The 54,066-nt window shown below is 61.5% G+C and carries 60 protein-coding genes and 6 pseudogenes (1 of these 66 only partly in view); 23 read left to right on the top strand and 43 right to left on the bottom strand.

Going from position 1 to position 54,066, the window contains the following annotated elements; all coding sequences use genetic code 11:
- The 14 genes and pseudogenes from I6F17_RS34205 to I6F17_RS34140 all read right to left on the bottom strand — a co-directional run.
- Positions 1-1,355 carry the 5' portion of a VirD2 family relaxase/mobilization nuclease gene (locus I6F17_RS34205; protein WP_109141647.1) on the bottom strand. It extends 385 nt beyond the left edge of the window, so the window shows 1,355 of its 1,740 coding nt (coding positions 1-1,355); the start codon lies at positions 1,353-1,355; its stop codon lies off the left edge, out of view.
- Positions 1,356-1,776: 421 nt separating this feature from the next.
- Positions 1,777-2,664, bottom strand: a pseudogene (locus I6F17_RS34200) (lytic transglycosylase domain-containing protein); the annotation flags it as partial.
- A gap of 4 nt (positions 2,665-2,668) precedes the next feature.
- Entirely contained in the window at positions 2,669-3,004 is a 336-nt protein-coding gene (locus tag I6F17_RS34195; protein ID WP_109141649.1) for a DUF736 domain-containing protein, read from the bottom strand.
- Between the two features lie 34 nt (positions 3,005-3,038).
- Positions 3,039-3,584: a S26 family signal peptidase gene (locus tag I6F17_RS34190; protein WP_225130340.1), complete on the bottom strand. Its 546-nt coding sequence runs from the start codon at positions 3,582-3,584 to the stop codon at positions 3,039-3,041.
- Positions 3,581-4,099 carry a DUF2840 domain-containing protein gene (locus I6F17_RS34185; protein ID WP_109141651.1) on the bottom strand — a complete coding sequence of 173 codons (519 nt, stop codon included), beginning with the start codon at positions 4,097-4,099 and terminating at the stop codon, positions 3,581-3,583. The genes I6F17_RS34190 and I6F17_RS34185 overlap by 4 nt, the downstream gene beginning before the upstream one ends.
- A complete protein-coding gene (locus I6F17_RS34180; RefSeq protein WP_109141652.1) occupies positions 4,096-4,350 on the bottom strand; it encodes a hypothetical protein in 255 nt (84 codons plus the stop codon). The genes I6F17_RS34185 and I6F17_RS34180 overlap by 4 nt, the downstream gene beginning before the upstream one ends.
- The gene (parA, locus tag I6F17_RS34175) at positions 4,347-4,985 is read right to left on the bottom strand and encodes a ParA family partition ATPase (protein ID WP_109141653.1); all 639 of its coding nucleotides are present in this window, start codon (positions 4,983-4,985) and stop codon (positions 4,347-4,349) included. The genes I6F17_RS34180 and parA overlap by 4 nt, the downstream gene beginning before the upstream one ends.
- 298 nt (positions 4,986-5,283) lie before the next feature.
- Entirely contained in the window at positions 5,284-6,360 is a 1,077-nt protein-coding gene (locus I6F17_RS34170; RefSeq protein WP_109141654.1) for a replication initiator protein A, read from the bottom strand.
- Between the two features lie 13 nt (positions 6,361-6,373).
- The gene (locus I6F17_RS34165) at positions 6,374-6,625 is read right to left on the bottom strand and encodes a helix-turn-helix domain-containing protein (RefSeq protein WP_109141655.1); all 252 of its coding nucleotides are present in this window, start codon (positions 6,623-6,625) and stop codon (positions 6,374-6,376) included.
- A gap of 218 nt (positions 6,626-6,843) precedes the next feature.
- On the bottom strand, positions 6,844-8,178 hold the full coding sequence (locus I6F17_RS34160) for an IS5 family transposase (protein ID WP_225130338.1): 1,335 nt from the start codon (positions 8,176-8,178) through the stop codon (positions 6,844-6,846).
- Between the two features lie 314 nt (positions 8,179-8,492).
- Positions 8,493-8,924, bottom strand: coding sequence for a cell wall hydrolase (locus I6F17_RS34155; protein WP_109141656.1), 432 nt, complete (start codon positions 8,922-8,924; stop codon positions 8,493-8,495).
- A 154-nt stretch (positions 8,925-9,078) separates the two neighbouring features.
- Entirely contained in the window at positions 9,079-9,594 is a 516-nt protein-coding gene (locus I6F17_RS34150) for a DUF2285 domain-containing protein (protein WP_225130336.1), read from the bottom strand.
- Positions 9,595-9,655: 61 nt separating this feature from the next.
- On the bottom strand, positions 9,656-9,865 hold the full coding sequence (locus tag I6F17_RS34145; RefSeq protein ID WP_225130334.1) for a DUF6499 domain-containing protein: 210 nt from the start codon (positions 9,863-9,865) through the stop codon (positions 9,656-9,658).
- A 115-nt stretch (positions 9,866-9,980) separates the two neighbouring features.
- Entirely contained in the window at positions 9,981-10,244 is a 264-nt protein-coding gene (locus tag I6F17_RS34140) for a DUF2285 domain-containing protein (protein ID WP_109141658.1), read from the bottom strand.
- Positions 10,245-10,476: 232 nt separating this feature from the next.
- Between I6F17_RS34140 and I6F17_RS34135 the strand changes: the two genes are divergently transcribed.
- The gene (locus I6F17_RS34135) at positions 10,477-10,710 is read left to right on the top strand and encodes a helix-turn-helix transcriptional regulator (protein ID WP_036046501.1); all 234 of its coding nucleotides are present in this window, start codon (positions 10,477-10,479) and stop codon (positions 10,708-10,710) included.
- A 164-nt stretch (positions 10,711-10,874) separates the two neighbouring features.
- Positions 10,875-11,291 (top strand): hypothetical protein, encoded by a 417-nt coding sequence (locus I6F17_RS34130; protein WP_225130332.1) that lies wholly within the window; start codon positions 10,875-10,877, stop codon positions 11,289-11,291.
- A 107-nt stretch (positions 11,292-11,398) separates the two neighbouring features.
- Here I6F17_RS34130 and I6F17_RS34125 read toward each other — a convergent pair.
- The 3 genes and pseudogenes from I6F17_RS34125 to I6F17_RS34115 all read right to left on the bottom strand — a co-directional run.
- Positions 11,399-11,569 (bottom strand): annotated as a pseudogene (locus I6F17_RS34125) (DUF736 family protein); the annotation flags it as partial.
- Positions 11,570-11,738: 169 nt separating this feature from the next.
- Complete coding sequence (locus I6F17_RS34120) at positions 11,739-12,035, bottom strand: DUF736 domain-containing protein (RefSeq protein ID WP_225130330.1); 297 nt, start codon at positions 12,033-12,035, stop codon at positions 11,739-11,741.
- A 536-nt stretch (positions 12,036-12,571) separates the two neighbouring features.
- Complete coding sequence (locus tag I6F17_RS34115) at positions 12,572-13,453, bottom strand: LysR family transcriptional regulator (protein ID WP_109141660.1); 882 nt, start codon at positions 13,451-13,453, stop codon at positions 12,572-12,574.
- A gap of 112 nt (positions 13,454-13,565) precedes the next feature.
- On the opposite strand from I6F17_RS34115, the gene I6F17_RS34110 reads away from it, so the two are divergent.
- The 5 genes from I6F17_RS34110 (at position 13,566) to I6F17_RS34090 (ending at position 18,216) form a co-directional block, all read left to right on the top strand.
- Positions 13,566-14,099 (top strand): VOC family protein, encoded by a 534-nt coding sequence (locus I6F17_RS34110; RefSeq protein WP_109145504.1) that lies wholly within the window; start codon positions 13,566-13,568, stop codon positions 14,097-14,099.
- Between the two features lie 205 nt (positions 14,100-14,304).
- Positions 14,305-15,522, top strand: coding sequence for a tyrosine-type recombinase/integrase (locus tag I6F17_RS34105; protein ID WP_109141661.1), 1,218 nt, complete (start codon positions 14,305-14,307; stop codon positions 15,520-15,522).
- A complete protein-coding gene (locus I6F17_RS34100) occupies positions 15,516-16,433 on the top strand; it encodes a tyrosine-type recombinase/integrase (protein WP_109141662.1) in 918 nt (305 codons plus the stop codon). The genes I6F17_RS34105 and I6F17_RS34100 overlap by 7 nt, the downstream gene beginning before the upstream one ends.
- The gene (locus I6F17_RS34095) at positions 16,430-17,437 is read left to right on the top strand and encodes a tyrosine-type recombinase/integrase (protein ID WP_109141663.1); all 1,008 of its coding nucleotides are present in this window, start codon (positions 16,430-16,432) and stop codon (positions 17,435-17,437) included. Before I6F17_RS34100 ends, I6F17_RS34095 begins: the two co-directional genes overlap by 4 nt.
- Before the next feature lie 482 nt (positions 17,438-17,919).
- On the top strand, positions 17,920-18,216 hold the full coding sequence (locus I6F17_RS34090; protein WP_225130330.1) for a DUF736 domain-containing protein: 297 nt from the start codon (positions 17,920-17,922) through the stop codon (positions 18,214-18,216).
- Positions 18,217-18,354: 138 nt separating this feature from the next.
- Here the strand turns inward: I6F17_RS34090 and I6F17_RS34085 are convergent.
- A pseudogene (locus I6F17_RS34085) lies at positions 18,355-18,513 on the bottom strand (DUF736 family protein); the annotation flags it as partial.
- 723 nt (positions 18,514-19,236) lie between these two features.
- Between I6F17_RS34085 and I6F17_RS34080 the strand changes: the two are divergent.
- The gene (locus I6F17_RS34080) at positions 19,237-19,566 is read left to right on the top strand and encodes a hypothetical protein (RefSeq protein WP_109141664.1); all 330 of its coding nucleotides are present in this window, start codon (positions 19,237-19,239) and stop codon (positions 19,564-19,566) included.
- A gap of 473 nt (positions 19,567-20,039) precedes the next feature.
- Here the strand turns inward: I6F17_RS34080 and I6F17_RS34075 are convergent, their stop codons facing one another.
- From I6F17_RS34075 to I6F17_RS34065, 3 genes are read right to left on the bottom strand one after another with little or no spacing between them, the layout of a single operon-like run.
- Positions 20,040-20,633 (bottom strand): hypothetical protein, encoded by a 594-nt coding sequence (locus I6F17_RS34075; protein WP_109141666.1) that lies wholly within the window; start codon positions 20,631-20,633, stop codon positions 20,040-20,042.
- A gap of 60 nt (positions 20,634-20,693) precedes the next feature.
- Entirely contained in the window at positions 20,694-21,215 is a 522-nt protein-coding gene (locus I6F17_RS34070) for a hypothetical protein (RefSeq protein ID WP_225130326.1), read from the bottom strand.
- 29 nt (positions 21,216-21,244) lie between these two features.
- Positions 21,245-21,640, bottom strand: coding sequence for a hypothetical protein (locus tag I6F17_RS34065; RefSeq protein ID WP_109141668.1), 396 nt, complete (start codon positions 21,638-21,640; stop codon positions 21,245-21,247).
- Between the two features lie 143 nt (positions 21,641-21,783).
- Between I6F17_RS34065 and I6F17_RS34060 the strand changes: the two genes are divergently transcribed.
- A complete protein-coding gene (locus tag I6F17_RS34060) occupies positions 21,784-22,302 on the top strand; it encodes a hypothetical protein (RefSeq protein WP_225130324.1) in 519 nt (172 codons plus the stop codon).
- 66 nt (positions 22,303-22,368) lie between these two features.
- Here the strand turns inward: I6F17_RS34060 and I6F17_RS34055 are convergent, their stop codons facing one another.
- Together I6F17_RS34055 and I6F17_RS34050 are read right to left on the bottom strand one after the other, a co-directional pair.
- Positions 22,369-22,680: a hypothetical protein gene (locus I6F17_RS34055; protein ID WP_225130322.1), complete on the bottom strand. Its 312-nt coding sequence runs from the start codon at positions 22,678-22,680 to the stop codon at positions 22,369-22,371.
- A gap of 302 nt (positions 22,681-22,982) precedes the next feature.
- Positions 22,983-23,963 (bottom strand): tripartite tricarboxylate transporter substrate-binding protein, encoded by a 981-nt coding sequence (locus tag I6F17_RS34050; protein WP_204524488.1) that lies wholly within the window; start codon positions 23,961-23,963, stop codon positions 22,983-22,985.
- 400 nt (positions 23,964-24,363) lie between these two features.
- Here I6F17_RS34050 and I6F17_RS34045 point away from each other — a divergent pair, with 400 nt between their 5' ends.
- From I6F17_RS34045 to I6F17_RS34025, 5 genes are all read left to right on the top strand, one after another.
- Positions 24,364-25,176, top strand: coding sequence for a methyltransferase domain-containing protein (locus I6F17_RS34045; protein ID WP_109141672.1), 813 nt, complete (start codon positions 24,364-24,366; stop codon positions 25,174-25,176).
- Between the two features lie 48 nt (positions 25,177-25,224).
- Positions 25,225-25,830, top strand: a complete 606-nt coding sequence (locus I6F17_RS34040) for a hypothetical protein (protein ID WP_225130320.1) — start codon at positions 25,225-25,227, stop codon at positions 25,828-25,830.
- A complete protein-coding gene (locus I6F17_RS34035; protein WP_225130318.1) occupies positions 25,818-26,096 on the top strand; it encodes a hypothetical protein in 279 nt (92 codons plus the stop codon). Before I6F17_RS34040 ends, I6F17_RS34035 begins: the two co-directional genes overlap by 13 nt.
- Positions 26,097-26,153: 57 nt before the next feature.
- A complete protein-coding gene (locus I6F17_RS34030; RefSeq protein WP_225130316.1) occupies positions 26,154-27,158 on the top strand; it encodes a hypothetical protein in 1,005 nt (334 codons plus the stop codon).
- 718 nt (positions 27,159-27,876) lie between these two features.
- Complete coding sequence (locus I6F17_RS34025) at positions 27,877-28,635, top strand: class I SAM-dependent methyltransferase (protein WP_109145506.1); 759 nt, start codon at positions 27,877-27,879, stop codon at positions 28,633-28,635.
- 46 nt (positions 28,636-28,681) lie between these two features.
- Here the strand turns inward: I6F17_RS34025 and I6F17_RS34020 are convergent, their stop codons facing one another.
- Positions 28,682-29,122 carry a hypothetical protein gene (locus I6F17_RS34020; protein WP_192892999.1) on the bottom strand — a complete coding sequence of 147 codons (441 nt, stop codon included), beginning with the start codon at positions 29,120-29,122 and terminating at the stop codon, positions 28,682-28,684.
- Between the two features lie 151 nt (positions 29,123-29,273).
- Positions 29,274-29,438, bottom strand: coding sequence for a hypothetical protein (locus I6F17_RS34015; protein WP_192893000.1), 165 nt, complete (start codon positions 29,436-29,438; stop codon positions 29,274-29,276).
- A 214-nt stretch (positions 29,439-29,652) separates the two neighbouring features.
- Here I6F17_RS34015 and I6F17_RS34010 point away from each other — a divergent pair.
- The 3 genes and pseudogenes from I6F17_RS34010 (at position 29,653) to I6F17_RS34005 (ending at position 32,405) form a co-directional block, all read left to right on the top strand.
- Positions 29,653-30,694 (top strand): annotated as a pseudogene (locus I6F17_RS34010) (IS110 family transposase).
- A gap of 572 nt (positions 30,695-31,266) precedes the next feature.
- Positions 31,267-31,389, top strand: coding sequence for a hypothetical protein (locus I6F17_RS37830; protein WP_276519407.1), 123 nt, complete (start codon positions 31,267-31,269; stop codon positions 31,387-31,389).
- Positions 31,390-31,700: 311 nt separating this feature from the next.
- Complete coding sequence (locus I6F17_RS34005; protein ID WP_109141676.1) at positions 31,701-32,405, top strand: hypothetical protein; 705 nt, start codon at positions 31,701-31,703, stop codon at positions 32,403-32,405.
- 110 nt (positions 32,406-32,515) lie between these two features.
- Here the strand turns inward: I6F17_RS34005 and I6F17_RS34000 are convergent, their stop codons facing one another.
- Entirely contained in the window at positions 32,516-33,310 is a 795-nt protein-coding gene (locus I6F17_RS34000) for a methyltransferase domain-containing protein (protein WP_225130314.1), read from the bottom strand.
- Between the two features lie 149 nt (positions 33,311-33,459).
- Here I6F17_RS34000 and I6F17_RS33995 point away from each other — a divergent pair, with 149 nt between their 5' ends.
- A complete protein-coding gene (locus I6F17_RS33995) occupies positions 33,460-34,011 on the top strand; it encodes a hypothetical protein (RefSeq protein WP_225130311.1) in 552 nt (183 codons plus the stop codon).
- 312 nt (positions 34,012-34,323) lie between these two features.
- Here I6F17_RS33995 and I6F17_RS33990 read toward each other — a convergent pair whose 3' ends face one another.
- From I6F17_RS33990 to I6F17_RS33950, 9 genes and pseudogenes are all read right to left on the bottom strand, one after another.
- Positions 34,324-35,247: a DUF2493 domain-containing protein gene (locus I6F17_RS33990; protein ID WP_109141678.1), complete on the bottom strand. Its 924-nt coding sequence runs from the start codon at positions 35,245-35,247 to the stop codon at positions 34,324-34,326.
- 332 nt (positions 35,248-35,579) lie between these two features.
- Positions 35,580-36,647: a toprim domain-containing protein gene (locus I6F17_RS33985; protein WP_109141679.1), complete on the bottom strand. Its 1,068-nt coding sequence runs from the start codon at positions 36,645-36,647 to the stop codon at positions 35,580-35,582.
- Positions 36,647-38,697: pseudogene (locus I6F17_RS33980) on the bottom strand (strawberry notch C-terminal domain-containing protein); the annotation flags it as partial. The pseudogene I6F17_RS33980 and the gene I6F17_RS33985, both read right to left, overlap by 1 nt.
- A gap of 548 nt (positions 38,698-39,245) precedes the next feature.
- On the bottom strand, positions 39,246-39,932 hold the full coding sequence (locus tag I6F17_RS33975; protein ID WP_109141680.1) for a methyl-accepting chemotaxis protein: 687 nt from the start codon (positions 39,930-39,932) through the stop codon (positions 39,246-39,248).
- Positions 39,926-40,408 (bottom strand): PAS domain-containing protein, encoded by a 483-nt coding sequence (locus I6F17_RS33970; RefSeq protein ID WP_146207649.1) that lies wholly within the window; start codon positions 40,406-40,408, stop codon positions 39,926-39,928. The genes I6F17_RS33975 and I6F17_RS33970 overlap by 7 nt, the downstream gene beginning before the upstream one ends.
- Before the next feature lie 376 nt (positions 40,409-40,784).
- On the bottom strand, positions 40,785-41,249 hold the full coding sequence (locus I6F17_RS33965) for a nuclear transport factor 2 family protein (protein ID WP_109141682.1): 465 nt from the start codon (positions 41,247-41,249) through the stop codon (positions 40,785-40,787).
- Between the two features lie 252 nt (positions 41,250-41,501).
- Positions 41,502-42,377, bottom strand: a complete 876-nt coding sequence (locus I6F17_RS33960) for a 3-keto-5-aminohexanoate cleavage protein (protein WP_109141683.1) — start codon at positions 42,375-42,377, stop codon at positions 41,502-41,504.
- A gap of 21 nt (positions 42,378-42,398) precedes the next feature.
- Positions 42,399-42,932 carry a cupin domain-containing protein gene (locus I6F17_RS33955; RefSeq protein ID WP_109141684.1) on the bottom strand — a complete coding sequence of 178 codons (534 nt, stop codon included), beginning with the start codon at positions 42,930-42,932 and terminating at the stop codon, positions 42,399-42,401.
- A 75-nt stretch (positions 42,933-43,007) separates the two neighbouring features.
- Positions 43,008-44,006: a fumarylacetoacetate hydrolase family protein gene (locus I6F17_RS33950; protein WP_109141685.1), complete on the bottom strand. Its 999-nt coding sequence runs from the start codon at positions 44,004-44,006 to the stop codon at positions 43,008-43,010.
- Positions 44,007-44,183: 177 nt separating this feature from the next.
- Here I6F17_RS33950 and I6F17_RS33945 point away from each other — a divergent pair, with 177 nt between their 5' ends.
- Positions 44,184-44,858: a TetR/AcrR family transcriptional regulator gene (locus tag I6F17_RS33945; RefSeq protein ID WP_225130309.1), complete on the top strand. Its 675-nt coding sequence runs from the start codon at positions 44,184-44,186 to the stop codon at positions 44,856-44,858.
- A 20-nt stretch (positions 44,859-44,878) separates the two neighbouring features.
- On the opposite strand, the gene I6F17_RS33940 is transcribed toward I6F17_RS33945, so the two are convergent.
- Positions 44,879-45,364, bottom strand: a complete 486-nt coding sequence (locus tag I6F17_RS33940; protein WP_109141687.1) for a PaaI family thioesterase — start codon at positions 45,362-45,364, stop codon at positions 44,879-44,881.
- A 19-nt stretch (positions 45,365-45,383) separates the two neighbouring features.
- Positions 45,384-45,671, bottom strand: coding sequence for a hypothetical protein (locus tag I6F17_RS33935; RefSeq protein ID WP_225130307.1), 288 nt, complete (start codon positions 45,669-45,671; stop codon positions 45,384-45,386).
- Positions 45,672-46,496: 825 nt separating this feature from the next.
- On the opposite strand from I6F17_RS33935, the gene I6F17_RS33930 reads away from it, so the two are divergent.
- Together I6F17_RS33930 and I6F17_RS33925 are read left to right on the top strand one after the other, a co-directional pair.
- Entirely contained in the window at positions 46,497-46,706 is a 210-nt protein-coding gene (locus I6F17_RS33930) for a helix-turn-helix domain-containing protein (protein ID WP_109141688.1), read from the top strand.
- A gap of 426 nt (positions 46,707-47,132) precedes the next feature.
- Positions 47,133-47,297, top strand: a pseudogene (locus tag I6F17_RS33925) (JAB domain-containing protein); the annotation flags it as partial.
- A 4-nt stretch (positions 47,298-47,301) separates the two neighbouring features.
- On the opposite strand, the gene I6F17_RS33920 reads toward I6F17_RS33925, so the two are convergent.
- From I6F17_RS33920 to I6F17_RS33895, 6 genes are all read right to left on the bottom strand, one after another.
- Positions 47,302-48,078 (bottom strand): tetratricopeptide repeat protein, encoded by a 777-nt coding sequence (locus I6F17_RS33920; RefSeq protein WP_225130305.1) that lies wholly within the window; start codon positions 48,076-48,078, stop codon positions 47,302-47,304.
- A gap of 94 nt (positions 48,079-48,172) precedes the next feature.
- On the bottom strand, positions 48,173-48,895 hold the full coding sequence (locus I6F17_RS33915; RefSeq protein WP_036014220.1) for an AprI/Inh family metalloprotease inhibitor: 723 nt from the start codon (positions 48,893-48,895) through the stop codon (positions 48,173-48,175).
- Entirely contained in the window at positions 48,895-49,884 is a 990-nt protein-coding gene (locus tag I6F17_RS33910; protein ID WP_036045480.1) for a 2-hydroxyacid dehydrogenase, read from the bottom strand. The genes I6F17_RS33915 and I6F17_RS33910 overlap by 1 nt, the downstream gene beginning before the upstream one ends.
- On the bottom strand, positions 49,884-50,702 hold the full coding sequence (locus I6F17_RS33905) for an ABC transporter permease (RefSeq protein ID WP_225130302.1): 819 nt from the start codon (positions 50,700-50,702) through the stop codon (positions 49,884-49,886). The genes I6F17_RS33910 and I6F17_RS33905 overlap by 1 nt, the downstream gene beginning before the upstream one ends.
- Entirely contained in the window at positions 50,699-51,514 is an 816-nt protein-coding gene (locus tag I6F17_RS33900) for an ABC transporter ATP-binding protein (protein ID WP_225130350.1), read from the bottom strand. The genes I6F17_RS33905 and I6F17_RS33900 overlap by 4 nt, the downstream gene beginning before the upstream one ends.
- A gap of 85 nt (positions 51,515-51,599) precedes the next feature.
- Positions 51,600-52,622, bottom strand: a complete 1,023-nt coding sequence (locus I6F17_RS33895) for an ABC transporter substrate-binding protein (protein WP_225130300.1) — start codon at positions 52,620-52,622, stop codon at positions 51,600-51,602.
- Positions 52,623-52,775: 153 nt separating this feature from the next.
- Between I6F17_RS33895 and I6F17_RS33890 the strand changes: the two genes are divergently transcribed.
- The gene (locus I6F17_RS33890; protein WP_225130299.1) at positions 52,776-53,582 is read left to right on the top strand and encodes a creatininase family protein; all 807 of its coding nucleotides are present in this window, start codon (positions 52,776-52,778) and stop codon (positions 53,580-53,582) included.
- Positions 53,583-53,722: 140 nt separating this feature from the next.
- The gene (locus tag I6F17_RS33885; RefSeq protein ID WP_036045494.1) at positions 53,723-53,986 is read left to right on the top strand and encodes a hypothetical protein; all 264 of its coding nucleotides are present in this window, start codon (positions 53,723-53,725) and stop codon (positions 53,984-53,986) included.
- The last annotated feature ends 80 nt before the right edge of the window (positions 53,987-54,066 follow it).

The raw sequence follows: 54,066 nt of genomic DNA, 5'->3' as shown, positions 1-54,066 counted from the left end.
TCGGCGCCGAAGCCGGCCTGGCCGAGCACCACAGGGTCGCGCGCGACGGCCTGGCGGTCGAGCCATGTCGCGCCGCTCGCTGTCACCTGCGCTTCGATCGAGAGATCGGAGCGGACCGAGATCGCCACCCGACGCCGGCCTTGTGCGTCGACGAACTTACGCAGTTCGACAATCGAGCCCGGCGCGCTGTCACCGGCGGCGTCGAGGTCGGGCAGCCGAATGTGGTGGGTGCGGCCATCGACGCCGTCGACTACGGCATAGGCGGTCCCCTTGAGTTCGTCGTCGAGGCCGCGATCGACGAGGCGTCCGATGACGGGAACATCTAGGCTTTCACCTGCCAGCACGTAGCTGGCGCAGCCGCGCTCGATGCCGCGTTCGGTCAAGCTGCGGTGGATGCGCTTGATGATGTCGCCGCGTTCGCTGAGCTCGCGCAAGGTCGTCTCGGCACTCTCGTCCATCACCCATTGGCCCCGCCCAAGTTGATGAGCGAGACCAAGGCTTTCCAAGCGCCGCAGCCGGCCGACCTTCAACGAATGGAACTGATCGGGCTGCCGCTCCGGATTGGGTGCGAGGTCGACGACGCCACGCCGGTCTGCGTCCCGAACAAGCTGGCGGTCGAGCTGCGTCCACCGCTCGGCTTCGACCTGGCGCTCGAGCGAGCGGCAGATGTCGAGATCGGAGCGCAGCCCGAGTTCTTGCGTGACGAAATCCTGGGCGCGGGCGCGCATCCCCTCCTTGATGTAGTCACGGGAGATGACGAGGTCCTGGCCGTCTTCGGCAACGCCCCGCACGATGATGTGGACGTGCGGATGCTGGGTGTTCCAGTGATCGACGCCCACCCAGTCGAGCTTGGTGCCAAGATCTTTCTCCATCTGGCCGACCAGCTCGCGGGCAAAACCTTTGAGCTCGGCCATATCGGCTGCGTCTTCCGGCGAGACGATGAAGCGGAAATGATGGCGGTCATTCTGACAGCGCTCAGCAAAGGTCTTGGGATCGGCATCCTCGGTGTCCGGACCGAACAGACGGGCCTTCTCCCCGTCCCGGGTGACGCCCTCGCGCCGGAGATAGCCGAGATGCGCGGCGAGCGGCGCTGATCTCGCCGTGTGACGGACGACGCGGGTCTTGACCGTCACCAGGCGAGAGCGGCCCGTAAGCAGACGGTTCGCCCGTTCAGAGGCGAGGCGGCCGCGGCCGAAGCGCGAACGACGATGCTTGGTCAGATGACCGGCTCGCGAAACGCCGCCGCCGGCGCGCTGAGCGGCGGCAAGCGCCTGAGCGATGAAGGGCTTGGCCCGCTGGCTCCGCGAGGAGCGGATGCGGCCAGGCCGAGGCTGAAATTCCTTCTCCTCAGCCATGGCCAGCCTCGACAATGTGCGAAATGCAGAACCCGTGCAATGAGTTGATGGTGGGGCGCACATTGCGTGCCGAAGCCACACATTGCCGGATCAGCAAAAAAACAAAGCAACAACAACCGACCGACCGAGCCGGACATTGCGGCCTTTTATCTCGCCATCGTTCGGTCGGTACTCGCGGAAGCCCCCACTGTTTGCGAGTGTTTGCGATAGCGATCGTTACCCGAAGGGCCGAGACACCCGCAGGGTGGCTCGGTGAGGAGCGAAGCGACGAGTAGAGCGCGGGCCGAAGGCATCGCCCGTACGATTGTGTTGCAGCGTTTCGAATGCAAACCGAATGTCCGTCACGGGGCGCCAGCGAACCTGGAAACTGACGGCTGATATCACGAGCTGCCCGATGTGCAGCCGCCGTAACAAGGGTGCGTGAGAGCGCGACGAACAGGCCCTCCGACTGCGGCGCAATCGCCGAAACATCGTGCACCGGAGTGGCAGCTGAGCCGCCCTGCGCGGGTTGATCGAGCGCCGCTCGCACGCCACGAGACGGACCGTCAACGCGACCGAAAAACAGCGGCGCCCGCGTCCAGGATGAACGAGAAAAGGCCGCGAGGGGAAGAGGCCCTGATGCCTCCTCCGCATCGACAAAAGGGACGATGGCTGCGACATAGGCTGTCGTCTCGGCGGGGAGTGGACGATGCCTGTCGCGAAATTCCTCGTAGCGGCCGGGACCTGCATTGTAGGCTGCGAGAAAGCCCGGCGAGCCGTAGCGATCGTGCAGTTCGCGAAGGAAGGCGGCGCCAGCGAGAATGTTGTCATGGGGATCGAAGGGATCGCGTCCGAGACCGTAGCGAACTCGCATGTCCGTCCAGGTCTTGGGCATGAGTTGCATCAGGCCGAGCGCACCTTTCGGTGATACGGCACGCCGATCGCCATTGCTCTCGACTCGCATGACGGCGCGTATCCATGCAGCCGGAATGCCAAAACGCTGCGCAGCTTCCGCTACATAAGCGACATAGCGGTCGCTTGCTGTTTGACTTCGCGTCGACGCTTTCTCTGCTGACGCCGCCGGCGCTGACCCACCAATCGCTAGCAGGCCGGTAAGGAGGATAACGGCAAAGCCCGCCCTGGTTCCGGCATCACAGCGAGTCGTCGTGCTGCCTACCTGCGGTGCGTACGGACGGCCGCTTTGACCACCGCTGTGCGTGGCGGCCGCCCGACGGTTGCGTGGACCGGAGGGATGAGACGGCTTTCCCCCGCACAAGGAGGTGGACCGTTGATGAGCCTGGTTGGCGGCACGCGCGACAGGATCCTGCATGCAATCAGTCCCGCTCGGCGCGTTGGGGCTGACGATTCCAGTTCAGCGTCCAGGCCGCTTTGTCGTCGCCCGACTGGAAGAGATTGGCGCGGATCGGCCGCGGCAGCGCCGGGTCGTCGATGACGAGCGAAACGTAGTCGCCCGCCTTCTCGCCGGTACGCTTCCAGCCTGCGCCGATCTCCGGGCCGTCGGCATCGCCGAGGCGGATACGGTAGTCCGGCGCGTTCTCGGCATCGGAGGATTCGGCCGGGACGAGGGTGAGAATCCGCTCGAAGAACAGCGTTTCAACGCGCCCGGTGAAGCCGGACTTGTCGCGGGTGAACTGGCCGATTTGTGCCATGGGAAAGCTCCTTGGTTGTTGGGTTGGAAACGGGTCAATGGGTGGCGGTACGCCAGACGAAGCGGCCGTCGGCGGCTTCGTCCGTCCAAAGCGGGACTGCACGGGCGATAATCGAGGTGACGGGGAGCGCGCCGAAATAGCGGCCGTCCAGGCTGTCCGGGACGGTCGGATTCATAAGGAAGACCTCGCCCGGCTGAAGGACGCGGCAACCACTCCAACGCGGCAGCGGACGGCCGCGATGATCGCGGTCGTGTGCGGTGCCGGCATCGACGTGATCGACGGAAACGGTGTCGCCTGACCGGCACACGGTCTGCCCCGGCAGCCCCATCACACGCTTCAGCAGCGGCACACCTCTCGGAAGAAAGCCGCCATCGGCAAGGAAGCTCGCGATCGGCTCCGGTAGCCGTACCGCGACCAGTTCCAAGTCGCGCGGCTCTCCAAGCGGATGTAGCGCGTAAAGCCCTCTTGGCGTGCTCGCGGTCGCGTTCCAGATCAGCCGCGGCGCAGGATGAACGAACGCCAGGGCGCCGGCGACCAGCGCCGCAAGGTAGGTCAACATGAGATAGCCGAAGCGGGTCATGGCGTGACGCTCCGGCGCTTGAGCCAGGCGACATGCTGCTCGCGCGTGTACGCGCGTGGCACGTGGTCGGCGGCAAGACGGTTGTGGAGATGTCGCCAGTATTCGGGTGCGGCGTCAGCCGGATCGATGGAGAGCGCCTCAATGGCGTCGATGGCTTGCAAGACGCGCTCAACCTTCGGCCAGCTATCAACGCGCAGCAGGATTTCGCCGCCGGGGCGGACAAATGGTAGCGTCTGATAGCGCTGGCCGGCCTCCACCGCGCGCACGATGTCCATGCGCGACACCACGGTGCCGTAATCGTTCGATGCCCAGCGAACAAAGCCGAAGATACTGCCTGGCGTAAAGCTGGAGATGCTGCGGCGGCGGTCGAGGATCTTCTCCTCCGCGCGACGGCCGAAGCGCAGCCAGTGCTCGATCCGCTTCTCGATCCAGGTCAGCTCGACATGGGTCAGCGCGACGGCGCGTCGATGCGAGGACGGCACCGCACGCGGCGGCAAGGCCTCATTGTCATTCATGACGGCTCTCCAGCGTCAGTGGGAAACTCTCGCGCCAGCAACTCGCGCAGCATGTCGGCGACGGTCACGCCGCGTTGGAACGCGGCGACCTTGATACGGCCGCGAAGTGCCGGCGTGACGTCGATGGTCAGGCGCGCGCTGAATGCGGCCCCCTCATCCACGCGGCGCGGCGGTGCGTCGCTGGCCTTGATCCAGCTTTCGGCATCGCCGGGACGCGAAGCGAAGTCGCGCTTGGTGGAGCGCTCGCTCATGGCGCGAACCTCGCAACTTCAGCCGCGAGCGCGGCGATCTCGCGGGCGGCGGCGTTCTGCTCGGCGAACTCGAAGACGAGCCGTCCGGACTGAGCGGCGTCGGCGAAGACAACGCGTTGGCCGATGGTGCTGGCGAGCACCGGCGGGTCGTGATCGGCAAGAACCTCAGCCGTCTCGCGGGCGATGATCGTGCGCGCGCCGCAGCGGTTGAGCACAAAGCGAGCGGCAAGCTGCGGCCGATAGATGCGGGCCTCCCGCAGCAGAGCGAGCATCTCGGCCGAGGCCCAGCCGTCGAATGGCGACGGCTGCACGGGAATCAGCGCCAGATCCGCCGCCAGCAGCGCCGAACGCATCAATCCAGCGACGCGCGGCGGCCCGTCAATGACGACATGATCGGCCGTGAGTGCGATCTCCGGCGCCTCGCGGTGGAGCGTATCGCGCGCGAGGCCAACGACGCCGAACAGCCGAGCGACGTTCTCCCGCGCGCGCTGCTGCGACCAGTCCAATGCCGAGCCCTGGGGGTCAGCATCAATCAGCGTCACTCGCTTTCCGCGCAGTGCCCACTCACCGGCAAGATGCAGGGCGAGCGTCGTCTTTCCGACACCGCCCTTCTGATTGAGCAGCGCGACGATCATTGTTTGCCTCCCGCCTTGTTGTCGAAAGGCAGCGGCGATTGGTGCGCGGGTCTGTTGGAGATGCGCTCGTTTGGCGGTCGCGCCGTCGGCCGAAGCCGGAACGGAGACTCACCATTGCGGTGGTCTACGATTAAGGGAAAATGAGTCTCCGATTTGCGGGGCAGATTACTCATCGACCGCGTCCAGTCGCTCGTTTGCGCGAGAGCGACGACGATTGAAGGGCCGCGCCAGTCGCACAATGAGGGGCCACCACTCGCATGATGATGGGCCACAGTCGTAGATTTGAGGGCCTGTCTACTCATTTGGGCCCCCGGTCTCGGCTTCTGGGGGCAACGACAGGAGCGTCCGCGTTATCCGCAAGACGCGCGGCCCCGCTACAACAGTTAGATTCTAAGTTAGACTCTAAGTTAGGACCCGGAATCGCGGTTTCCGGCCAAAGCGTTAGCTGCGGTTTCCACTCCCGAAATCCCGATACGGGCACGCCCGGAGTCCCGATAGTGCGCACGCCCGAAGTCCCGAGCTGATTCACAGCGCCATCCACAGGTGCTGTGAATGATTTAGCTGGAAGGATGCGCAGTAGTTCCCAGCTTTCCCTGCGTTCGACGCTCAGGCGATATCCTGGCAGCGGTTGACGGGCAGCGATCCGGCGGAGATCAAAGGCGAAGTCAGCGGGCTTGGCGAGGCTGCCGGATTTCTCATGGAGGTGTGCGAACTCGAACAGCCAACCCTTTGGCTGGCGACCGGCATGCTTGCGCGCGACGCGGTAGAGCCAGCGCTCGATCCCGCCAGTCAGCCGGAAGTACGCCGGATCTATGGTGAGAACGAGCGAGCGATCGATGACGCCGCGATAGAACCAGTCGGGGAGGACAAATTCCATGCCTTCCACGCGGCCGTCGCGCCGCGCGCATTCCTCCCATTCGTTGATCCAGGAGAACTGGTGACGCCGCCAATGCTCGCCCTGCCGGATGCTGGTGCGGATCACGGTCGCCTGCAGGCGCGCCAGTGCTCCCTTCAAGAGCTTGTAGTCGCGGGCTCCGGTCTGTCGGCCGACTGCGGTCAGAAGTTGGTAAGGTGTGAAGCGCATGAAGCGCGAGGTCTTCAGGCTAAGGTTCTCGGCCTCGACAATCTGGCTGGCTGCCCAAATCAGCACATCGGCGTCCCAGATCGTCGCCATGCCGTGCTCTGGAACCGCATAAACCTCGACGCGGATGTCGCCGGCCTCGTATAGGATCGGCGCCGTCCGTTTGGACTTGGCGAGCGAAAAGAACGGGCGCTCCATCAGGTCCCGCTGATCGCGCGGGCTGGCATCGCCCGTGGCGACAACGAACGGGTCGAGCTTGCTTCGCTCGCTTGATGTGATGAGGCGACGCGACATGGCAGGCGTTGCCTTAGCGATGCGCGTTGCCGGCGGCGCGGGCCTCGAGATAGCGAGGATCCGACGTTGAGCTGCAGGCAGCCTGATCGGCCCAGGCTTCAAGATCGCCGATGGCGTAGACGACGCGCCCGCCGAGCTTGCGGAAGGTCGGGCCGTTGCCATGGCAACGATACTTCTCAAGTGTGCGCGGCGAGATGCCGAGGAGGCGCGCGGCCTCGGGCGTGCGCACGTAGCGGGTCGAGAGCTGCGCGGTCCGGTCGAGCATGGGAAATCTCCGTCTTGCCTCGAAGCGCCGCGGCCAAATCGCGGCTTGTCCGGGCCAGAGTGGCGGAGAGTTCAGGCGTTGGGGGTGGACGAAAATCTACGTAGATTTGTGTCCCCCCATCGTCGCAACCAGGCGAAGCCGAGGGCTACCAGCGGGGGCGCGAGTTAACTCATTATGCCATAAGCCGTCGTTCGTGAAGAACGTCCCTGAGCACCGTTTTACGCAAGGTGTGGTTGCGATAGGTGGCGACAGAGTATCCATAACAGGCCGCATAAAAGTTCGGTGAGCCAGCGGCGGAGCAGGCTGAAGTTGTAGCCGGCGGCGGCGAGCACGGCGTTGGTGCGGTCGCCGTCGCGACCCTTGAGATGGTTACGGCGCATTCGGTGGTCGTCCTTGAGATGGCCGATCACAGGCTCGACGGCGGCGCGACGCCGCATCTCGCGGCGGATGGCTTTGGTGACACGGCGAACCTGGCCGCTGATCCAGACCTTGAACCGGTCAGGATAGTTGTGGCCACGGTAGCCCTTGTCGCCGTGGATGCGGCGCGCTGCAACAGCAGTGAGCTTTTCGAGGTCGGCGATGACGGGACCGAGCGTGTGGCCGTCATAGGGATTGCCGTGCAGGGCCTTGGCATGCAGTACGAACTGCCCGCCTTTGGGCGCGGTGGCAGGCGTGGCAATCGAGACTTTGCAGCCAAATTCGTAAGGTGCCCGGGCCTTGCCTTTGCCGATGCACTCCACCTCGGGGGCGTGCAACGAGTAGACCTTGGGACCGCGCTGACGCTGCTCTTGATGGCGAACCCGGTGGGCGAGATCGAGCAGCGGACCAAAGCGATCCTCAAGCGCAGGGTCGCCCTCGATCTTGCGTCTGATGTCACGGATGATGCGGCCAAGCCGGGTGCGCAGGAATTTGAGCTCTCGCCGGGCACGCTTGAACTGGTGGGCATGCGTGTAGCGTCCCACCATGATGGCGGCGCGCCTGGCCACGCGCAGATAGCTTTGGCGCAGTTCGACGCTCTCGCGTTTGGCCAAACCGACCAGCTTCTCGATCGCCCGGTGCATGAGCCGCGCATCGCTCGGATGCGCGATCGCCTTCTCCTGTACGGTGGTATCCACAACGAGCCGCTCGAGATCTTTGGTCTCGATTGCCCCGGTTCGATGCGCCACCGAGAGGCTTTCTTGCAACAGCGCGGCGATCTGCTCCTCACCCAGCCGCTGGCGCCAGCGGGTCAGCGACGAGCGATCGAATGGCAAGTCGTGCCGGAACACCACCTCGCCGCAGAAATACTGAAAATACGGGTTCTCGACCCACCTGTCGCACAGCGCCTCGTCAGAGAGATTGTGCATGTGCTTGAGGATGAATAGTCCGGCTACCAATCGTGTCGGCAACGGTGGCTGCCCCGGCCCGAGGCGACAGACCGAACTGAAGCGTCCCGCCACGAAGTCCCAATCGATCTCCGCCGCCAGACGCACCAACGGATGGCGAAGGTTGATGATCTTCTCCAGAGATGGACGAAACAGATCGTCCTGACGATCGTCGCGCGGATGGCTCATGGGTTCTCCCCAACAGCGAATCTCGCCGTCAAAGGAATCACGAAGCCGCCCAATCCGGAATCCAAAAACGCAAGAAAGCCAGGACCTACCCACGGCTTTCTTGCAAAATCGAATACTTGCTCGCGTCAAATCCCTGCGACAGATCAATCGCTTCCGAATTCTTCACGGGCGACTAAGCCGGATTATGCCGCATGGCCGAGTTTGACGGCGGTTACGCCTACTCTTGGCCATGCGGCAGTTCGGCATAATCGACGAGATAGGAACTGGCCTCGTTAGCAAGCAGCCGGCCATAACCGTGCAAAGACTGCGTTCGATTATAGGCCCACCCCAATTTGGCGGAGCCGCTTTGCGCCAACGAAGGTTCGATATTCGGGAAGCTCGAGAAATTGAGCAAACGGCCAGATCACCGGAGCGGACTGCTTCTTGCTCAGGTGAATAGCTTGGTCATCACCCAGATAGAGCGCGACATGTGCTCCCCAAGGGTTCCCGGTTCGATTGAAAAGCAAGAGGTCGAGGGGCCTCAATTCAGCTGACACCAAGCAGGTCTCGGTGGTGTCCTCCCACAGATTGCTGGACCGAAATGGGTAAACGTCAAATCCGAAATGCTTGAGCAGCGCGTAGGCGAAGTTCTGACAGTTCGGGCTCTCTGAAAGGCTCGGCAGGGTTGGCGAATCGGGATCGTGCTGTTGATCGTACCTAATCCGCCAGAAATGGTCGGGTATCATGTCCGCAGACAAGGTCTTCATCGTCTTAAACCCTCATGCCGGAGCGCTGAGGTATCCTACTGTCTTGCGGCGGCTGCATCAATCGTCAACGGGCAATCGGCGCTCCTGAAGCACAGTATGCCGATATCGGCATAACGTGCATTGGAGGCGATAGCTTTGAGAGATCGGTGGCCGATCAGAGGCCGCGTAGAAGTTTCAGATAATCGCGCTCAACCAGGGCAATCGAATCATGAATGAGCCGGTTCGCCTTGCGGCGGGCATGAGAATCCTTCCACTCGACCGAACGACGTTGGGCATGGTCGGAGGCGAGCACTTTCGCTGCCACGTCTCGCGGGCCTCCGCCCAGGTCGTGGACGTCGAAGGCGTGGAGGAGCTGAATCAGTCTCCGCTTCTGAAACGACGTCAGCCGTAGCGCCGCCGGCAGAAGACCGGTGCGCCGGCCAGCAAGGCGGCGGGCGAAGTGTAGCGCCACGTCGGCGCGCATTTCGCCCATGCTGTCGAGCGGCACAAGCACGGCGGGGTGGCGCATGGCCTGCTCGTCGCGCAACCGGACATGGAGCTCGCCCGAGCCGTCGGAGACAACCAGCTCGCGACCGTCAGCATCCGTCTGCTCAACGGTCGCCAGTCCGAAAGACTTGCGATCAATCGGATGAACGGTCTCAAACTCCGGCGGCGCGGACTGGAGGATCAATGTGCCCGGTGATGCCTCGGGAAGCCAAATGGCTGGTTCGGGCCCAACCGGAGAGGCGGGGTCATGGGCGACACCGCAACCTCCATCGATGTGCGAAACTGGTTCGGATGGTTTCGGGCTCAGCGCCCTCGCGCGCGATCTGGCGTTCAGTACGGACGAAATCGCGGCGATAGTCGGCATTGCGCCGCAGAAACTCAAGGGCAAAACCCGGACGCTCAAGGCGATTCAGGCGTTCAATGGTCTCGGGCGCCCGCCAATACTGGGTCGGCATGGTCTTCTCGTCTTTCGTTCTGTGCCCCGCACCACGAATCCAGAAAGACGCTACAAGAAACTAGACCCTTAGGTTGCATTACGCGATGCCGCAATTTGTGTGATAGAACGCAAATTCACTGCATCCGCGGCAGCAAAAGGTCCCGATATCCGGCTTCCGACATCCATCGCGCACGGGCGAGATGCCTGTCGTGGACGATTTTGGCACGATCCGGTTCGCGTGCGGGGTCCAGGCCGAAGATCACGCTGACCACCTCACGCCAGTCGGCGCCCTCCTCCTCGGCCATTAACAACCTAACGTAGATTGCAAGATGTTTCTCGTCGTAGGCGTTGACGCGATCAGTTATTGGCGGGCTGTCCTGGAATGGAGCCTCGTTCATTGCAATTGCCCCTCAGCATCGATGCAGCGATTAGAGTCCATCTAAATTCCGGAACTTTGCAAAGCTGGGAAATCGTCGCACGCGATTTGTGCCGTGATGCGCAAATCGCATCGCGGCGCTCCCCGGAAGCGGCAAACTCGGCCCAAGCCAGACGATATGAATAGCACGGCTCGGTACGAATCGGAACGATCGTTCCTGGAACGATCGTTCCGATGTGAGTTCCCTTGTCGTCATGGATCTCAAGGAGGTCATGGCGATCAATTTGCGTCGGATACGCCATAAGAAGGAGATGACGCAGGAAGAGTTGGCCGATGGTGCTGGGCTAAGTGTCCGTTACGTCGGCGCAATTGAACGCGCCGATGTGTCGGCCAGCGTAACCGTGCTTGGCCGAATCGCGGAGGCGCTAGGGGTCGAAGCCACCGATCTGATCAAACGAACGGCGGTTCATCCTCATCGGGCTCGATGATGTGACGAATTTGTGCTCCATCGCACCCTTGGCACGTTATGAATCAACTCGGTATTGCGTCACGCATAAGTTGATAGGCGACTTTGCGTAAATCTGGTCTGTCTCCAAAGACGCATACCTGTCCAGGGATGGAAGGGCGTGCTGAGTGAGATGGAGTGGGCTTTATGACCCTGTACGAGCACTTACCAGCCGACATCCGCGAAGTCGTGGACGCTTACGTCGAGGACCTCAGGACCCAACCTTGGCGGATTCGCTTCCTCTTGCTGATTGATCTCCTTCAAGAGAAGTTGGAGAGCGGGCCCGCCGCTGAGCATTGGCGTCTACTTCAACAATGGACCGGCATAGTGACGGCAATCTTGGAACACTTGCCGCCTGACAGTTCGGTCGTCGAATGTTTGGGGTTGATGAGCATCAGCTTCAACGACCAATGGCGCGCTCAGGCGCTCGGCCAGATCGAGCGCGATCCTACGGTGCTAGATCGTCTCGTCGCAATTTGCCCCGACTGGGGAGACATCGTCGAAACCGTATTGGAGGCCAATCAGAGACGGCCGATCAAGGCGGGGCAGGCTCGCGCTCGCTGATCGGGATCGATCCGGCACGTGCACCGGCTCGCCAAGCTTTGCGCGGCCAGCTCTTGAGCTTAGCGATGCCCCGCCCGGACCAGCCGGGCGAGGCATTGCTGATCGGATCAGTCGCCGTTCCGACGGTTTGGACGGGACCAGATCAAGCTGAAGCCCTCGCCCTCTTCATCAGCGAAGAGGTTGGCGAAGATCGGTGCGGTGAAGCTCGGATCGTCGAGCTTGAGACCGAGATAGTCGCGGCCCTCGTTGGAGCGCTTGGACCAGGCGGCCCCGATCTCCGCGTTATGCGGTGCACCACATAACGCGGATTATGCGGAGCTGAGCGTTATGCGGAGCGGCGCGCTGTGAACGCAGATTTTTCCGAGCTTTGTCGACCGCGGCACTCCGCATAATCCCGTGGAGGGAACCGCGGCGCCTCGCCGGAGCGAGACGCCGCAAGCTTGCGGGTCAGCGCGACCAGACCAGCGCATAGCCGTCATCGACCGCGACGAGGTTGGCGTAGATCGGCGCCGAGAAGGACGGGTCGTCGAGCTTAACCGAGTGATAGACGGTGTTGTCTTTGGAGGTCCGCTGCCACGCGGCGCCTATTTCGACATTGCCGGCCATCACGCGCAGGTTCGGAGCCTTCTCGTTCTCGGATGGTTCGGCCGGCAGGAAGCGCGCCTTGATGTTGAGCGAGAGCGTCTTGATGGTGCCGGTGTACGAGCCATCTTCGGCGCGGGTGAAGGTGCCAATCTGAGCCATGGTGATCTCCTGTTGCTGTTTCCAAGCCCGCGACCATCGCGGCCTTGATGGCGATCTGTGAGCGCCGCAACGACCGACCCGCAGCCTTGACCCGCAGCGTCAGCGGAGGATGGCGGGCTGAGCGATCTTGTTGCCTCGCGAGGAATGCCGCCGCTTGGCGGCAGGGGAAGAAGATCGCGAACGAGCCATTGCGGGTAAAGGTCGGCGAGCGCAGCGAGCGTATTGTGGCGCGTGATCCGCCAGCAAAAGGCCGCCATGGACGTGGGCCCAAGTCAGCCCCACAGGAGGGCATGGCTCAAAGACACCGCACCACCGCCGCGACTGCGACACCAAAGCTACGACAGCAGCGCACTCTCGATACAACAGCGCGCGACTGAGCGCCTGCAACGACGAGAAGAACCGGGCTCGTCGGTATCGGGAGGCACGGCGGTGGCGTCCGCTCCGACCTCGCCATCGACCGGTCGGCACCATTTGTCCCCGCCGAATGTGCGAGGACATTCGATACTGTCCGGCCCCCCGATTCGCCGCGAACCGGGTTACGGATGTAAGTGCAGGCGCTTCACGCTGGCTGCTGCGAACGTGATGAACTTTCTGACGCGCGCCGGCACGAATTTCTGGGTAGGGTAGGCAAAATAGAGTCCGGTCAGCGGCGAGCGAAGAGCTGGCAACACGCGCACCAGCCGCAGTTGGTCTGCAAAAAAAGCCGGCAGAAATCCGATCCCGAGGCCCATACCGACAAAGGTTCTGACTGTCAGCAGATCGTCGCAGGTCAGGCCGCCCGACAAATCGACGCTGACCTTCCGCGTTCCCATCAGCATGGGCAGAGGATGGGCCCATGGCTTGCCGAACCCAATCAGGTCGTGGTGCTTCAGATCATCCATGTGAACGGGGACGCCGCGTCGGTCGAGATAGTGCTGGCTTGCGAACAGTCCCGACGGGCCTGTTACGAAAGACCTGGTCACCAGACTTGAATCGCGCAATGGACCGACGCGGATGGCGAGATCGACGCCCTCTGCGATCATGTCGACGATCCGGTCGGTGACGATCAGCTCGACTTGCACCGTCGGGAAGGCTTCGCGAAACGCGCCGATGATGGGCGGCAGCAGGCTTTGCGCGATATCGACGGCCGCTGTGAGCCGAAGCAGCCCGGTCAGGCCTCCTGCCTCTGCCGTAATCGCGGCTTCGGCTGCCTCGATCTCACGAAGTCCAAGGCGGCACCGTTCAAAATAAGCCTGGCCCGCCGGCGTGATACGGAGCTTGCGGGTCGTGCGTTGGATCAGACTGACGCCGAGGCGCCGTTCCAGCGCCGCCACCTTTGCGCTCACTGTGCTGGCAGGCATGCGGAGCCGTCGAGCCGCGCCCGCAAAGCTGCCCGCCTCCAGCACCTGGACGAAGACACTGATCTCATCGATCCGCATGACCCATTATGCAGAATTATGGATGATAATTCCAGTTTATGCTGTCTTGTGGCAAAACGGCTTCCGCGCAATCTGCTTCGCCAGGGAAGCACTGCGAAGGAGCTGGAAGATGATGGGACTGACAACACCGGTGGCCATCGCGACCGAGGGCGAGCCGATCGATCCGCGCGTCCGCGTCGGGCACGTCCATCTGAACGTTGCGGACCTTGAGCGATCGCTCCAATTCTATTGCGGGGTGCTTGGCTTCGGCCTTCACGGGCTTCTTGGTGACGAAGCAGCGTTCCTGGCAGCCGGCAGTTATCACCACCACCTCGCTATCAACACCTGGGAAAGCCGGGGCGGTTTGCCGCCGCCCAAAGGATCAACGGGCCTCCACCATGTCGCCTTCGTCTATCCGACGCGGGCCGCGCTCGGCCGCGCGCTCGGCCGCCTCCGCGCAGCGGCCGTGCAACTCACCGGCGCCAGCGACCACGGTGGTACGGAGGCGATCTATCTCCGCGACCCGGACGGCAACGGCGTCGAGCTCTACTGGGATCGACCGGAGAAGGAATGGCCGCGCAATCCGGACGGCTCGTTAAAGATTGTCAGCAATCCGCTCGATGTCGAAAATCTGGCCGCGGAGGGATCGTCTAAATCCCCCGCTTAGCACGGATAATCTGAGCCTTGTCACACTGAGACGCCCGGTTGCTTGGCGCGCACAGGACAAGACCGCGGAAGCCGTTTAAGAGGCACTGACACAAATCCCAAGCACTCCGATTCCCTGTGGACAGCGGGACTTGTCCTGACACCACGTCTCCGGTCCGACGCAGACCGCCGCATGCTTCAGCCTCCACTCAAGCCAGGGAGGCGTCATGTCAAAGCGGAAACAGAAGCGAAAGCAGAGCAAGAGCGTAGAGGGACGGCTGCGCTTCTTGGGAGATCACGTCGATGGATTCAGGAGCTGGCTTCGCCACGACGGCTATCGGCCGACCACGATCGTGGAGTTGGTGCGTCTCCTTGCCTGCTGGGCCGAGTGGCTGCAAGCGGCCGGGTTCGCCCTCAAAAATATCTTAGCCGGTTATAATGCATCCGCAGCGGTCTTCAAGGGCGGCAAAATGGCAAGGGCACCGCGCGGGGCGGGCGCGTTGTTCATCCGCTATCTTCGGGAACAAGGGGCGCTGCCGTCGACTCCGAAGCCGCCATCTCCGACGGAGACCTGGCCCATACTCGGAGCATTCCGGGCCTGGATGCAAAGTCAGCGCGGCGTCACCGACTCCACGCTCGATACCTATCAAACTACGCTTGTCGATCTTCTCAAGGCTCTCGGCGACGATCCAAGAGCCTTTACTACCAACGCGGTGCGGGCTTTTGTTCTTGAGCGCACCAGACCGCACAGCCGTGGCCGGGCCAAGACAATCGCGACGTCGACGCGCGCGTTCCTCCGATTCCTGGTCGCGACCGGCCAATGCCCCGCGGGACGACACTACGCCGTTCCGCGCTTTGCGAACTGGCAGTTGGCATCGGTTCCGAGATTCCTTGCGGCCGACGACATCGAGCGGGCGATAGCCGCTTGCGAGGGCGAAAGCCGCTTACGGGATCGAACGATCGTTTTGCTGCTCGCCCGTCTTGGCTTGAGGGCGAGCGAGGTCGCCAACCTCAAGCTCACCGATATCGATTGGAGGAACGGACGGCTTGCCATTGCCGGCAAATCCAGGCGCGAGGAGTGGCTTCCGCTGACGCAGGAGGTGGGCGATGCGATCATCGCCTACATCGAACAAGCGCGACCACGTTTGCCGACGTCCCACTTGTTCTTCACGGACTTCGCGCCGATCCGCCCGCTCACGCGCACCACCGTGAGATGCATCGTACGCCGGACATTGCTGAGGGCGGGGATCAGAAGCGTCCATCGCGGCGCCCATGTGCTACGCCACTCGGCGGCCACCGCAATGCTGCGGCAAGGCGTCAGTTTGAGCGGTGTCGGTACAATTTTGCGTCACCGGTCGCCGGCAATGACGCTGCATTACGCCAAGGTCGACTTCGGTCTCCTGTCGGAGATTGCCCAGCCCTGGGTGGGGAGGTTGTCATGCTGATCGACGATGTCGAACGTTACATCGCGCTTCGTCGCTCGCTTGGCTTCCAACTCCGGAAACCGGCCCGGCACCTCCAAGCCTTCGCTCGCGTCGCCGCGGAAAAGGGCGAAACCCATATTTGCGCGGCAACCGTCATAACGTGGGCGGCAGCCGCACCAACGCTGGATGCCCGGAATCGCCGAATTGGCGATGTCGGGCGGTTTGCTCGGTTCTTGCGCGCCGAGGATGACAAGCACGAGATGCCCCCAACCGGCCTCTTCGCCACACCGAAAGTGCGACCTGCTCCCTATATCTACAGTCCGGAGGAATTGGCCCGCATGCTCGAAGCCGCCGGCCGGCTCCGCATGCTAAAGCCCAACCCGCTGCGCCGGCAACTCTACATGGTGCTGTTCGGGCTCATTGCCGCCACCGGACTGCGGGTCTCCGAAGCGCTCAATCTGAGGCTTGGCGATGTGCTGCCGGGCGGGGTTCTCCAAATCCGCGAAACCAAGTTCTACAAGAGTCGCCTTGTACCGCTGCATGCGACCGTCGTGGAGGTTCTCGACCGCTACCTCGATATGCGTCGTCGATCTGCCGGATCGGATGATCACCTGTTCTTATTGATGGAGGGAGCTGCGCTTGCCTATTCCACGGCGAGATGTGCCTTCCGCCGCATTTTGCAGCTTGCCGACATCGCGCCAGGCCGCGCACGGCGGCCCCGCATCCACGACCTCCGCCACAGTTTTGCGACGCGGGTTCTCGAGCAATGCGGCACCAAGCGCGATGAGGTTGCGCGGCACTTTGTTGCGTTGTCGACTTATCTCGGCCACGCCGATATTGCGCACACCTACTGGTACCTTGAGGCGACGCCGGAACTGATGGCCGACATCGCCGCGGCTGCCGAAAAACTGATCGCGGAGGTGGCTCCATGACCCTGCTCGCGCCTCTGATCACCGGCTTTTTGCGCGACTACATGCCCCGCCAACGAGGTTACAGTCCACATAGCTGTGAAACCTATGCCCACAGCTTCCGGCTCTTGTTCACCTATGCCGCCAAGCGGCTGCGGACAACGCCTTCGCAACTGCATATCGAGCAGCTCGATGCGGCCTTGATCATGGACTTCCTCGGTCACATCGAGCGGGAGCGCCGCAATGGAGCCACGACCCGGAATCTGCGTCTTGCCGCGATCAAGACGTTCATGCGCTATGTTGAATACCAGATACCGTCTGCCTTGGAGCAGATCGGTCAAATCCACGCTATCCCGACCAAGCGCCACGATCAGGTGCTCATCCGTCATTTGGTCATGGAGGAGGTGCGCGCGATCTTGAACGCGCCCGACCTCGCAACGCGGCTCGGCGTGCGCGATCGGGCGATGATGCACCTGTGCTTCGCCGCCGGGCTACGCGTCTCGGAATTGGTCGGGGCTATGACGGCGAATTTGTGTCTGCAGCGGACGCCAAGCCTTCTTGTCAAGGGCAAGGGTCGCAAGGAGCGATGCCTTCCGCTTTGGAAGGAAACCGCCGCCGATTTGCGGGCCTGGCTGGCCTTACGGGGCGATGTTCGCGTCCCCGAGCTCTTCGTCAACGCCGAGGGGACGGCAATGACGCGGGCCGGTTTCGAATATGTCTTGGACAAGCACACGCGCGCGACCGCCAAAAAATGTCCATCCTTGCGCGATCGCTCCGTGACGCCGCATCAACTGCGGCATAGCTGCGCCGTTATCATGTTGCAGGCCACCCATGACGTCCGAAAGGTCGCATTGTGGCTCGGGCATGCCGACATCCGCACCACCGAGGTCTATCTGCGCATGGATCCTTCCGAAAAGCTCGAGGCGGTGGAAGCGGTCATTCCGCCCGAGTTACGCCGCGGACGGTTCAAGGCGCCAGACGCGCTGATCGCCTCTCTGTTGGAGGAAGCATCCCTATCTTCGGCGTGAGAGACGTCGAGCAGTCCACCGTCACGACGAAATACCTCGGTTCCGCTCCGACGCGGCAGCATGACGATGCCGTCCACAGGAGCAATCGAGCCCTCTTCGTTGGCTCGGAGTGACGGATCAAGCCGCCGTGCCTGCAGCGCGCTGCTGGTGTGGTGTCGCAGTCGCGGCGGTGGTGCGGTGTCTTTGAGCCATGCCCTCCTGTGGGGCTGACTTGGGCCCACGTCCATGGCGGCCTTTTGCTGGCGGATCACGCGCCACAATACGCTCGCTGCGCTCGCCGACCTTTACCCGCAATGGCTCGTTCGCGATCTTCTTCCCCTGCCGCCAAGCGGCGGCATTCCTCGCGAGGCAACAAGATCGCTCAGCCCGCCATCCTCCGCTGACGCTGCGGGCCAAGGCTGCGGGTCGGTCGTTGCGGCGCTCACAGATCGCCATCAAGGCCGCGATGGTCGCGGGCTTGGAAACAGCAACAGGAGATCACCATGGCTCAGATTGGCACCTTCACCCGCGCCGAAGATGGCTCGTACACCGGCACCATCAAGACGCTCTCGCTCAACATCAAGGCGCGCTTCCTGCCGGCCGAACCATCCGAGAACGAGAAGGCTCCGAACCTGCGCGTGATGGCCGGCAATGTCGAAATAGGCGCCGCGTGGCAGCGGACCTCCAAAGACAACACCGTCTATCACTCGGTTAAGCTCGACGACCCGTCCTTCTCGGCGCCGATCTACGCCAACCTCGTCGCGGTCGATGACGGCTATGCGCTGGTCTGGTCGCGCTGACCCGCAAGCTTGCGGCGTCTCGCTCCGGCGAGGCGCCGCGGTTCCCTCCACGGGATTATGCGGAGTGCCGCGGTCGACAAAGCTCGGAAAAATCTGCGTTCACAGCGCGCCGCTCCGCATAACGCTCAGCTCCGCATAATCCACACGGCCGACGTAAACCCGATGGCTGGGAGCGTTGTCGCCCGAGCGGCTGGTTTCCGGGATGATCCGGACGTTCTTGGCTTGAAGCGAGAGGGTGACGATTTGGCCGTTGAACTCGTTGTTGCCGGTCTTCTTGAAGGTGCCGATGGTCGCCATGGTAATTCTCCTGATCTCTGTTTCCCGAGCCCGCACCTTGCGGCCTCGATGGTGATCGACAGGCCGGAGGCGATCGACGGCGCACCCCGAAGGGGCCGAAGCGTCAGCGGAGGATGGCAGCCAGGCGACTTTCTTGTTTCGCGAGGAATGACGGCGCAGCCGGCAGGGGAAGAAAGTCGATCGGCGCCGTTGCGCCATAGGCGGTCGAGGCGTCAGCCGTCCTTCGGCCAGATCAATCCATCGAAGAGGCCGCTTGGTGCGCTCGGTCCGAACAGAGCTGACATCAAGGAGAACGTGGCGATCTGCGAGTCCACTGAAAGAGTTGGCGCAACCGGATCCAATGGTGATGAGCTCTCTTTATTGCAGGTAGACCGATCTTCGCTTCCACGATAGCGCGTCGACAGCACACCACATTCACGAGAGCGGCTGGCCGTATCTGTGATCCGTCGCCGTTTGGTCGATGCCGCATACGACCGCCACGAAACTGCCACCCTGCGATGATCGGTCGAGGCTCGACGCTTGGGCCGCTCTGAGTGTAGCTCAAAGACAAGAATCGCGAGCACGCTGGATGCCTGATCCAGTCAGCCCCTTCCAATATGACGCTGCCGGCTTGCGCCAAGACTTGCCGCCCCTACAGGGGTTACGACAATTCGCCGCGCGGACCAAAAGGAGGGATCTCGCGCAAATGATGACCGCCAAGAGCTCGAGTGAGAAGAGAACCGGATGAGCGACAAAAGCGATCTTGAAAACAGAGCCATCGAAGCGATATGGAACTATCGTGAGGCCTTCGCCGTGGTCGGGCGCCTGGAGAGAAAACAGCGTTCCGCGCATCGATCATTGACCAAAGCGCTGATTAAATTGCGCCGCGCCACAAAGAGCGAAGACCCGCGGTCTCTCAAGGACAGCATCGAGATTACCTTGGCAGCTGTCTCGCGGCACGACGAAGCGCGGGCCACCCTAGACGAGGCGGCTGCACTAATGGAGTCAGCGCGCCTGACTTTGGCCGCCCTCGAGCGCCAACTGGGATATCTCCCACGTGTCTTGAAAGCGTGATTCGGACTAGCTCAAAGAATGCTAGGAGCTAACCTATGAACGTCGACACCGCCTCATCGTCTGAGCATCGAGCCGAGGTCGCGCGAGCCTGCCCCGGAACCTAGACGCGCAGGAAATACATGATCGCCTCGAGGTTCGGCGCGTTGCTGCTGTTCGGTTCCATCGCCTTCGCCGGCTCTGGCCACGGCTGGACTGCCGGCGCGTATAGTTGTCTGCCGTTAGCTCCGATCACGTTTGCCGCCTGGCTCAACGCACTGGGCACCAAACCTTCGCTCCATATCGCCATTGGATTGCTTATAGCAGCAGGCGTCGTGCTCGTGGGGACTGCATATGCCAACGCTGGCCGAAGGTACAAACTACTTCTTTCATTATTGGCGCGTGCAGGGTCCCATAGCCGGGGCGGTTATCGCTCTCATCTATTTCAACTGGGTCTTCGCTTGCGGGCTGCCGTGGTGGCGCCGTCGCGCAGAGCCTTAACGTCGTAACTGACCTGCTTTAGCGTTCGCCTCGCTTTGTAAGGCATCTGCAAGGGGACCAGACACATAACGGGCCAATGGATCGAAATGTCTCATGACATTGACAGGATTTCCGCCGGCCAAACGAAGCGTATTGAATCTGAAGAACACGCCCGGGTTATCTGCGTAGCAGCCCATCATGCGCAGCCAATCAAATGGCTCCGCCGCGTCGCTGTCAGCAACATGCTTGTTCAGAGTGACTGCTCTGGCGATGCAGGTTCTCGTGAATCCATGCATAAAGGCGACGGTGTATTCGGTTGATACGACGTATTTCGTCCGCGCCTCTCCCTGCAACTCATGAACTTTACCGACTGCCCGGCGCTGCTCAGCTTCGGTCAAGGCCGGCAGTCCCTCCAGAACCTGCCGCCAGTAGCCGATCAGGCGGGCAGATATTTCCTTTCGCGCCCCGCGGCTGACATCGCCAGCGCTCAAATCGTCGATCAGAACGTTTCGAAGGGCGAAGTCAGGGCCAAAGTTTTCTATTGGGAGCGCGCTTTGACCCATCAGCAGCACAGTTGAAACGAGCAGCAGGAATATCCGAAGCGCGCCCATGTTCCAATTCCGTCGGACGGGGAGGATTGATTCGAGTCCGGAGCAAAGCACCTTGCTCTCTTATTGCCGCGGAAGCGTGGTCCAAATTTTCTCCGCGAAGCCGCGCTTGTCGAGCTTCCACGTTTGGCGATCAACGACGGCCCTCCCGGCTCGGCACTTGAAGGAATAGGCCGATTCGTGGCCGGTGGCGTAGGCTGCAACGGGCGCGTCATCCGGGGTATTTCTGCAAAAGGCATCGGCTCCTGGGTTGTCCTTCGCGGTGTTGATCTTCACGCAGGGCAGGTTTGCTCCGATGAAACAGACCGTGACCCGTCCATCCATGCAGCGGTACTGCGCCTGGGTCGCGAATGTTGAAGGATCTGGTTCTGCTCCGGCGTCAGGGAACAACTTCTTGAAGGCTTTGACGGTCGGCTCCCGCAGCGTGGGTCCATAATTTCGCACGTTGTCATCGTTGCGAACGCTCGCGCAGTGCTCGAACAGTCCTTCCTTTGCTGCAGCGCCCTCGGCCTGCGACGTCACGAGCCCGAGGCCGCACAGCGAACTGGCAAACGCCGCCGCAATACCGATCGGAAGTCTTGCCATCAGCTCATTCTCCGAATAGTCGGCCGCAGTTACTGCGCGGCACAACGATGAAACACCTCTGGCTTCTCGGCAATCCAGGAAAAGCCATGCAGCGCAAGCTCAATGGTTTCCGGTGACCGACGCCGGATCACCACCGTCCCAGGCGTCTCCGGACTGCCGCCCTTGTAGCAGCGCGCGGCAAATCGGGTCTCGCCATGACTGCGTTTGGGTCTCCAAAGCTTGCAGCCGATTTCATAGAATTCGAGTTCCGATGACGTAATGGTCAGAACATCGACCTCACCATTCACCTGCTCGCAGCGTGGTGGATTGCTCGACCACTTACCTCGAAACTCATCGGCCGCAGTGGCGGCACCGACGGTCGATGCCAGGAAGACGAAGCCGCCAGCAAGAGAGATGATGCGCTGCGCCGCCGCCACGAGAGACATTTGATCACACTCGATTGACCAGTCGCGATAAGCCTAATCCAAGTCGATCGGCGCAGATGCCCCAGAATGCGCATAGTCCGCTTGCACATTTGAGCATTCGACTGCCGAAGCGATGGAGGTCATCCCCGATGCGGAACTCGGTCATGGCGATCGGTCATCCTCGTCGCGCGAGAGGCTTGCTCGCGGCCTCGCTGGCAGCGTGGAGCTTCTTCATGATCGTGGCCACGATGCTGCCGCTGCTCGCCGGCGCCGTCTCCTCGCTGATTCGCAGTGACACGGTTTGGCCCACCGCCGGAGAGATTTTCGGTCCCATTGGTTTCATGGCGGCAGTCGGACTGCCGACCTCCCTGGTCATTTGCTTCGCGCTTGGCTATCCGGCCTGGAAAGTCTCCAGCGCCTGCGGACTCACGACTCGATGGGACGCGATCAAGATCGGCGCCGTCATCGGCGCGGCGCTCTATCTTCTGGTGGCTGTAGGCTTCCACGTCCTGACCTACATCAAGGGCAGCAGCTTCTCGTACAGTCAGGGTGGGGTTCTGCTGACAAAGGACAGTCTGCCGACATTGCAAGGCATTGTCTTCGATCTTTTCCTCATGCTGTTCTACGCCGCTGATGGTGCAGTCGCCGGACTTGCCGCTTGGTTGACGGGCGGAGGCAGGTGACATTCCTGCAGTCGCCGCCTAAACGACTGCGTGACGCGTTTGTTTTCATGAGAAGGAGATGCAGCACTAATTCTTCCGACAACCGGAGCCAGCCGCCTCATCGGCCTTGGCAAGAGCGGCTTCATTCGCGTTTGCCATGTGGATGTCGACCGTTCCGTAGGCGCAGGCCTTCGCGCCCTCAATTGCAAAGACTGAGAGCTCCTGAACCTCGCTATCGTCGTCCGCCCGCCGCCAGGTCCGGATTACCGCGGCCCTTGGGATGCCTCCGCGCATGACCCAATGTACTTTTTCACCGAATGCTTTGCCGGAATCGCGCCATTGCGCCGTGGTTCCGGCCTTCTCGGTCGCCCGCGACGGCGCAATGGTAAGTGCCACCATGTTTCCCTCGTCCGAGAACTGCACTGCGTAGCCGGCGGGCCCCGGGCAGGTTCGCAGCGCAGGCCGAATCCGGGTCGCGACTCGTTCTTGCACCTTGGTCCGTCGACCGGTAAACACGGTCTGGGCAGAGGCTCCGCCTGCGAGCAGAATGACAGCCGCAAGAGTGCTCGTTCTCAGCATTCTGATCCTCTCAAACGGTGCGGCAGGCGCGAGTTCTTTTCCCCGCGATCGCGAGTATCTTCCCCGCGATGATGTGCCGTTGCTGCTCTGCTCGCCTTGGCCGCCCCCACTGCTTTGAACGCCTAGTCAACTTTCTGAATCTTTGCAGCCTTGATGATCGGCTCCCAGCGTGCGATTTCCGCGTTGATGACCGCCCGAAATTGCTCGGGCGAATTGCCGACCGGCTCCATGTACTGGGTCGCGAGCTTCTCGCGCACCGCCTTTGAGGTTATCGCCTCTGTGACTTCCTTGTTGATCGTGTTGGCAAGCGCTTTGGGCGTGCCCCGCGGCGCAATGAGCCCCATCCACGCGTCGGCTTCGACGTCAATGCCCGATTCCTTCAGCGTAGGCACGTTGGGCAGGAAGGATGAGCGCTTGGGCAGCGAAACGGCAAGAACTTTTACTTTTCCGGAGGTTGCTTGCGGCATCACGGCTACGGCCGGCAACGCGGCGAGCTGCACGTCACCACTCACCAGTCCAATCACGGCTGCGGGTGAGGAGGGATAAGGAACCTGCACCATCTTTGCACCGCTCTTGAGGCCGATCGCCTCCATTGCGAGATGCGATAGCGAGCCGTTGCCGATCGAGCCGAAATTGTATTTGTCGGGCTCCTTCTTAAGCAGCGCGATCAATTCGGCCATCGAATTCACATTGAGGGAAGAATTGACGGCGATGACGCTGGCGGTCGTCACAAGCTGGGTGATCGGCACGATGTCTTTCGCCGGATCATAGGGCAATTTCGACATTAGCAGGGTATCAATGGCGAGCGGGGCGCCGATGCTGACGCCGATGGTTGTGCCGTCCGGCGTAGCCTTGGCGACCGCATCGGTTCCAATGACGCCGCCCGCGCCCGCTTTGCTCTCCACCACGAAGGCCGAGCCCGGATGCTTCTTCTGCAATTCGTCGCCGATAAGCCGCGCCACCATGTCTGGCGTAGAACCCGCTCCGAACGGAACGATGATCGTGACCGCTTTTGCCGGCCATTCCTGAGCAAATGCGCTCGGGGAGACGAGCGCGACGATCGAGCACGCAAGACCAAAAATCAGCGTTCCCGCAATTTTCATGATTGATCTCCTCTCGATCGTCCAGGCTTGACGATCCGGCCGCCGAGCGCTGGTCGTCCGTCGATCAGGGAGCGCCTTGCGGCTAAGCGATCCGTCTCGATCAGACGGAGAATTCAAGACATGCATCATCGCGATTACGAAATAAATCCGATAACTTGCGTGCTCGATGTGCGCGGTGTGCATGTCGCCTCCGCCGGTCGGTTCCGAGCAGCCCCGGTTCCTTGAACGTCGTGAGGCGGCGATCCAGAGCAACGCGGATGCGGGCGCAGGCGGCAGTATTGAGCGTTTACAGTTCTACCGAGCCCGAGAGCGCACCGCGTTCGACGACACCCTCCACAAACCTGACACGATCAGACACCAGAAATATCGATAATCCGATCATCCGTAACTAAGGACAACAATGAATCCGGATATTTACTTGCTCGGTCGGGGCAGTGCGGAAGTGGAGCGGCTCAAGCGGCAAATCGAGATGCTTGCCGTCGATTCCAACGCGCAGCTGGATCGGGTCGGAATCAAGAACGGCGAAAGTATCGTTGACCTCGGTTGTGGCCCGGGAGGCGCTCTGCATCTTCTTGCGGAGCGCGTCGGAGCAAATGGGTCGGTGCTAGGCATCGACCGAAGCAGCCAATTCGTGCAGTTGGCGAGCCGCTTCGTTGCGGATCGCGGATTGTCGCAAGTCGATGTCCGGGAGGGCGATGCGTACGATACCGGATTGCCGAAGGCCAGCTTCGACGGGGCTCACATGCGGCTTCTGCTGGTCAACGTGCCGGAGGCCGAGCGGATCGTGCGCGAGCTGGTTTCGCTCGTGCGGCCCGGTGGTTGGGTCGCAAGCTTTGAGGCCGATTACGTTCCCCACTGTTTCGACCCGCCTTTACCCGCATGGACCCGTCTGCTCGACGCGTACGCCGCCTATGCGCAGGCGCAAGGGATCGATTTGTCGGTCGGACGGCATCTCCACCGGCTGTTCCGCGATGCAGGCGTTGTCGATATCCAGGTCGATGCGATCATTCACGTCTTCCCAACCGGCCATGAGCGGCGCTCGTTCCCGTGTGGCCTGATTGGTAATGTTCGCGACAAGCTGGTCGAGGGCAAGTTCCTGACACGGGAGGACCTCGAGCGAGATATCGAAGCGCTCGAAGAGCACCTCTCCCGGCCCGATGTACAGATTACGTCCAACCTGTTCTTTCGGCTTACCGGTCGGCTGCCGCAGTAAGGACCGACGGCAGGCGCTGCGTCAGTGGATTCCCTGTTTGGAGCATCAATGGTACAGCCGAGCCAAATCGATCTTGCCCGCATCGAAGCGCTTCGGGGAAATGTCGAAACGGCGCTGCCGATTCTCGCTCAGTATGCCGAGGCGGGCGACGACGGTGCTGCGGCTTCTGCAGCAGAGCTGTCCGCCTATCTGTGGCGATGGGACGTCGTGATCGCTCAGGCCGCGCGGCTGATTGCCAATCCCTACGCGGTCTATGCGGGCAATGTCTTTGACGAGCTTGTCCTGCTGCTGGGACGTGCGGGGCGCGAGACGGGAGATTGGCGCGCAATCGCCCGCGTGGCCGACGCCGCTTCACAGCGGGTCGAGGCGGATCTGAAGGCAAACCCCTGGGGTTTTCCGGAAACAAAGATCGAGGGCTCTCGTTATCGTCTGCTCACAATACTCGATCGGCTCGGTGAGTACGCTCTTGGAGACGGACATATCCGGTCGTATGGCGAGCTCGATATCTTCAGCCCGAGGCCGCAGATACCAAGGCCAGATCTCTTCGACGCCGCCATGAAATCGAAGTGGAATCGAAATTGCTCACAGGAACGTCGGTTCATCTTCGCCTGCATGCACTGTGTCGACGACGAGGTGATCCCTTGTTCGACATGATGGACGGCAAAGTGCCGTTGTTTGATCACGCCGTTTCAGTTACGAAGGCGTTTCTGCGCCGGGGTGAGGAAACCATGGCGTGGCAGGTGGTGCGCGCCAATTGGGTGGAATGGGCGCCGGTCGATCGAGCCCAGACGGCACCTCTCATCTTGCTCATCGACGCGGGCTTGGCGGGTCTCCTTACGAAGGATCGAGCCATGGAACTCGTTCATTGTCCGCGCGCCACGTTTCTGTCCGAAGGGCGCGCTCCCGGCCGAGGGGGATGAGGCTCACTTGGATGGCGATAAGTTCGGTCGCATCCGCCGTCTCACTGGAGGAATCGCATGAAGCGTTTTGCCGCCAGCTGCATGATAGCCAGCCTGTTCTTGACTTCCGCTCATGCCGAGAACGGCAACGCTCCGGCCTTCTTCGTCTTGGACGAACGCAGCGGACATCAATTCGACATGCAAGCATGGCAACAGGCGGCAAAGGCATCGAAGGGCGGGCAATTTGTCCGGACCTATCGGCTCCTGGGCGACGATTCGGTCTTGCGAAAGGCCAGGGACGATGCAGCAAAGGCGAAGGCATCGGACAATGTCGTGCACCTCATGACCACGACCACGCCCGACAAGAACTCCCGCGAATTCCGCGAGTCGCTCGCTCAACTGAAGCAACAGTTCCAGACCGATCCGAAATTCAAAGGCGTTAGCGCGCTGGCCGAATGGCCGATGTGCGCCCTTGTCCAACTGGGCCCGGGCAACGACGGCAGCAGTTTGCGCGGCACAATGCTGTTTGTTCTCAACCATCCGCAAGCGAGCGCGGCCTGCTATCCTTTGGTCCAAATCTACTTCACCACGCCACCGGGTCCTGACGGCAAGCGCATCGCACCAGTGAGGGTCGATAGTACATCCGTCGCACTGCAGGCGGCACTTCCCCCCATGAAACTTGCCCGGAAAATGCTTGCCGACAAGGCGGCCTTCCAGCAGGGCAAGCTCATCGAGCGGCCGACAAACGTCTTTGCGCCGGCCGAGGAGATATTCCTCCACGCCTATTTCGAAAACGTCGGCCGTAAGGATGTCGGGACGCCGATGGCCAGTTACGAGATTGGCCTCGATATCGAAGTGCGGGACGAGACTGGCAAGGTCGTAAAGGCATTTCCCGACGAGCACACCTACAAGGGTGCTTCTCCGCCGCCGTTTCCGGAATCGCTCGACTACTTCACCAACTTCGTGACCGCCGGCATCACGATCGGTGAACCCGGCGAGTACACGATCGCTTACATCTTTCACGATCGCTCCCGGCAGGAGACCCCGCCCGTGGCGGCGGAATTCGCCGTGACAGTCAAGTAGATCGTTAAAGTCACCCGTCACGGAGATTTGTCGTCTGATCTGCGAGGAGCGCAGGCGCATGGATTGGAGCGACGCTGATGCTTCCAAGCCGCGTGTTCGCGCAGATGAAAATCCATCTTCGTCCGTTAGCTGGATTGGTGGGTTTTGGTTCTGGGAAGGTTGAAAATGCTTTATCTTTCGACGGAGATTGACTGACACTCGCTCCGCCGCACTGCGTTTTCATTGTATTAGGCCGTTCGGAGCTACGGCAACGCATTGAGTATAGCGCGACAACGGCTATTGCGGTTAAATCAATCAACGACCCGGTCGCAAGTCTCCACGCGAATAGTGGCTCGGAAGAGATCCGTTGTCTCGCTCGGTCATAGGTCTTGGACAGAGACAATAAAATGCCCGGCGTGATCGATCGTGCAATGTGCAAGCCCCCAGAAATCAACCGACATTCAAGAGCGACGGTCGCGAAGGTCATATTTTCTTCGAGAACCCCGTGCTAACTGTCGCTTGGTTGTCGCGGCCGGATGTACGCCGTGGCATCACGGGAGCCCCGGTTCTCATGCCGGGGTTTTTCGTTTCCAGCGCGAGAAGTCCGCCGACTCAAGATCTTTAATGCGCTTGATTTGAGTAGGACCACGAAGTGTCGCAGCCCGCCGCGACAGTCCTGCTTGGATCGACCAGAGTCGTCCGAAGCGGCGCAGAGCGAAAAGCCGAACAGCAGGCAGACATGGCGCAGAATATCTACGACAATCCCGATTTCTTCGCTGGCTACAGCCAGTTGCCCCGGCAGGTGCATGGGCTGGACGGCGCTCCTGAATGGCCCGCGATCCGGGCCATGCTGCCCGATTTGGGTGGGAAACGTGTCGTCGATCTGGGATGTGGCTTCGGCTGGGCCTCGCGCTGGATGCGCGAGCAGGGCGCGGCCTCGGTTCTGGGTCTGGATCTGTCGCAGAACATGATCGAGCGTGCCAGGGCGGACACAGCGGACACCGCCATCGAGTATCGCATCGCCGATCTCGACACACTGGACCTCCCTGAGGCGGCTTTCGACCTCGCCTACAGCGCACTGACCTTTCACTATGTTCAGGATTTTGGCCGCCTCGTACATGTGATCCGCAAAACGCTCGTTCCTGACGGGCATTTCGTCTTTACGATTGAGCATCCGATCTTCATGGCAGCGGCACATCCGCACTGGATTTCCGATGAGGAGAGCCGCAAAACTTGGCCGGTCAATCGATATTCCGTCGAGGGTGAACGTCGGACGGACTGGTTCGCCAAGGGCGTTCTGAAATACCACAGGACGCTTGGCACAACCCTGAACGCGCTGATCGGCGCGGGCTTTCAAATTCGGCGAGTGGAGGAGTTTGCCCCAACACGCGAGCAGATCCAGCAGATGCCGCAATTGGCCGAAGAACTCGAACGTCCCATGATGCTGATTGTGTCTGCGTCCGCATCGATCGCCGGTAAAGTTTCGAAGCCGTCGTGATATTCGGCCTGATTGGGTCCCTTCCGGGCCCGCCCCGGTATTGATATCAGCCCGGCGTCAAGCGTTGTCTCGCCGGCCCGTCTGCGGCCATGCCGGTGAAGCGAGCCAAGGCCGTGATGCTGACCGCAACGGCCCCGGCGATCGCGAAGACCGTTTGCCAGGTGGACGAAGGCATCGCGATCTGGGCGATTCCATGCGTCGCGCTGTAACCGGCGACGGTGGCGGGCGCGACATAGAGGAGGATGATCAAGAGTCTAAGCCAAGTCCATGGCACGAAGGCGAGCGCGAGTTGGCCAATGCAAATGGTTGCACCGCCCGCTACGAGCCCTGCTGCAGCGCCGCCGAGCACTCCGGCGCCGGTGTGGAAGGCCCAGGTGCCGATCGTCAGGCCAACGAAGAAAGGCAGTGCAGAAACAGCGAGCGTGAACAGCAACCAGCAGAAGAAGCCGATGCCAACGAGGACAAGCAGTGGTCCAAAGATGATCATGGTGGTGGTCTCCGTGAGATGAAGGTCTGACGGTCGCGCCTTCCACCACCACCACGGCGCAATCGACAGCATAACCAAAAACGGCGGCGACGGGGAGCGGAAATCCGAAAGGACCTCCGCTCACCGGCCAGCGATTTGAACCGCCCCTTCGTCATTGGAACGGATCGAATTCGTAAATCACGGCGGCCGGATCGCCGTCGTATTCGGTGGCGGGCATGACGCCGTATCCGCCCATGCCGGTGCGGAAGATAACGACGCAGACCATGAGGGTGGTGGCGAGGTTCCATGCGCTGGCGAAGGCAAGGGTTTGAGACATCGGTCCGGCTCCTGTTCTGAGGCGGGGACCATCCCCGCGCGACAGGCGCCCGATGTGTCCGGGCGTGGGCCGCAATCACCGCGCAGGCGAAGACAAGCGGCGGCACGCTTCAGCGTAAGCCGACCCCTTGATGAGGTGGAACGGCCCGCTCCAACAGCATCAGAGTGCTAAGATCGTGGCCGTTGTTGTAAACGCCACAAGGAGGGACCGTTCCGTGAAAGATGTTACTACTATTGGGCTGGACTTAGCTAAGCAGGTTTTTCAGGTTCATGGTGCCGACGCTGAAGGCGCGCCGCAGTTCAATCGAAAGCTGCGGCGCGCGGATGTCTTGCGCTTTTTCGCAAAATTGCCACCGTGCTTGGTCGGAATGGAAGCATGCGCGAGCGCGCATTATTGGGCGCGCGAGATCGCGGCTTTAGGTCATGACGTCAAACTGCTGCCACCTCAATACGTGAAGCCATTCGTCAAGCGCGGGAAGACTGATGCTGCCGACGCAGAAGCGATCAGCGAGGCTGTAACGCGAAAGACTATGCGCTTCGTCCCGGTCAAGACGGCTGAGCAGCAGGCAGCCGCTATGGTTCTGAAGACGCGCGCCTTGCTCGTGCGTCAGAGAACGCAAGCGATAAATGCTCTGCGTGCGCATATGGGAGAATTGGGTATCATCGCTCCGGTCGGAATATCCAACGTCAAAGGGCTGGGCGAGATCATTCGGGATGAAAGCGATGCACGTCTGCCAACAGCTGCGCGCTTTGCCTTGGCCGAGATGATTATACAGATCGAATTGCTGGCCGAGCAGATCGACAAGCTCGAGCGTGAAATCGTCGTCCGGGCCAGGCAAGATGCTGATATGCGCCGCCTTGCCACCATCCCGGGCGTCGGAGCCATCATCGCCATGGCCGTGAAGGCTTTGGTTCCCGATCCCGGTGGCTTCAAGTCAGGTCGCCACTTCGCAGCCTGGGTTGGCCTGACGCCAAAAACGCATTCGAGTGGCGGCAAGGAGCGCCTGGGGCGGATCTCAAAAATGGGAAATCAGGAGTTGCGGTCCTTGCTTACGACTGGAGCCGCATCCGTTCTTCGTCACGTGCGATACCACGACAAGGCATGGCCGTGGAGATGCTCCAGCGGCGGCCCTTCAAGGTCGTAGCGGTTGCGCTAGCTTTGCCAATAAGATCGCTCGGATAATCTGGGCATTGTTGAACAGAGGGGGCGTATACCGCGTCCCTGTGCAAATAATGGCGGAGCCGGTAAGGGGATGAGCAGGGCCGCCATAAGGAGCTGACCGGCAAGGGCCGGCAGAAGCGAGGTGTATAAAGCAGACGATGAACCCACGGGACGAAATCCCGAGACAGGCTAGGCCGAAACCCGCGACGCGCATAAAGCGCGCCCCCTTGATTCAGCCAACTGCTTCGCGGACTTCATCGAGGCCAGCGGTCAACTGCCGCGCAAACAGGCCGGACATATGACCGCACCGTCCTCGTGCTGGGAAATCGACTGAAAACACTCTTGCACCGCGGGCCGTTCCACATATGCGGGTTGATGGCGTCAGGCCAGCGCCCGGATCAAGGATCAGCGCCGATGCAGCGGGCGGTGTTCGCCGGACAGGAGACTGCATGCCGGGTCTGCGCGGCTCTCGGCTGGAACATCGTTGCCGTCACAGTGCGGTGGCTGATCGGTTGGAATGGATTGCGGATTGACGTGCGGTTGAGGAGGCCGGCATGGCGGAGTTCACAGGACGCGACCTGCATCTGGTGAAAAAGCTCTCGCGATCGCGGTGCTGACGATCGAGCGTCAGCCTGGGCCGTTTCAGTCGGCTTCGGATCAGAGCGACATGAAGACGTTGCTCGATGATACGATCGAGAACGATACCGAGCTGGCCTTTTATGCGCAGGTGGCGAGGATCGCCGTGACCGGCGAGCCGGACCAGACGGGCCGATCATCAAATGCAGGGTAGTCCGTCGACTGCCTGACCGCATTAGCGCTTGAAGCCGCGTAGCGGAAATGCGGCAGCCACGTGGTTCCGGCGCCGCAGAATGCGCCGACGTACACGTGTTGATACTCGATAGACAGAAAGCGTTGTAGCCGAACGCCCGGCCTCCGAACATCAGCGATTACCGCGGTAGGAAGAGAACCTCGGATTCATGAGACTTGTCCTGATATGATTCAGGAATTGCGATTCTTACGGTAGCTGACTTCCCACCTACTTCTGCAGGCCTGAGGTCGTCACGATCACTCAAGCCTCAACAAAAAACGAGGATACCCGGCATGGGAGAGATCAATATCCCCCGCGATCAACAAAATGCCCTCGCGGCGATCGATAACAGTGAGTTGGACAGGCTTATCGGGCAAGCGGTCCGCGAGGAGCGATTGGGTGATCTGCACCGTCTTCCTCTCGCGAATTGCGGACCCTATGTTGCAAAACAACTTCTTTATTTTGAACGGGCCTTGACGAAACACCGTGAGGCCAAGGCACCGCGAAAGCGCGCGGAAACAGAAAACACCCTCCGACGCGCGGGCACTGATTTGTCCTACGCGGTCGAGGCCATGAAGCGACGAATGGAAGAGGAACAGAAGGAGGGTCAGCTCTTTTACGTCGATGATCAGATCGTGCCGCCTTACCGCTGCGATAAGCGCCTGAATGTCAGAGTGAGCTATCGGTGGCGGCGGACGGTCGATGACGAGTGGACGTCCGGCAGCATAACATTCATCCATGACGTAGATCTACGTCCCAACTATACGATGCCTACTCCCAAGCGAAAGCTTAGCGCCGCCAGGCGGGAGCAGGATCGGCAGACCGAGCTGTATGAAACATGGCAGCACCTGATGAGAGGAGCGCTCTATTCGGTTAGGGATTATTTCAGAGAAGGTGGCGACGGCGACAAGATTCCGCAGACATTTCAGGCGACGGTCGATTCGCATACCCGAGGTCTTAACAATTACAGCACTCGGTTCTGGAGGCAGCCGGTCTAATTTTCGAGGTGATCGAATCAGCCCATCATTTCGAAGCGGCAACATCCGCGCCGGCGGGCTCGCGTTCCAGCCAAAACCCTGCTGCTTGAAACCAGACTTTTTCGGTATCGTTAGAGCTTTGGATCGCCGACGTGCAGCGCGCGAATCGGAACCTCGCCAGACGGCAGGCCTTCGAGCGTGGCATGCAGACGTTTTCCCGCCTCCTCGTCGCGGCCACCTATGCATGGATAAATTGAGACGGCACCAATCGAAGCGGCCTCGAACCGTCTTCGACACCGGACTGCGCGAAGAAGAAAGCCCTTCCAAGATTCGTCGCTCAGTGGCATCAGAAGCCGGCCGCCTTCGGCCAGGCGATCGAGCCAAAGGCGGGATGGATGGGTCGATCCGGCGAAGACGATGATGACGTCAAGTTCACCAACGTCTACCGGCCGGCCGTCGCCTGAGATGACATCGACCTGCGGCCAGTTCACGAGGTTCGCTCGGGCCTGCGAGGCCAGCATCGGGTCGGTTTCAACTGCTGTCACGCGACCAGTGGACCCGACAATCTCGGCCAACACCGCCGAATAGTATCCGGTTCCGGCACCAACCTGGAGCACGCGCTCGCCGCGCGCAATGTCGAGATGCTCAAAGTTGCGCGCCCAGAAGCTGGGCATCCCATTGTTAAGGTTGCGGCTCGCATCGATCGTCACAAGAACGTCATGATAGAGCCAGCGCAGGTCAGTATCGGGGGTCAGGAATGCATCGCGGTACGGCTCCGAGATGATGCGCCACGGTCCGGGACCGACAAATTTCTCGCGTGGAACAGACGCAAATGCCTCGATCAGCTGGGGGTTACGCAGGACGGGGACCTTGTATCGCAGATCTTCTGCATACCAGCGGCGCGCAGCTGCCATCGTATGGTCCATGAAAGCTCTCCTGTTACGATACAGACGATGCGTCTGATGTCCGCCTGCGCAGACATGTCAAAAAATATTCTCATCCGATGTCCGCACTGGGCCCGGTGAAGCGCATATTGGTGTGACCGTGGAAAGATTAACGATAGCTCCCAAGGCAGATGATGCGGGCGGCCGCGGGCGATGCCGCAGCCGCGATCGACGCATTGTCCGATCTCGAACTCGTGCGGCTAAAAGCTCTGGCGCGGTCGTGGAGCCGCGACCTGCCGGGAGGCCTCGGCTGGAGCGACATCCTCCACGAGGCGATCGCACGCGTCCTCGATGGCTCGCGCCCCTGGCCACCCGACGTCCCCATTCTGGCGTTTCTGTCGGGTGTCATGCGCAGCATCTGCAACGACCATTGGCGGCGTGCGCGGCTCGAGCAAAGGCTACTTGTGAGCCGCGATGATCCGGACCAGAGAAGTTTCCCCGATGATGAGGGCGATGAGGTGCCCGATCCGGAGCGGGTCTTGGCCGCCGCACAGATGTTGGCCAACATCTATCGGCTGTTCAAAGCCGATCCGCTGGCGCTGAAGATCATCGCCGGCATGGCTGATGGCCTGGCGGCCAGGGAGATCTGCAATATCCACGATATATCCGAGCTCGACTACGACACGACGCGACGGCGGATGCGACGCGCTCTGCTGCGCGATCAACGGAACTGGAGCAAGTGATGACACGCTGGCATCCGACTGGCGATCTGGCCCGCCTGCTCCAAGCGCTGAGCGAGGAAATCCTTGCCGCGAGTGATGAGGAGGTACGGCAGACCTCCGGCTTGCAAGGATGGACAACCGCCAACACCGCCCTTGACGTCAGAGAGGTGATCAATGCCGCGCGCGGGGACGAGAGTGGGAGCCTTAATCAAAATTGTGATCTGAACGAAGATCTGAGCGGACCTGGTGCCAGGCTGCGGCCAGCGCGTCGGGGCCGCGGCCGGTTTCACAATCAGCGGCATTGAGCGAGCCGGACGGATTTTGCGGCAGCGCTCACGCGCCGCCGAATTTCCAGACCGGGATACCTAGTTTCTTGGCCTTGTCGGCGAGATTGTCCTGGATCCCGGTGCCGGGGAAGTGCATCACGCCGATCGGCAGCGTCTTCAGCATAGCATCGTTGCGTTTGAACGGAGCCGCCTTGGCATGCTTCGTCCAGTCGGGCTTGAAAGCGATCTGCGGGACCTTGCGGTTGTCGGCCCATTTGGCAGCGATCAGCTCAGCCCCCTTGGGCGATCCGCCGTGCAGCAGCACCATGTCGGCATGCTTGGCGTGCACCTGGTCAAGCTTGGCCCAGATCAAACGATGATCGTTGAAGTCGAGACCACCAGTCAGCGCGACTTTCGGGCCGGGTGGCAGGAGCACCTGATTGTCGGCGCGCTTCTTCGCGGCGAGGAAATCGCGGCTGTCGATCATCGCGGAGGTCAGATTGCGGTGGTTGACCTTTGACCCGTTGCGCGGTCGCCAAGCGGAATGGGTGTGGCGTTCGAACTCGTCGGCGGCCTGGTCGCGCATCAGCTCGAAGGCGCCTCGTCGCTCGATCAGCGTCTGCCCTTCCGCCGTCAGTCGCTCCAATTCGACGGATTTCACCTCGCTGCCGTCCTGCTCCCGCTGCGACCGCTGCTGCGCCAGCTCGTTATCGTCAAGCTCGCGCTCGATCCTGTCGATGGCACGATGGAAGACGTTCACTGTCGACCAGAGCAGGTCTTCGAGGTCGGGCTCGAGACGGGTATCGGACAGCGCCACCACCAGGGCATCGAAGATGTCGAGGATGCTACCGGCGAGGACTTGCGCTTCAGGGAGCCGCCGGGGATCGGGCTCATCGTGGAAGGGACGGTAGCCATAGAGCTGAAGTTCCTGGAGGACCTGGTCGGTCGGGGATGAGTTGTGCTGCGGCTCGAAATTGTCGTCAGTGGTCATTGCGGCTTTCCCTCGTCGGATCGACCGCGCCCATCGCGGCCTTCATGGCGACGAAAGCGGCAGGCGGAACGGACTTGCACCCGCAGCGCGAGCGGAGGGCCGGAGCCTTGGCGGAGGGCCGAAGGGGGCCGACTATTTTGCCTCGCGATGTAAAGGCGGCTCTGCCGCCGACGGAAAATAGTCGGCCCACGAGGTTGCCGGTCCGGGCCGCTTGCCGCCCGATCGCCCTCTCAGAAGGCCGTGGGTGCGGCCCTCTCCGGCGCAGAGGGGAAGCCGCAATGACCACCGGCCTCGAAGACGAAGCGGTCGCCTCGCCCCTCATCCCGTTCCGGCTATGCCGCCAACTCCATAAAGCGCGCGACATCCTGCGCCGCGATCTGCACGCGGCTCGCGGCCCGAAGGGCGTCAAATCCGAGCAGGCGAAGATCCTCGTTGAAGTCGCCAAGCCGCGGCGAGATCACGATTGCCTCGATCCCGGCCTCCTGCGCCCGATCGATCAAGGTCGCCATGGCGCCGTCACCGGCAGGATCATCGTCCCGGGCGATGTAGAGCCGGCGGAGCGTGTCCGGGAGAAGGATGGCGGAGAGATGCGCCGCCGAGAGGGCTGCGACCATCGGCATGGTCGGCAGAACGCTGCGGAGCGAGAGCATCGTCTCGATACCCTCGCCGGCTGCCATGACTTCACCAGCTACGCCAAATCGAACGGCGTGACCAAGCAAGTCGCCCATCGCCCGCTTCGGCGTGTCGATCAGCGCCTTACCGAGCATCGTCTCGCTGAAGCCGCCGGGGTCAAGCCAGGTGCGATGCGCGCCGGTCAGGTGGCCGTTCAGATCGGTGACGGCGGCGATCATCGCCGGCCAGGTCTCGGTCGGGCTGTGGTCGTCGGGCCGGTAGTAGCAACGTGGGTGAAAGCGCAGGCTTCCAGTTTCGTGCAAAGCCGTAATGCCGCGATTGCGGAGATACGCTTCCACGAGTGTACCCACGATCGACTGCGACATGCCGACGAGTCGCCGCGCTGCCTCGGGCGATCCGAGGGGCGCGGGCGATTTTCGTGACGGGGGCCGATTTAGCTCTACCTCCAGTTCTGGACGCGGCAGATTCAGAAAGCGTCGGGCCTCATTGGCGACATCGCGAAAAGTAGTGAAACCGCAGCTCTCGCGGATCACGTCGAGGAGATCGCCATGTTCGGCCGAGGCGGCATCTCGCCAATGCCCGGCGGCGCCAGCACCGGATTCCGGTCCGCTGAGCCGGACGAACATCGACCGGCCGGGCGTATTGCGAACGTCGCCGACTATCCAGTAGCGGCCCTGGCGCCGCCCGTTGGACAGGTAATGGCGGCACACCGCCTCGGCGTCACGCGCGAGACGGCGGGCCAGTTCGGAGACGTTGTCGCGGGCCATCAGGCGGCCTCCCGCTCACTGACGCGCGCGACCGGATAGTGGTCGAGCACCTTTGCCAACACCGCGGCACCCGTCGCATCTGATGGCACGAACATGCGCAGCTTCCACGAGATGATCTCGCTGAAGAGGCCGTAGGCGCGCAGCCGGTCACGCATCGCATCGGTGAAGCCGGACAGCTCGATGCAATGGGCGCCCATCACGCGGACACGACGAAGCTGCAGGTCCTCGGCGAGGTCGAGGACGGTGCGCCCCTCCATCAGCGCCGAGAAAGCTTCGTCCGGGGTCAGGCTGCTGGTGCCCGTCGCGCAAGCGTTCGCCGCCCAGGCTGGCGAGACTCTGCGACCGATGATGCGCTCGCCTTCGTCGGTCTGGAGACGATAGACGCGGGTCGACTCGTTCGGAAGTCGCTTCCAAATCGGCAACAGCAAGCCGGCAACGATGTGGAGAGTACTCTCGGCGAACTCGGGGACGTCGACGACTTCGCCGTTCCATGCCACGGCGAATGTCTCGCGATCCGCAGGTTGCCAGTGGCTTTCGTCCATCATCTTCATCGAAGCGCGATGGTGCTCCATCGGGCGAATCAGCCGCACGCGGCGTTCGATCTCGCCGTCATCGAGCATGAGGCTTGGCGCCGGAATCTGCAGCGCGGCACGCCCCGAGCGCTCGTTGAGGAGCAGCACCGCCCGAGCATCGGCGAGATAATCGAGCGCTTGATGCAGCGTCATGGGGTGATTGCGCCGGCGTTCGGTGATCGTGAGCAGCCGGGTTTCCGCGCCGGTCGCGGGGTGCGTGTAGATCGGGCGCCGATCGGTGACGATGAAGCTCTCGGCCTGCAGGGTCTCCAGGCCGACGTCGTAGACGCCGCTGGCAATAGCGCCCTCGACCTTGGCGTTCAGCAATTGCTCGAAGGCCGTGAACAGCACACCTTGCAGGTCGATGGTGAGCGCGAGCAGCCGGTTCAGGAACGTCGTGATGGGCGGGAGTTCGTCCTTTTGCCATTCGCGTCCATGAGCTTCAAGCCCGTGGCGTCTTCGAAGATCTGGAGCGAGCAGCCTTCGACCTTGCCTCGCACAAGCAGCAGATAGAGTTGGCGCAGCGCATCGCGAGCGTAGTGGCTCTCAAGATTGTCCTCCGGCCGGAACAGGCCCTGGCCGCCGGTCTGGCGCTGGCCGCGCGTGATCGCGCCCAGCGTGTCGAGCCGGCGGGCAATGGTTGAGAGGAAGCGCTTCTCCGCCTTCACGTCGGTGGCAATGGGGCGGAACAGCGGTGGCTGCGCCTGATTGGTGCGGTTCGTTCGACCGAGACCCTGGATGGCGGCATCGGCCTTCCAGCCCGGTTCGAGCAAATAATGGACGCGAAGCCGGCGATTCCGCGCCGAGAGTTCGGCGTGGTAGCTGCGACCCGTACCGCCAGCCTCCGAGAAGACAAGCACGCGCTTCAAGTCGTCCATGAAGGCGGCGGTCTCTGCGAGATTGGCGGAGGCGGCACGGTTCTCGACGGCAAGGCGGTCACCCCTGCGCACCACGCGCCGCGAACGTCCGGTCACTTCCGCAACAAGATCCGTGCCGAAACGCTGCACGATCTGGTCGAGCGCGCCGGGAACGGGCGGAAGCGATGCGAGCCGCTCGATCAACTCATTGCGGCGGGCGACCGCCTCGCGGCTCTCGACCGGCTGGCCATCGCGGAAGACGGGCCGGGAGGAGAGATTGCCGTCGCTGTCAGTGAAGGGCTCATAGAGCTGCACCGGGAAGGAATGGGCGAGGTAATCCAGAACATACTCGCGCGGCGTGATGTCCACGCGCACGTCGTTCCATTCCTCAGGTGGAATCTCGGCGAGGCGGCGCTCCATCAGCGCTTCGCCGGTCGACACGATCTGGATCACCGCGGCATGGCCCTCGGCCAGATCGCGCTCGACGGAGCGGATCAGGGTTGGCGTCTTCATGCTGGTGAGCAGATGGCCGAAGAACCGCTGCTTGGCGGATTCGAAGGCCGAGCGCGCGGCCGCCTTGGCCTGGCGATTGAGCGTGCCGGTGTCGCCGGTGATGTTGGCGAGCGGCCCTGAACGAAACATCGGCGAACGTCAGAGAAATGGACTCCAGATGGTTCTGACTATTTCGGGTTGCGAGTTTGCCGGAGTTTTGATTAACCGTGGTCGGCGGATTGCGGCACTCCCCAGCAAACTCTTCTGACGGTGAAAGCGCACCAGGGCATCTCCCTCTTTCCTTCGGCGCTTAGCGGATTTTTTGCTCGGGACTATGCAGGTTTCATGCAGATTTCGGCAAACATGCGTCACGATTCCTGGCAGATCTTAAAGCATCGCAAATTTCAGATACAACACTGACACTTGAACCGCAAATCCGCAGCATCGCTAGAGCATCAACCTCTGCACTGCCCAATGGATACGCGCTTACGCGGCAATAGATCTTCGTAACAGCATTGGTCGGTCCTACCTTTCGAACCAGCTACTGACCCCGCCTACGAAGCGCCGCATGTTGAGCTCCGAGGTCATCGGTCCACGCGCGCGGCCCGAGCAACTTTGAGTGCAGACATTCATGGCGCATTAGTTTCCCGACCTGCGCTTATACCGACCGCGCAGTACTACGCCCTTATGTTAGTCAAGAAGTCACCGACCTGCCCCTGTAACGAAGCGATATTTTTGCTCAAATGCCTTACCTTCCCAACGGCTTGGTCTGCCGATGATCCAGAGGCGCGCGAGGCGGCATTCAACCGGTCAATATCCCTGGAAGCTTCGCGCATATCAACACTGATGCTGGTGATGCTTCTTGAGATGTCGTTCGTCACAATCGATTGCTCTTCTATCGCTGCCGAGATGCTGCTCGATATCTCTTGCACTTTGTCGATGATGTCGGCGATGTCACCCATCGCTGCAGTCGCCAGCTCCGTCCTTTGTTGGATGGCGAGAATCTGAGTATCAACCTCGCTCGTCGCCTTGGCTGCCTGCGCAGCAAGATTTTTCACTTCTCCCGCCACCACTGCAAAGCCTCGCCCCGCTTCGCCAGCCCGTGCTGCCTCGATGGTTGCGTTGAGCGCCAGCAAATTGGTTTGCGAGGCTATACCCTCGATCATCTGGACGACGCTGCTGATCTTTGTCACCGAAGCAACGAGCTCACTTAATGTTGCTTCAGCGTGTGCGGTCTTGCCGCGCGCGCTTTGCGAAATATTCGCTGCGGTCAACACTTGTCGGCTGATCTCAGAAATCGACGCCGATAATTCCTGAGCAGCCGAGGACACGGCCGTCGAGTTTTCCTCGGTCTTTTTCACCATTTCGTCATCGCTTCAGTGCGAAGACAGACATCTCCCGTCGAAGCAGTAATTTCCGATGCGACCGCTTTCATGTCCTGCATCGAGCTCGCCACAACGTCCACGACCCACGACACATCACTGTCAAACCTCTTCGCAAGACTCAGTCTCTCTTCCCGCATGCGAACCAGGTCGGTTATGTCCTGCCAAACACACACGACGATCGGACGGCCTTCGAACCTCGAGACGACAAGACTTATCCTGACTGGAATGGAGGTCTGATCTTTGCGCCGAAGCCACCATTCGATCGCGACGTGACCTGACCTCATCACAACCTCATTGGTCTCTTCGAACATCTGCGCAACAGTTTTGCCGTTCGGCTGAGGATCCAGGGAAATGGAGGCGATACTCAATCCTTTCAGGTCTTCTGCGCTGGAAAGCCCAAGTAGCGGTGCCGCGCGCCAGCATCGAATTGGTGGATAACTGAGAAAGAGAGCCACCGTGCTCGGAGCCGTCAAGGACGGCCCTTTGAGCCACCGCCTCCGGCGGTCTTCGATCCTTCCGCTCCTGCGCGCGGCGGCGGGCCGGGAGGCGTCGGGACGAAGGACATCCCGACCATCGACCGCGCCTCCGGCGGGTCAAACAAAGGGCGACCAGGCGAGCCGGCTGTCCTCTCCCACTGACATTTCTAATGAGCGGAACCTGCGACTTGTCTATTGGGCGCCGACAAGTGCATTCCCACAATGACGCACTTTGCGAACGGGCTGAAGGCGACGAAGGCGCCCGTGCGGCCGGGCGGTGTGCTCCCTGTCTGGCTGGTGGAGCAAGGCGCGCCAAGAGCGCGCCTTTTGCTCACCCCTACTACGATCTGCGGCATCAAAACATCGTGTTGTTGTTCGCTGGATTATCGGGAATAGGCTGCACCACGTCCCAGTGTTCGACGATCTTGCCGTTCTCCAGCTTAAAGATGTCTACGATCGCGCGGCCTCTGCTGCCGGGCTCGCCGACGGAGTGAACGTGCAGGATGACAAAGTCGCCATCCACGAAGCTGCGCTTGATCTCGCTATGCGAGTTCGGGAACTTTTCGCGAAGAAAGCCGATAAATTTTCGGAACCCCTCCGGACCATCGGGCGCATTTGGATTGTGTTGGACATAACGATTTCCGACATAAGCAAGGGCCGAATCGGCGTCCTTCTGATTGAGGCCCTTCTCGTAGAAGGCCAGCACGGCGGCGCGGTTGGCTTCTTCCTGCGCGCTGGCGGCCATCACAGCGCTACTGCCGAGGGACAGTATAAAAATGGAAGCCGCAATCATTGCGACGGGCCGGACGATTAAATGCATATGAACTCCTAGGGGCCGCAGCCTCTGTCTTGCGATTGAGGAGGCCTGTATAGCTTTCTCGCCGGCCGACGTTAAGATAGTACCTGTAATCTCACAAAGTTACCGTGAGGAAACCCTGCGAAATGCGCAAACGTGAGTTCTCGTAGACCAGCAGGCGACGCGAGTTCGCTAAAGCGCCGCAAGTTCGGAAGTGCTACCGGCGTTACCGAGGTGTGACCCAATTGGTGGCTCCGCTTGGCCTCGAAAGGCCAACTATCCACCGAGGAGGATCTTCCGTGCCTCCGCCGGGGAGGCCGGTCTCGCCCCCTGGCGCGTGATAACCCGAGCTGCCTCCTCGACGAGTTGGGCGTTGCTCGACGCAAGTTGTCCTTTTGCGATGTAGAGATTGTCTTCGAGACCCACCCGCACGTGGCCTCCAAGTTCGCACGCCGCAGCGGCGATCTTGAACTGATCGTGTGAAATTCCAAATGCGCTCCAGAGCGCTCCGGGAGGAAGCATGGCGCGCATGACCTGAAGGACGTCCGACTGGGCCGGCGCTCCCCAAGGAACGCCCAGACAAAACTGGAAGAACGCCGGAGATTTCAGAACCCCGACTTCCAGTAGGTGTTTGGCTAACCGAATGTGACCCAGATCAAAAACCTCGATTTCGGGCTTGATGTTTGCATCTCTTATTGCCCGCCCCATCACCTCAAGGTCTTGAACGAGGTTGACCATCGCGATTCGTCCAAAATTCAACGTAGCTACATCCAGGCTGCAGACTTCCGGCTTCAGCTTCAGGATGTGCTCCAGTCGTTGTTGTGGAGTCATCGGCGGATTCACGCCTGGGGCCGGGTGGAGCAGCAGACCTTCCGCCGCATATAGCGAACCCGGGCCGCTGGTTAAGTTCACCACGACGTCCGTTGATGACCCCCGAATTCTTTCGACGACTTCCGAATAGTGCCCGAACTCGACCGACGGTGCACCCGTTGCCGGATCGCGAACGTGAATGTGCACGACAGCCGCGCCTGCCTTTGCGGCGTCTATTGCCTGATCAGCGATTTGCTTCGGCGTGATCGGAACTGCGGGATTCTTGCTAACTGTGTCGCCGGCACCGGTCAGCGCGCAAGTGATGATGGTCGGATTCAACATCGATCTTGACCAGCTTTGCTTCTATTGATGTTCGGCGTCGATCAGCACGAAGGCGACCCTGCAGATCCGGTCGGTACGATTGGACCAAGCATGGTTGGTGCCACGCTGGATTAAGACATCGCCGGGCCGCATCAGCGTCTCGCCTTCGTCGAGCATCGCCCAGATTTCCCCTTCCAGCACGATCGCGTAGTCGAGCGTATGCGTTTTGTGGAAGAAGAAGTGCCGCGCCTTGGTGTCAAAGGCTTCGGGGCTGCCGATCCCCTTCCTGAACTTCTCAAGCTCCTCGCGAGAGTAGAGGCTGTCCGGCGGAAATTCGGCAATGCGCAAAACATTCCCGCCGGCCGGAGGTTCAATGGCGAGCTTGCGATTGCCTGGAGCGGTTTCCACCTGCTGCACGATATCCGCAGGGGTTCTGTCGGCAACCCAGAGAACGGTTCCCGCCAACCCCGGTGTACCCGGCACGACATGCACATTGGGTGCTGCGCTATCCGAGACAATGACTGAACGGCCGTCAGCGCGATGTCCGGTCACGATGCGACGAACGGGTTTTGCCATGATGATTGGTTCTCGAACTGAGTATGAGCGGATTAGATACAGGTGCTATCGGCCCCGCTTGGGCTCCCCTGCGGATCACCAGAACTTCTTGCGCTTCTCGGGCCACCAGCGCTTTTCTTCGGGAGGACCGATCTTGGTGCGGAGCGTGCCAATCCGAGAGACCTCAAGCTCCAGAACGTCACCGGCCTCAAGCTTCCGGCCGATCTCCAGACCGGATCCGTTGCCAACCGTACCCGAAGCAAACAGGTCGCCCGGCTGCACGTATTCCGAGATCGACATGTAAGCCAGGGATTCACCCGGCGCCCAAACGGTCTCCGCGCTATTGCCGCGGGAGCATTCCTTGCCGTTGATGCGAACCGTCATCTCCAGATCATCGAGGCGGCCGATCTCGTCCATCGTCACGATCCATGGACCGATGCCGAAGGCAAAGTCCTTGCCTTTCCCGGGGCCCATGCCGATCTTCATCTCAAGCTTCTGGATGTCGCGCGCGCTGAAATCGTTGAAGATCGTCACGCCGAAGATCGCCCGCTGCGCCTCGTCGGGTGTCAGGTTGTGGCAGACGCGCCCGACGATGTAGCCAAGCTCCAATTCGTAATCGAAGTGGTCGGTATAGAATGGCTTGGGCACTTCGGCATCGTGACCAACCGCGGTGAACGGGGTGCCTTTGAAGTAACCGGGAATCTCGAGCAACGCTTCGGCAGGCTCGCCCCCGACACGCTCATGAAATTGCTTGATGTGCTTGACGAATGTCAGGCCATCCCGGATGACCGGAGGATCGACCGCGCTCAGCCAGTTCACGCTCGAGATTGCAGTGGAGGCATCGTCAGCGCGCGTCTGTAGCGCCTCGTGGGCGGTTTCCAGGAAGACATCTCCAAGACCAATCGCTGCCGACATGCTCCCGGGGAAGATCGCCGAGGCTAACCGCTGAGCCCCCTCCTCCGTCGCGCCCTTCGCCTGCCGACGAAGGATTTCCGCCGTCGCGAGGTCGACCACCCTGCTCTTCGCTGTGTCCACAGCGACAAGGCGCGTGACCGTTCCGAACGGCGTTGCGACTGAAATTCGTCCGAGCTTCATGGCTTCCTCCTAGTTATTATACGAAACGTATCGTATCGTTAACTGCGGTCGAGAGTCAAGCGAGGTCGTTTACCAGCTTTCAACAGCTCTCGAGGGAAGTCGTTTGTCGGAAGACGTGACGCCGTGCTACGGAAACGCACTGGCTCGATATCCATTGAAGTTTGCTCGACACTGGCCATGCCATCACCCAAGCGCGTCCCAGCACGCGGACCGATAAACTCTAAAGATACCGACCCCTCGGATCCAAGGCCGATCGGGAGACCGCGCGATCTCGCCTCCAGGCGGTCGATTTTGTCGGCCACAATGGCCCTTCTGCAGACGGTTTCGGTCAGCGATCTCGCGATCGAAACAGTGGCGCGCGACGCCGGGGTTTCAAAAGCCACGATCTATCGGTGGTGGGACAGCAAGGGCGCGCTGGTCATCGACGCGTTCATGGAATCCCATTTCAGCAATACCCCGATGCCAACCGCCGTCGATCCACGGACCGCCATCAAACGGCACCTGACTTCCCTCGCGCAGTATTTCAGCGGCCGGGCCGGGAAGCTGGTCGTTCAGATCCTGTGCGAAGGTCATGACAACAATGCGCTGTTGGCCGAGTTCAATGCACGGTTCGCAAAGAACCGTCGGCGTCTCGTTCAGGAGACCTTCAAGCGGGGGCAGCGGGAGGGCCTCTTCAGGCCCGACATTGATGCGGCCTGGGCTGTCGAGATGCTTTATTCGCCGATCTACCGGCGCTTGATTTTCGGCGAGCCGCTGGATGGAGAGTTCATCACGCTCCTTTGCGGGAGCGTCGATGCCATGTTTTCCACGGAGTCTAAGTCCAAGGCGTCGCGACAGAAATCAAAGACGTAATTCTCGCCGGCTTCGCATTGTCACGCGATCTCGGCGCCGGCGGGTGGCTCAATGAACGACTTGCGACGGGGCGCCACGACGGCCAACGAGGATACCGAGGTGGCAACAGCCTTGTTCTCGCGATCCAGAAGCTGCGCGCGCGTGAACACGACCGCCTTTCCGCAGCGTTCGACTTCGGCGACTGCTCTGTATGGCCCCGGTTTGGCCGACCTGAGATAAGAGACGTTGATGTTGATCGTTGCGACGGAAAGTCCGTCAGGAATTGCCAGCAGCGCGGCATACGCCATGGCGAAGTCCAGCATCATCGTGACCGCGCCCCCGTGAATGACGTCCTCAGCCTGCAAGAACTGCTCACCGACAAGGAAGGACAGCTCGATACTTGGCCCTAAGAGGTCGATTTCTTCAAGCTTGGTTCCCAAGGCTTCGGCGAGGGAGGTCGACCTGACAGCAGCCGGCAATCCCTCCCCCGACCGGTATTGCCGCAGAAATTTTTGATCCAGGTTCATTGCCGATACCAAATGAATGTCACCGTGATGCCGCGCTCGGCGCGATCGCACTGTCGCGGAAGACCGAGAACCGACCAACCAGGCAAAGAAGGGACGAGACGAGCAGGCAGGTTGCGGCGACTACAAACCAGGGCAAGTAGTTGCCGGCTCGATCGTAGAGCATTCCGGCCAGAATCGGCCCACCGCCGCCACCGATCGACACCGCGAGATAGATGCCGCCAAATAACGTGCTGAAGTGCGCTGGTGGGAAGCGTCTGCCGACAAGGAAAAGAGCGAGGTCAAATTCTGAGCCAATCGTGAATCCCATTGCAAGGGTTCCCGGTAAGATCAACTCCGAATTACCCGAGGTCAGCATGAGCACCCCGCAGGCAGATAACAGAAAGCCGACGTGCTTACGCGCATTGAGGCCGCATTGGCCAGGAAGCGGCTTCGAGAATCTGACGTGTCGCGGAACACCCAGGTTTGCGATCGCGCTCGCAAGACCAATGCTTTCTGGGGTCGCGACCTCCCTGGACCCTCTGAATTGAATTCCTGCGTCCCTTCCGATTTGACGATGCCCCCAGTCTTGCCCTTGTCGGCGCATGGTCATGCCGCTCGAGCGGAGAACGCTGATGGCGTCCAATTCCAGGGCAGAAGCTCGTGCAGCCGATGAACTGGGTGGGCCCAGCATCTCCGCCCAGGCGCCCCTGGCGCGCTTGTCGAGTGAGCAAAGAAGCGGATTGGCGTATACCAGGACAAGCTCAAGCTGAATCTACATCGGGACAATCATTGAAGGCGCGTTGAGCGTGGGGTAACGAGCTCTTGGCTCGAGCGGAGGCAAGTGAGCGCGCCATGTGATTTTCCGAGGCGTACCGCGCGGCGAGGCTGCATTGGCCGAGTCCGCTTTTCAGTCTCGGGACATACCCGCAGCCAGACTAGGTCATGTGCCGGCAGCCGAGAGGCGCAAGTATTTTTGCTACGCCCTGTAACGCCATCTTGCGACTGTGAACTAAAGTCGACGCGCCAACTCGTCCCGGTTCGACAAGAGCTATGCGCGTCATCGTGAATATCGTTTTCTTCCGGCATTCTGGGTGTCACCATCGCAACTGTCTCGACCGTGACGTCTCGCGCGGCAGAGTGCTGGAGAAGACGAATGACAGACGCTAAATTCCTTACCCCGGAGGAAGTGTCCGCACGATATCGTAACGAGGTCACTGTTGGTACGCTGCGGAATTGGCGCGCGATGCGAACAGGGCCCGCATATATCAAGATCGGGAAAGCCGTCTTATACCCGGTCAGTGAGCTTGACGCTTGGGATCGCAGAAATCTTGTGATTTGTAGTGCGTCGAAAGGACTGGAGTAAGCTAGCTCCCTCAGGCCCGCACACTGTAGGCTCGCATCCTTCATGCCGCGATACTCGCCAACCGCGCACAGTTTTCCACGCTCGGCGGTGTACGTCGTCAATCGTCGCCCACGTCGAAAATGAGCTCGCGCCACTGGGCCATTTTCCCAACGGGCCTTCCAGCGATGATCAAATACTCAATAGAGAGAAGGCGACGTTGAGCTGAGTACTCGCTTCGACGTGAGTCCCCTGTCTTTGAGAGATCGCAGAAGGTAGTGTAGACTCGTTCGTGATCCAGCGTGCTCTAAAGCAAACGGTCGATGCGCAGACCGTCGTGAGGGTGATGTTCACGTTGGATCATCGTGGACCGATCCCAGGTCCATACCCCAATGGCTCTTTGCTGCGACAAAAATGGCCCTACATCAAAGCGATATCCCCTGAGCGAGAATGATGCACAACCATCCAAGCGGCGATCCCTCGCCGTCGCAAGCCGATATCCAGATGACCAAGGCGATCATCGAGATTGCAAAGCCGCTCGGGATTGCCGTGCACGATCATATCATCGTCGGCAAGAGCGGGCATGCGAGCTTGAGGGGGTTGCGGTTGATCTAGACTATCAGAACGCCTGGTTCTTGGCGGCTTTCAAATGGTCTTCCGCGGCCGAGATGCCGGCGAATGCCTTCAGCGTCAGAGCGGTCGGTTGCGGCTTCCATTCGGCAACCAGTTTCTCGGCCTTCTCGAGCTCAGGCTTCGATAACATCGAAGCCATCTCGTTGACATTCTTGGCCGGCGCCACCTTCGAGAGCTTGAAATAGGCATACGACAGGGACAGGTCCCTCGGCGTGCCCTTTCCTGCGGAATATGCGCGGGACAGGCTGAAGAGGGCGCTGGGGAGCCCCTGGTCGCCGGCCATCTTCCACCACTTCAGCGCTTCTTCCCAATTCCCTTGTCGGTCATACATGAGAGCGACGTCGTGCTGGGCACGCGCGTAACCGGCCTTGGCGGACACAAGCTTGTACTTCAATGCCTGATCCGGATCCGTTGCGACGACGCCCACGCCTTGCCCGTCATAATAACAGCCGAGCTTGTAGGCTCCGAGCGGATCGTTGGCCGCAGCCGATTTTTGAAACCACTCGAATGCCTGGCTGCGGTCCTGCTGTGTGCCGATGCCGCTATTGTGCATCATGCCGACATGATATTGCGCCTCCGCATCTCCGCGATTGGCCAACGCGACCATCGCATTGAAGGTGCGGCTGTCATTCGCGCTGGCGGGCGTCGCGACAAGCAGAAGGCACGAAAAGGCCAGGGCAACGAATTTCATGTCAAAGCCCGATCGAGTTTGAACGATTCCTGTCTTGGTCTCTCCAGATGCGAGAAAAGTTCGAGCCGGCAATATTCCGGGGTCAAGGCGATTTTTGGCCCATCCGAGTTCGTCCCGTCAGGGCACGACCAAACGCCGCACGGCCTTAGCGGTCTCGGCCGACGCCCTACTGGCGCAGCATGATCAGGGGATCGGCGGTGTCGGGGACGCGGCGCCATTGCGCGTTGTCGTCGGCCTCGAACTGCCAGGCTTCGCCGGATTTCGACATCAGAATGATCTGGCCGCGCTCGAGGCGCCATTGCGTCGGGTTGAACTGCGCGATCGTGGCGTCGCATCTCGGCTTGAGGAAGACCTGGAAATTGTCCGCATCAGCCTCGGTGTTGGTCAGCGTCAGCCCGCACACCGGCTGGCCGTTGCGGCGCACCATCGACCAATCGCCGATCATCTGGTCCATTGACTTCGCCATCGAGCGCGCGGCGGCGAGATCCTGCAGGATGTAGACGCCCTCGCCCTGGCGCAGGCCCTCGAAGATGCCGGCCTCGACCTCGGTGAAGTCGATCACGGCTTCGCCGGTCGCATCCTGCAGGCGCACGATGTCGAGGCCCCTCACGCTCCAGGCCACAATGTCCTTGGTGAAGGGCAGCGCGGTCTTGCAGGACGGCTCCAGCTCCAGCTTGAAACCCTGGCCTGCGGCGTCAGCCTTCAGCGTGACGACGCAGGTCTTGCTGCGCTCGGTGGTCGACAGCTCCCACTGTCCTGGCATCTGCTTCTTCAGGCTCGCCGCATCCTGCGCATGCGCGATGCCGATCGCAGCCAAGGAGGCCGCGACGGCGCCGATCGCGGCCAGGCAGGCCGCAACGACATATGCGAGAAGACGACGAGCGATCATCAGCGTCCCTTGACCGGCGTTTCCGCAACCGGCGTCAGCGGCGCCTTGCCGGCGAACCAGGCCTTGAGATTGTCGACCACGAGCTGGTCCATGGCGTTGCGCGTCACCACCGAGGCCGAGCCGATATGCGGCAACAGCACGACATTCTGCATGGTCTTGAGCTCGTCGGGCACGTTCGGCTCGGCCGCGAACACGTCGAGCCCGGCGGCGAGAATAGTGCCGGATTTCAGCGCCTGGATCAGCGCCGGCTCGTCGATCACCGAGCCGCGGGCGACGTTGACCAGCACGCCGCGCGGGCCGAGCGCCTTGAGCACCTCGGCATTGATCATCTTGTTGGTGCTGGCACCGCCGGGCACGATCACAACAAGCGTGTCGACCGCTTTCGCCATCTCGATCAGGTCAGGATAGTGCTTGTACGAGACGTCCTTGGAGGGATTGCGGGAGTGGTAGACCACCGGCACCAGCGAGGCGTCGAGCCGGCGCGCGATGGCCTGGCCGATCCGGCCCATGCCGACGATGCCGACCTTGCGGTCGCGCAGCGAGCCGACGCTGAGCGGATAGTTCTGGGTCTGCCAGAGCCCGGAGCGGACATAGCGATCGGCCTTGATGAACTCGCGCAAGGTGGAGATCAGAAGGCCCATCGCGACGTCGGCGACCTCCTCGGTCAAGACGTCGGGCGTGTTGGTGACGATAATGCCGTGCTCGGCCGCATATTTGGCGTCGATGTGGTCGTAGCCGACGCCGAAGCTCGCCACCATCTCCAGCTTCGGCAGCTGCGACAGCGAGTCCTTGTCCGCGCGCACGGTGTGGTAGGTCACCGCGACGCCGCGGATCTTGTCGCGGACCGCCGGCGTCAGCCGCTCGAGATCGCCGCGCGTCTCCGCCTTGTGCACGACGAAATGATCGGAAAACCCGTTCTCGAGGATCGGCCGCACCGGCCCATAGATCAGAAGGTCGATCTTTTCGGACGAAATCGAACCGGCAGCCATCAGTTTTCCTTTCCAAGCGCGCTCTCATGCCAGCGCCGTAAAACGAGGTGGGAAATTAGCGCCAGCACCCCATAGATGACAATCCCGGCCAGCGACAACAGAAGCAGCGCGGCAAACATGCGGGGTATGTTCAAGCGATAGCCTGACTCGGCGATCCTGTAGGCGAGCCCGGAGCCGGCGCCGGCCGTTCCGGCCGCGATCTCGGCCACGACCGCGCCGATCAGCGACAGGCCGCCGGCGATGCGCAGGCCGCCGAGGATGTAGGGCAGCGCCGCCGGCAGCTTGAGGAAGCGCAGGGTTTGCGGCTTCGATGCGCCATAGAGCTGGAACAGGCCGGCGAGGTTGCGGTCCACCGAGTTCAGCCCGAGCGTGGTGTTCGACAGCACCGGGAAGAAGGCGACGATGAAGGCACAGACGACCACCGCGGTCTGCTGCTCCAGATAGATCAGCAAGAGCGGCGCGATCGCGATGACAGGCGTCACCTGCAGCACGATTGCATAGGGGAACAGCGAGTGTTCCACCCATTTCGACTCGTTGAACAGCAGCGCCAGTGCGATGCCGCCGATGCTAGCGGCGACAAAACCTTCGAGCGTGGTGACAAGCGTCGCCGCCAGCGATTGTGACAGCACCGCCCAGTCCTTGATCAGTGTCAGCACGATGACGGAGGGCGCCGGCAGCACGTAAGGCGGGATCTCCCTGATGCGGACCACGAGTTCCCAGGCGAGGAGGCCGGCTGCGAAGACGATGACGGGCAGCACGAAGCGCATCGCGCGTTGCGCGCCGGACGACTTTGCGGGCACGGGAGCTTGTGCGTTCATAGCGTCGACTGACCCGAATAGGACGGCGCCAGCGCGGCCGACACGCGTCGGCAATAATCGGAATAGGCCGTCGAGGTGCGAAACTCCTCGCCCCGCGGCTCGACCGTCTCGATGCGGATGTCGGCCTGGATGCGGCCGGGGCGCGCCGTCATGACGACGACGCGCTGCGACAGATAGACGGATTCGAACACCGAATGGGTGACGAAGATGACGGTCTTGCGTAAGCGTCGCCACAACGTGAGCAGATCGTTGTTGAGGCGGAAGCGAGTGATCTCGTCGAGCGCGGCGAACGGCTCGTCCATCAGGAGGATATCGGGATCGGTGACAAGCGCACGCGCCAGCGACACCCGCATCTTCATGCCGCCGGAGAGCTCGCGCGGAAAGGCATCGGCGAAATCGGCAAGGCCGACGCTGGCGAGCGCCGCGTCGGCACGCGCGCGCCCCTCCGCCTTCGGCACGCCGCCGAGCTTCAGCGGCAGGCGCACGTTCTCGCGGACGTTGGCCCAGGGCATCAGGGTCGGCTCCTGAAACACGAAGCCGATGCCGTGACCTGGCTGCGCCTCGCCCTCATGACGCGCCACCCGCACCGTACCCGACGACGGCGCGCCGAGCTCGGCGATCAGCCGCAACACCGTCGATTTGCCGCAGCCGGACGGGCCCAGCAGCGAGATGAACTCGCCCTTGCGGACGGCAAGGTCGAACGGGCCGAGCGCCATCACGCCGTTGTCGTAAGTTTTCGTCACGCCACGCAGGCTGACGGCGAGATGCGTCAGGCTGGCCTCGACGGCGGGCGCGGTTCTGCTCTCTGTCATCACGCGCTGAACATGGCGGGGCACGTCACCTCTCCCCAGCGGGGAGAGGTGGGCGCCAGCCTGACCGGCGTGCCTGATCTCAACATTACGGCTTGTTCGGGCGCAGCTCGAGGCCGACGCCCTTGTTGACGAAGCGCAGCGTGTAGGATTTGCGGTAATCGAGATCCGCCTTCACGACCCCAGCCTTGACCATCTTGTTGAAGAAGGAGGCGTAGCGCTCGTCGCTCATTGCGCCGATGCCGTTCTTCAAGCTGTCGCCGGAATCGACGATGCCGTGCTCCTTCATCTTGACGACGGAATAGGCCATGAGATCGTCGGTCATCTCCGGGTTGAGCTGCTTGATCAGGGCGTTGCCGGCGGAATTGTCCCGGTAGAGGTAATTGTACCAGCCGATCATGGAGGCATCGACGAAGCGCTGCACAAGGTCAGGCTTCTTCTCGACGATTTCGCGGCGGGTTTCGATCAGCGTCGAATAGGTGTTGAAGCCGTAATCGGCGAGCAGCAGCACATTGGGCTTGAAGCCGGCGGCCTTCTCCACCGCAAACGGCTCGGAGGTGACGTAACCCTGCATGGCGCTCTTCGGGTTGGCGATGAAGGGCTGCGGATTGAAATTATAGGGGCGGACGTTCTTCTCGCTGAAGCCATATTCGGACTTCAGCCACTGGAAGTAGCTGGTCATGCCTTCCTTGGAGACGAACAGCGTCAGCGGCTTGAGGTCCTCGAGCTTGGCGACCTTGGCGTCGGGCTGCGTCAGCATCACCTGCGGGTCCTTCTGGAAAATCGCGGCGATGGTGATGACGGGAACGTTGTTGGCGACGGCGTCGAACGACATCAGCGTGTTCGCGGCCATGAAGAAATCGATCTTGCCGGCGATCAGCAGCATCCGGTTGTTCTCGTTCGGGCCGCCGGGGACGATGGTGACGTCGAGGCCGTATTTCTTGTAGGTGCCGTCGGCGACCGCCTGGAAGAAGCCGCCATGCTCGGCCTCGGCGACCCAGTTGGTGCCGAAGGTGACCTTGTCGAGCGTTTGGGCGCGCGCCGGCGCAAAAGAGGCGAGAGCGGCCAACAAGCCCGCAACTAACGCTCGCCGCAGATGAAAGGGGGTCATAATGGCACTCCGTCGATCGTGGCTGGCCCAATCGCGTCTGGTCCGGCTGAAGGCAACGCGATAGAACCGCATGACATCAGGGGATGCGAGCCGGCCGGGCCCGCATCCCCTCATACCGCAAATTACGTGACAAATTCGGGCAAGGAAACCTCGATGACGCCCTCCCGCGACTGGATCGACATCGACTGGGCTGATGCGAGCCCCGGCGAGGCGTCGCGCTGGATCGTGGTGCTGCCGCTGGCGGCAACCGAGCAGCACGGCCCGCATCTGCCGCTGACGACGGACGTGCTGATCGCGGACGCCTATCTGGCACGTGTGCGCCAGCTGTTACCCACCAGCATTCCGGCGAGCTTCCTCCCGGTCGAACGGGTCGGGATCTCCACCGAACATATCGACTATCCGGGCACGCAGACGCTGCCGACTGAAATCGCGCTGAGGAAATGGGCAGCGATCGGCGCGGACGTTGCACGCCGCGGCGTGAGGAAGCTCGTCATCGTCACCAGTCATGGCGGCAACAGCGCGGCGATGATGCTGGTCGCGCAGGATCTGCGTGCGCATCACAAGCTGTTCGTGGTGACGACGTCGTGGTCGCGGCTCTCAGGCGCCGACAAATTGTTCCCGGCCGATGAAGTGCGGCACGGCATTCACGGCGGCGCGGTCGAAACCTCGATCATGCTGGCGCGCTATCCGGATCAGGTGCGCAAGGATGCGATCGCCGATTTTCCCGCGAGCAGCATCGCGATCGAGCAGCAGTATCGCTGGCTGTCGACGCAGCGGCCGGCGCCGTTCGCCTGGCAGGCGCAGGATCTCAACACCAGCGGTGCCGTCGGCAACGCGACGCTGGCGCAGCCAGAGAAGGGCGAGCAGCTGCTCGATCAGGGCGCGACGGCGTTCTGCGAGCTGCTGGGTGAGGTCGATAACTTCGACGTGAACAGGCTTGCCAAGGGTCCCCTCGGCTAGGGGGCATCTTCCTGGATTCATTCAGGAAAGATCTATTCTTCGCGAGCGCATTTGCAGTCTTCGAACCGGACGCGAGCAGCCTCCGTCCAACTGGGCACGCGGGCCACAACGGACCGCCTCAACCCCGGATGGAGTTTCACATGTCGATCAAGACCAAGATTGCCGCCGCAGCTCTCGCTGCCCTCGCCGTCACCGGCAGCATCGCGTCCACCACCACCTCGGCCGAAGCCAAGCAGCCCGGCTGGGTCTGGGGTGTCGGTGCCGGCATCGCCACCGCCGCCGTCGTCGGCTCCGCGATCGCCGCCAGCAACGATCCCTATTACCACGGCTATCACCGCTGCGGCTGGGTCGCCCAGTACAACGCCTTCGGCCAGTACGTCGGCCGCGTTCGCACCTGCTACTGATCTGAGTATCTGAGGCCGATCTCCACGTGGATCCCGCGTCCGACACGGGCGCCTCATCCACCCCGTGTCGTGCCCCCGAC

It is taken from the genome of Bradyrhizobium sp. NBAIM18 (assembly GCF_020193825.1).
Lineage (GTDB): Bacteria > Pseudomonadota > Alphaproteobacteria > Rhizobiales > Xanthobacteraceae > Bradyrhizobium > Bradyrhizobium yuanmingense.
Note: the sequence above shows the minus strand (reverse complement) of the source record. Positions and strands in the feature narration are given on the sequence as shown.

Coding starts and splice junctions, on each gene's coding strand:
- I6F17_RS34140 (WP_109141658.1), bottom strand. CDS start 10,244: ATGAACGAGGCTCCATTCCAGGACAGCCCGCCAATAACTGATCGCGTC.
- I6F17_RS33995 (WP_225130311.1), top strand. CDS start 33,460: ATGATGCGGGCGGCCGCGGGCGATGCCGCAGCCGCGATCGACGCATTG.
- I6F17_RS34115 (WP_109141660.1), bottom strand. CDS start 13,453: ATGCGGATCGATGAGATCAGTGTCTTCGTCCAGGTGCTGGAGGCGGGC.
- I6F17_RS34155 (WP_109141656.1), bottom strand. CDS start 8,924: ATGAAGACCTTGTCTGCGGACATGATACCCGACCATTTCTGGCGGATT.
- I6F17_RS34000 (WP_225130314.1), bottom strand. CDS start 33,310: ATGGACCATACGATGGCAGCTGCGCGCCGCTGGTATGCAGAAGATCTG.
- I6F17_RS34130 (WP_225130332.1), top strand. CDS start 10,875: ATGACCCTGTACGAGCACTTACCAGCCGACATCCGCGAAGTCGTGGAC.
- I6F17_RS33955 (WP_109141684.1), bottom strand. CDS start 42,932: ATGGCAAAACCCGTTCGTCGCATCGTGACCGGACATCGCGCTGACGGC.
- I6F17_RS37830 (WP_276519407.1), top strand. CDS start 31,267: ATGAAGACGTTGCTCGATGATACGATCGAGAACGATACCGAGCTGGCC.
- I6F17_RS34065 (WP_109141668.1), bottom strand. CDS start 21,640: ATGTCTCTCGTGGCGGCGGCGCAGCGCATCATCTCTCTTGCTGGCGGC.
- I6F17_RS34070 (WP_225130326.1), bottom strand. CDS start 21,215: ATGGCAAGACTTCCGATCGGTATTGCGGCGGCGTTTGCCAGTTCGCTG.
- I6F17_RS34075 (WP_109141666.1), bottom strand. CDS start 20,633: ATGGGCGCGCTTCGGATATTCCTGCTGCTCGTTTCAACTGTGCTGCTG.
- I6F17_RS33950 (WP_109141685.1), bottom strand. CDS start 44,006: ATGAAGCTCGGACGAATTTCAGTCGCAACGCCGTTCGGAACGGTCACG.
- I6F17_RS33890 (WP_225130299.1), top strand. CDS start 52,776: ATGACGCCCTCCCGCGACTGGATCGACATCGACTGGGCTGATGCGAGC.
- I6F17_RS33985 (WP_109141679.1), bottom strand. CDS start 36,647: ATGGCCCGCGACAACGTCTCCGAACTGGCCCGCCGTCTCGCGCGTGAC.
- I6F17_RS34050 (WP_204524488.1), bottom strand. CDS start 23,963: ATGAAAATTGCGGGAACGCTGATTTTTGGTCTTGCGTGCTCGATCGTC.
- I6F17_RS34180 (WP_109141652.1), bottom strand. CDS start 4,350: ATGAGCGAGCGCTCCACCAAGCGCGACTTCGCTTCGCGTCCCGGCGAT.
- I6F17_RS34105 (WP_109141661.1), top strand. CDS start 14,305: ATGTCAAAGCGGAAACAGAAGCGAAAGCAGAGCAAGAGCGTAGAGGGA.
- I6F17_RS34020 (WP_192892999.1), bottom strand. CDS start 29,122: ATGATCATCTTTGGACCACTGCTTGTCCTCGTTGGCATCGGCTTCTTC.
- I6F17_RS33900 (WP_225130350.1), bottom strand. CDS start 51,514: ATGACAGAGAGCAGAACCGCGCCCGCCGTCGAGGCCAGCCTGACGCAT.
- I6F17_RS34025 (WP_109145506.1), top strand. CDS start 27,877: ATGGCGCAGAATATCTACGACAATCCCGATTTCTTCGCTGGCTACAGC.
- I6F17_RS33965 (WP_109141682.1), bottom strand. CDS start 41,249: ATGCATTTAATCGTCCGGCCCGTCGCAATGATTGCGGCTTCCATTTTT.
- I6F17_RS34135 (WP_036046501.1), top strand. CDS start 10,477: ATGGATCTCAAGGAGGTCATGGCGATCAATTTGCGTCGGATACGCCAT.
- I6F17_RS34185 (WP_109141651.1), bottom strand. CDS start 4,099: ATGAATGACAATGAGGCCTTGCCGCCGCGTGCGGTGCCGTCCTCGCAT.
- I6F17_RS34165 (WP_109141655.1), bottom strand. CDS start 6,625: ATGCTCGACCGGACCGCGCAGCTCTCGACCCGCTACGTGCGCACGCCC.
- I6F17_RS34060 (WP_225130324.1), top strand. CDS start 21,784: ATGGCGATCGGTCATCCTCGTCGCGCGAGAGGCTTGCTCGCGGCCTCG.
- I6F17_RS33935 (WP_225130307.1), bottom strand. CDS start 45,671: ATGGGATTCACGATTGGCTCAGAATTTGACCTCGCTCTTTTCCTTGTC.
- I6F17_RS33960 (WP_109141683.1), bottom strand. CDS start 42,377: ATGTTGAATCCGACCATCATCACTTGCGCGCTGACCGGTGCCGGCGAC.
- I6F17_RS34095 (WP_109141663.1), top strand. CDS start 16,430: ATGACCCTGCTCGCGCCTCTGATCACCGGCTTTTTGCGCGACTACATG.
- parA (WP_109141653.1), bottom strand. CDS start 4,985: ATGATCGTCGCGCTGCTCAATCAGAAGGGCGGTGTCGGAAAGACGACG.
- I6F17_RS34145 (WP_225130334.1), bottom strand. CDS start 9,865: ATGCCGACCCAGTATTGGCGGGCGCCCGAGACCATTGAACGCCTGAAT.
- I6F17_RS34005 (WP_109141676.1), top strand. CDS start 31,701: ATGGGAGAGATCAATATCCCCCGCGATCAACAAAATGCCCTCGCGGCG.
- I6F17_RS33940 (WP_109141687.1), bottom strand. CDS start 45,364: ATGAACCTGGATCAAAAATTTCTGCGGCAATACCGGTCGGGGGAGGGA.
- I6F17_RS34045 (WP_109141672.1), top strand. CDS start 24,364: ATGAATCCGGATATTTACTTGCTCGGTCGGGGCAGTGCGGAAGTGGAG.
- I6F17_RS34055 (WP_225130322.1), bottom strand. CDS start 22,680: ATGGTGGCACTTACCATTGCGCCGTCGCGGGCGACCGAGAAGGCCGGA.
- I6F17_RS33885 (WP_036045494.1), top strand. CDS start 53,723: ATGTCGATCAAGACCAAGATTGCCGCCGCAGCTCTCGCTGCCCTCGCC.
- I6F17_RS33895 (WP_225130300.1), bottom strand. CDS start 52,622: ATGACCCCCTTTCATCTGCGGCGAGCGTTAGTTGCGGGCTTGTTGGCC.
- I6F17_RS34100 (WP_109141662.1), top strand. CDS start 15,516: ATGCTGATCGACGATGTCGAACGTTACATCGCGCTTCGTCGCTCGCTT.
- I6F17_RS34090 (WP_225130330.1), top strand. CDS start 17,920: ATGGCTCAGATTGGCACCTTCACCCGCGCCGAAGATGGCTCGTACACC.
- I6F17_RS34170 (WP_109141654.1), bottom strand. CDS start 6,360: ATGTCGCGTCGCCTCATCACATCAAGCGAGCGAAGCAAGCTCGACCCG.
- I6F17_RS33975 (WP_109141680.1), bottom strand. CDS start 39,932: ATGGTGAAAAAGACCGAGGAAAACTCGACGGCCGTGTCCTCGGCTGCT.
- I6F17_RS33945 (WP_225130309.1), top strand. CDS start 44,184: ATGCCATCACCCAAGCGCGTCCCAGCACGCGGACCGATAAACTCTAAA.
- I6F17_RS34110 (WP_109145504.1), top strand. CDS start 13,566: ATGGGACTGACAACACCGGTGGCCATCGCGACCGAGGGCGAGCCGATC.
- I6F17_RS33905 (WP_225130302.1), bottom strand. CDS start 50,702: ATGAACGCACAAGCTCCCGTGCCCGCAAAGTCGTCCGGCGCGCAACGC.
- I6F17_RS33910 (WP_036045480.1), bottom strand. CDS start 49,884: ATGGCTGCCGGTTCGATTTCGTCCGAAAAGATCGACCTTCTGATCTAT.
- I6F17_RS33915 (WP_036014220.1), bottom strand. CDS start 48,895: ATGATCGCTCGTCGTCTTCTCGCATATGTCGTTGCGGCCTGCCTGGCC.
- I6F17_RS34030 (WP_225130316.1), top strand. CDS start 26,154: ATGAAGCGTTTTGCCGCCAGCTGCATGATAGCCAGCCTGTTCTTGACT.
- I6F17_RS34040 (WP_225130320.1), top strand. CDS start 25,225: ATGGTACAGCCGAGCCAAATCGATCTTGCCCGCATCGAAGCGCTTCGG.
- I6F17_RS34120 (WP_225130330.1), bottom strand. CDS start 12,035: ATGGCTCAGATTGGCACCTTCACCCGCGCCGAAGATGGCTCGTACACC.
- I6F17_RS34160 (WP_225130338.1), bottom strand. CDS start 8,178: ATGAGCCATCCGCGCGACGATCGTCAGGACGATCTGTTTCGTCCATCT.
- I6F17_RS34015 (WP_192893000.1), bottom strand. CDS start 29,438: ATGTCTCAAACCCTTGCCTTCGCCAGCGCATGGAACCTCGCCACCACC.
- I6F17_RS33930 (WP_109141688.1), top strand. CDS start 46,497: ATGACAGACGCTAAATTCCTTACCCCGGAGGAAGTGTCCGCACGATAT.
- I6F17_RS34195 (WP_109141649.1), bottom strand. CDS start 3,004: ATGGCACAAATCGGCCAGTTCACCCGCGACAAGTCCGGCTTCACCGGG.
- I6F17_RS34190 (WP_225130340.1), bottom strand. CDS start 3,584: ATGACCCGCTTCGGCTATCTCATGTTGACCTACCTTGCGGCGCTGGTC.
- I6F17_RS34080 (WP_109141664.1), top strand. CDS start 19,237: ATGAGCGACAAAAGCGATCTTGAAAACAGAGCCATCGAAGCGATATGG.
- I6F17_RS33990 (WP_109141678.1), bottom strand. CDS start 35,247: ATGACCACTGACGACAATTTCGAGCCGCAGCACAACTCATCCCCGACC.